The sequence below is a fragment of the Bacteroides sp. AM41-16 genome, assembly GCF_003603495.1.
GTDB classification, from domain to species: domain Bacteria; phylum Bacteroidota; class Bacteroidia; order Bacteroidales; family Bacteroidaceae; genus Bacteroides; species Bacteroides uniformis.
Window position 1 is genome coordinate 57,672 of sequence record NZ_QTNE01000021.1, and the last position, 51,591, is coordinate 109,262.

The 51,591-nt window shown below is 51.3% G+C and carries 52 protein-coding genes and 2 pseudogenes (1 of these 54 cut by a window edge); 24 read left to right on the plus strand and 30 right to left on the minus strand.

Annotation, left to right across the window (positions count from 1 at the left end):
* From DW896_RS16740 to DW896_RS16760, 5 genes are all read left to right on the plus strand, one after another.
* On the plus strand, positions 1-361 hold the 3' portion of the coding sequence (locus tag DW896_RS16740) for an efflux RND transporter permease subunit (RefSeq protein ID WP_007569360.1). 2,753 nt of this gene lie to the left of the window's left edge; 361 of the gene's 3,114 nt are visible here — the last part of the coding sequence; the start codon falls outside the window, past its left edge; its stop codon occupies positions 359-361.
* Entirely contained in the window at positions 362-1,717 is a 1,356-nt protein-coding gene (locus tag DW896_RS16745) for an efflux transporter outer membrane subunit (RefSeq protein WP_044301917.1), read from the plus strand. It abuts the gene before it with no gap.
* 56 nt (positions 1,718-1,773) lie between these two features.
* Positions 1,774-2,085, plus strand: a complete 312-nt coding sequence (locus DW896_RS16750; RefSeq protein ID WP_007569362.1) for a helix-turn-helix domain-containing protein — start codon at positions 1,774-1,776, stop codon at positions 2,083-2,085.
* A 165-nt stretch (positions 2,086-2,250) separates the two neighbouring features.
* The gene (locus DW896_RS16755; protein WP_044301992.1) at positions 2,251-3,087 is read left to right on the plus strand and encodes a phosphoribosyltransferase family protein; all 837 of its coding nucleotides are present in this window, start codon (positions 2,251-2,253) and stop codon (positions 3,085-3,087) included.
* A gap of 131 nt (positions 3,088-3,218) precedes the next feature.
* Positions 3,219-3,665, plus strand: a complete 447-nt coding sequence (locus tag DW896_RS16760; protein ID WP_007569366.1) for an N-acetyltransferase — start codon at positions 3,219-3,221, stop codon at positions 3,663-3,665.
* 489 nt (positions 3,666-4,154) lie between these two features.
* On the opposite strand, the gene DW896_RS21525 is transcribed toward DW896_RS16760, so the two are convergent.
* The 14 genes from DW896_RS21525 to DW896_RS16840 form a co-directional block, all read right to left on the minus strand.
* Positions 4,155-4,400 carry a hypothetical protein gene (locus DW896_RS21525; RefSeq protein WP_044301920.1) on the minus strand — a complete coding sequence of 82 codons (246 nt, stop codon included), beginning with the start codon at positions 4,398-4,400 and terminating at the stop codon, positions 4,155-4,157.
* Complete coding sequence (locus DW896_RS16770) at positions 4,400-5,878, minus strand: PepSY domain-containing protein (RefSeq protein WP_044301922.1); 1,479 nt, start codon at positions 5,876-5,878, stop codon at positions 4,400-4,402. Before DW896_RS16770 ends, DW896_RS21525 begins: the two co-directional genes overlap by 1 nt.
* A gap of 10 nt (positions 5,879-5,888) precedes the next feature.
* Entirely contained in the window at positions 5,889-6,782 is an 894-nt protein-coding gene (locus tag DW896_RS16775; RefSeq protein ID WP_044301924.1) for a hypothetical protein, read from the minus strand.
* 12 nt (positions 6,783-6,794) lie between these two features.
* A complete protein-coding gene (locus DW896_RS16780; protein WP_007569373.1) occupies positions 6,795-7,724 on the minus strand; it encodes a hypothetical protein in 930 nt (309 codons plus the stop codon).
* The gene (locus DW896_RS16785) at positions 7,711-7,965 is read right to left on the minus strand and encodes a hypothetical protein (RefSeq protein WP_225719307.1); all 255 of its coding nucleotides are present in this window, start codon (positions 7,963-7,965) and stop codon (positions 7,711-7,713) included. The genes DW896_RS16780 and DW896_RS16785 overlap by 14 nt, the downstream gene beginning before the upstream one ends.
* Positions 7,966-7,973: 8 nt before the next feature.
* The gene (locus DW896_RS16790) at positions 7,974-8,687 is read right to left on the minus strand and encodes an HmuY family protein (RefSeq protein WP_008655044.1); all 714 of its coding nucleotides are present in this window, start codon (positions 8,685-8,687) and stop codon (positions 7,974-7,976) included.
* 14 nt (positions 8,688-8,701) lie between these two features.
* Positions 8,702-11,059: a TonB-dependent receptor gene (locus DW896_RS16795; RefSeq protein WP_008655042.1), complete on the minus strand. Its 2,358-nt coding sequence runs from the start codon at positions 11,057-11,059 to the stop codon at positions 8,702-8,704.
* An 89-nt stretch (positions 11,060-11,148) separates the two neighbouring features.
* Complete coding sequence (locus tag DW896_RS16800) at positions 11,149-11,781, minus strand: DUF4903 family protein (protein WP_044301994.1); 633 nt, start codon at positions 11,779-11,781, stop codon at positions 11,149-11,151.
* A 412-nt stretch (positions 11,782-12,193) separates the two neighbouring features.
* The gene (locus DW896_RS16810) at positions 12,194-12,685 is read right to left on the minus strand and encodes a hypothetical protein (protein WP_007569380.1); all 492 of its coding nucleotides are present in this window, start codon (positions 12,683-12,685) and stop codon (positions 12,194-12,196) included.
* Positions 12,686-12,725: 40 nt separating this feature from the next.
* Complete coding sequence (locus DW896_RS16815; RefSeq protein WP_007569382.1) at positions 12,726-14,168, minus strand: hypothetical protein; 1,443 nt, start codon at positions 14,166-14,168, stop codon at positions 12,726-12,728.
* Between the two features lie 147 nt (positions 14,169-14,315).
* Positions 14,316-17,054, minus strand: coding sequence for an outer membrane beta-barrel protein (locus DW896_RS16820; RefSeq protein ID WP_007567535.1), 2,739 nt, complete (start codon positions 17,052-17,054; stop codon positions 14,316-14,318).
* Between the two features lie 386 nt (positions 17,055-17,440).
* Positions 17,441-17,980, minus strand: a complete 540-nt coding sequence (locus DW896_RS16830; RefSeq protein ID WP_007567538.1) for a hypothetical protein — start codon at positions 17,978-17,980, stop codon at positions 17,441-17,443.
* Between the two features lie 120 nt (positions 17,981-18,100).
* Positions 18,101-18,529, minus strand: coding sequence for a hypothetical protein (locus DW896_RS16835; protein WP_007567540.1), 429 nt, complete (start codon positions 18,527-18,529; stop codon positions 18,101-18,103).
* 81 nt (positions 18,530-18,610) lie between these two features.
* Positions 18,611-19,405, minus strand: coding sequence for a M23 family metallopeptidase (locus DW896_RS16840; RefSeq protein ID WP_044301929.1), 795 nt, complete (start codon positions 19,403-19,405; stop codon positions 18,611-18,613).
* Positions 19,406-19,545: 140 nt separating this feature from the next.
* On the opposite strand from DW896_RS16840, the gene DW896_RS16845 reads away from it, so the two are divergent.
* From DW896_RS16845 to DW896_RS16920, 17 genes are all read left to right on the plus strand, one after another.
* Positions 19,546-20,304, plus strand: a complete 759-nt coding sequence (locus DW896_RS16845; protein ID WP_007567550.1) for a DUF4099 domain-containing protein — start codon at positions 19,546-19,548, stop codon at positions 20,302-20,304.
* A 20-nt stretch (positions 20,305-20,324) separates the two neighbouring features.
* Positions 20,325-20,549: a hypothetical protein gene (locus DW896_RS16850; protein ID WP_007567552.1), complete on the plus strand. Its 225-nt coding sequence runs from the start codon at positions 20,325-20,327 to the stop codon at positions 20,547-20,549.
* 25 nt (positions 20,550-20,574) lie between these two features.
* Complete coding sequence (locus tag DW896_RS16855; protein ID WP_044301930.1) at positions 20,575-22,149, plus strand: hypothetical protein; 1,575 nt, start codon at positions 20,575-20,577, stop codon at positions 22,147-22,149.
* Between the two features lie 8 nt (positions 22,150-22,157).
* A complete protein-coding gene (locus DW896_RS16860; RefSeq protein WP_007567554.1) occupies positions 22,158-23,606 on the plus strand; it encodes a toprim domain-containing protein in 1,449 nt (482 codons plus the stop codon).
* A gap of 46 nt (positions 23,607-23,652) precedes the next feature.
* Positions 23,653-25,044 (plus strand): toprim domain-containing protein, encoded by a 1,392-nt coding sequence (locus DW896_RS16865; protein ID WP_007567560.1) that lies wholly within the window; start codon positions 23,653-23,655, stop codon positions 25,042-25,044.
* Entirely contained in the window at positions 25,041-25,538 is a 498-nt protein-coding gene (locus tag DW896_RS16870; RefSeq protein ID WP_007567564.1) for a PH domain-containing protein, read from the plus strand. Before DW896_RS16865 ends, DW896_RS16870 begins: the two co-directional genes overlap by 4 nt.
* Positions 25,519-26,214 carry a hypothetical protein gene (locus DW896_RS16875; protein ID WP_007567566.1) on the plus strand — a complete coding sequence of 232 codons (696 nt, stop codon included), beginning with the start codon at positions 25,519-25,521 and terminating at the stop codon, positions 26,212-26,214. Before DW896_RS16870 ends, DW896_RS16875 begins: the two co-directional genes overlap by 20 nt.
* A gap of 27 nt (positions 26,215-26,241) precedes the next feature.
* Positions 26,242-26,925, plus strand: a complete 684-nt coding sequence (locus DW896_RS16880; RefSeq protein ID WP_008655035.1) for a hypothetical protein — start codon at positions 26,242-26,244, stop codon at positions 26,923-26,925.
* A gap of 16 nt (positions 26,926-26,941) precedes the next feature.
* The gene (locus tag DW896_RS16885; protein WP_008655034.1) at positions 26,942-27,607 is read left to right on the plus strand and encodes a hypothetical protein; all 666 of its coding nucleotides are present in this window, start codon (positions 26,942-26,944) and stop codon (positions 27,605-27,607) included.
* Positions 27,608-27,629: 22 nt separating this feature from the next.
* A complete protein-coding gene (locus tag DW896_RS16890) occupies positions 27,630-28,460 on the plus strand; it encodes a M23 family metallopeptidase (protein WP_008655033.1) in 831 nt (276 codons plus the stop codon).
* A 23-nt stretch (positions 28,461-28,483) separates the two neighbouring features.
* Complete coding sequence (locus tag DW896_RS16895) at positions 28,484-28,768, plus strand: hypothetical protein (RefSeq protein WP_008655032.1); 285 nt, start codon at positions 28,484-28,486, stop codon at positions 28,766-28,768.
* Positions 28,769-28,783: 15 nt separating this feature from the next.
* Positions 28,784-30,592 carry a hypothetical protein gene (locus DW896_RS16900; protein ID WP_119993579.1) on the plus strand — a complete coding sequence of 603 codons (1,809 nt, stop codon included), beginning with the start codon at positions 28,784-28,786 and terminating at the stop codon, positions 30,590-30,592.
* 27 nt (positions 30,593-30,619) lie between these two features.
* On the plus strand, positions 30,620-32,959 hold the full coding sequence (locus DW896_RS16905) for a zincin-like metallopeptidase domain-containing protein (protein ID WP_008655030.1): 2,340 nt from the start codon (positions 30,620-30,622) through the stop codon (positions 32,957-32,959).
* A gap of 4 nt (positions 32,960-32,963) precedes the next feature.
* Complete coding sequence (locus DW896_RS16910) at positions 32,964-34,511, plus strand: glucosaminidase domain-containing protein (RefSeq protein WP_044301932.1); 1,548 nt, start codon at positions 32,964-32,966, stop codon at positions 34,509-34,511.
* Between the two features lie 27 nt (positions 34,512-34,538).
* Positions 34,539-34,700, plus strand: coding sequence for a hypothetical protein (locus tag DW896_RS21530; protein ID WP_165860124.1), 162 nt, complete (start codon positions 34,539-34,541; stop codon positions 34,698-34,700).
* Positions 34,701-34,778: 78 nt separating this feature from the next.
* Positions 34,779-35,387 carry a hypothetical protein gene (locus tag DW896_RS16915; protein ID WP_008655026.1) on the plus strand — a complete coding sequence of 203 codons (609 nt, stop codon included), beginning with the start codon at positions 34,779-34,781 and terminating at the stop codon, positions 35,385-35,387.
* Positions 35,388-35,392: 5 nt separating this feature from the next.
* Complete coding sequence (locus tag DW896_RS16920; RefSeq protein ID WP_008655024.1) at positions 35,393-37,078, plus strand: zincin-like metallopeptidase domain-containing protein; 1,686 nt, start codon at positions 35,393-35,395, stop codon at positions 37,076-37,078.
* A 103-nt stretch (positions 37,079-37,181) separates the two neighbouring features.
* On the opposite strand, the gene DW896_RS16925 is transcribed toward DW896_RS16920, so the two are convergent.
* On the minus strand, positions 37,182-37,550 hold the full coding sequence (locus DW896_RS16925) for a hypothetical protein (RefSeq protein WP_008655022.1): 369 nt from the start codon (positions 37,548-37,550) through the stop codon (positions 37,182-37,184).
* Positions 37,551-37,644: 94 nt separating this feature from the next.
* On the opposite strand from DW896_RS16925, the pseudogene DW896_RS21905 reads away from it, so the two are divergent.
* Positions 37,645-37,743: pseudogene (locus DW896_RS21905) on the plus strand (IS982 family transposase); the annotation flags it as partial.
* A gap of 147 nt (positions 37,744-37,890) precedes the next feature.
* On the opposite strand, the gene DW896_RS16930 reads toward DW896_RS21905, so the two are convergent.
* The 10 genes from DW896_RS16930 to DW896_RS16995 all read right to left on the minus strand — a co-directional run bounded on the left by DW896_RS16930 (position 37,891) and on the right by DW896_RS16995 (position 45,872).
* Positions 37,891-38,175 (minus strand): hypothetical protein, encoded by a 285-nt coding sequence (locus DW896_RS16930; protein WP_008655007.1) that lies wholly within the window; start codon positions 38,173-38,175, stop codon positions 37,891-37,893.
* A 12-nt stretch (positions 38,176-38,187) separates the two neighbouring features.
* Entirely contained in the window at positions 38,188-38,382 is a 195-nt protein-coding gene (locus DW896_RS16935; protein WP_008655004.1) for a hypothetical protein, read from the minus strand.
* Positions 38,379-38,732: a hypothetical protein gene (locus tag DW896_RS16940; protein WP_008655002.1), complete on the minus strand. Its 354-nt coding sequence runs from the start codon at positions 38,730-38,732 to the stop codon at positions 38,379-38,381. Before DW896_RS16940 ends, DW896_RS16935 begins: the two co-directional genes overlap by 4 nt.
* A gap of 516 nt (positions 38,733-39,248) precedes the next feature.
* A complete protein-coding gene (locus DW896_RS16950) occupies positions 39,249-40,514 on the minus strand; it encodes a PcfJ domain-containing protein (RefSeq protein WP_008654999.1) in 1,266 nt (421 codons plus the stop codon).
* A 2-nt stretch (positions 40,515-40,516) separates the two neighbouring features.
* Positions 40,517-40,942, minus strand: a complete 426-nt coding sequence (locus DW896_RS16955) for a PcfK-like family protein (RefSeq protein ID WP_008654998.1) — start codon at positions 40,940-40,942, stop codon at positions 40,517-40,519.
* 17 nt (positions 40,943-40,959) lie between these two features.
* Complete coding sequence (locus tag DW896_RS16960; protein WP_008654997.1) at positions 40,960-41,445, minus strand: hypothetical protein; 486 nt, start codon at positions 41,443-41,445, stop codon at positions 40,960-40,962.
* 503 nt (positions 41,446-41,948) lie between these two features.
* Positions 41,949-42,437 carry a GNAT family N-acetyltransferase gene (locus DW896_RS16970; RefSeq protein WP_008654991.1) on the minus strand — a complete coding sequence of 163 codons (489 nt, stop codon included), beginning with the start codon at positions 42,435-42,437 and terminating at the stop codon, positions 41,949-41,951.
* 456 nt (positions 42,438-42,893) lie between these two features.
* Positions 42,894-43,808 carry a hypothetical protein gene (locus tag DW896_RS16975; protein WP_044301934.1) on the minus strand — a complete coding sequence of 305 codons (915 nt, stop codon included), beginning with the start codon at positions 43,806-43,808 and terminating at the stop codon, positions 42,894-42,896.
* A 765-nt stretch (positions 43,809-44,573) separates the two neighbouring features.
* Positions 44,574-45,275 (minus strand): hypothetical protein, encoded by a 702-nt coding sequence (locus DW896_RS16990; RefSeq protein ID WP_225719306.1) that lies wholly within the window; start codon positions 45,273-45,275, stop codon positions 44,574-44,576.
* 15 nt (positions 45,276-45,290) lie between these two features.
* Positions 45,291-45,872 (minus strand): hypothetical protein, encoded by a 582-nt coding sequence (locus DW896_RS16995; RefSeq protein ID WP_007571996.1) that lies wholly within the window; start codon positions 45,870-45,872, stop codon positions 45,291-45,293.
* A gap of 81 nt (positions 45,873-45,953) precedes the next feature.
* Between DW896_RS16995 and DW896_RS17000 the strand changes: the two genes are divergently transcribed.
* Positions 45,954-46,202 (plus strand): hypothetical protein, encoded by a 249-nt coding sequence (locus DW896_RS17000; protein WP_007571995.1) that lies wholly within the window; start codon positions 45,954-45,956, stop codon positions 46,200-46,202.
* Between the two features lie 297 nt (positions 46,203-46,499).
* Here DW896_RS17000 and DW896_RS17005 read toward each other — a convergent pair whose 3' ends face one another.
* The 5 genes and pseudogenes from DW896_RS17005 to DW896_RS17025 form a co-directional block, all read right to left on the minus strand.
* Positions 46,500-48,230, minus strand: a complete 1,731-nt coding sequence (locus tag DW896_RS17005; RefSeq protein ID WP_007571994.1) for an ABC transporter ATP-binding protein — start codon at positions 48,228-48,230, stop codon at positions 46,500-46,502.
* A 12-nt stretch (positions 48,231-48,242) separates the two neighbouring features.
* Positions 48,243-48,863 (minus strand): class I SAM-dependent methyltransferase, encoded by a 621-nt coding sequence (locus tag DW896_RS17010; RefSeq protein WP_007571993.1) that lies wholly within the window; start codon positions 48,861-48,863, stop codon positions 48,243-48,245.
* A gap of 10 nt (positions 48,864-48,873) precedes the next feature.
* Entirely contained in the window at positions 48,874-50,679 is a 1,806-nt protein-coding gene (locus DW896_RS17015; protein WP_007571990.1) for an ABC transporter ATP-binding protein, read from the minus strand.
* A gap of 24 nt (positions 50,680-50,703) precedes the next feature.
* Positions 50,704-51,405: an L-2-amino-thiazoline-4-carboxylic acid hydrolase gene (locus DW896_RS17020; protein WP_007571988.1), complete on the minus strand. Its 702-nt coding sequence runs from the start codon at positions 51,403-51,405 to the stop codon at positions 50,704-50,706.
* Positions 51,402-51,591 (minus strand): annotated as a pseudogene (locus DW896_RS17025) (hypothetical protein); the annotation flags it as partial. The pseudogene DW896_RS17025 and the gene DW896_RS17020, both read right to left, overlap by 4 nt.

Consider the following 51,591-nt stretch of genomic DNA (forward strand, 5'->3'; position numbering starts at 1 on the left):
CGGGCTGGAGAACAACATCTACATGCAGACCGGACTGATTATGATTATCGGGCTGCTTGCCAAGACAGCCATTCTGCTGACCGAATATGCCGGCAAGCGGCGGTCGGAAGGCATGACCCTCGCGCAGGCGGCATACAGTGCGGCAAAGGTTCGCCTGCGCCCCATCCTGATGACCGTATTGTCTATGGTGTTCGGACTCGTTCCGCTGATGATGGCTCATGGTGTGGGTGCCAACGGCAGCCGCTCGCTCGCCACGGGCGTAATCGGAGGTATGATAGTAGGTACGCTGGCACTGCTGTTCCTCGTACCGTCACTGTTCATCACATTTCAATATATTCAAGAACGGATTAAACGTAATTAAATGAAGAAGATCATCTTATTTACCATATCAACCTTGATGCTTACCGGCTGTGGCACATACAGCCGGTATCATCGGGCTGACATTCCGACAGAGAAGCTGTACCGGAACATCCCGGCTGGCATTGATACAACAACGCTTGCATCCATGTCATGGCGGGAGATGTTTACCGACCGTAAACTTCAGTTTTTGATTGAGACAGGACTCCGGCAGAATACCGACCTCAATGTGGCACGCCTGCGAGTGGAAGCGGCAGAAGCCGCCCTGATGACAGCCAGACTGTCGTACCTCCCTTCATTGGGAATCAGTGCGGAAGGCAGTGGAAACAAATATGACGGAGCTACGGCAAAGGCGTACAATGTGGGAGCGTCCGCAAGTTGGGAGCTTGAATTATTCGGCAAACTTACGGCAGCAAAGCGTGGTGCGGTTGCCGCATTGCAAGGAAGTCGTGACTACCGGCAGGCCGTACAGACACAGCTTGTCGCTACGATAGCGGACAGTTACTATACCCTCGCCCTGCTTGATGCGCAAAAGGTGATAAATCATCGGACTTTGGAAAACTGGCAGGCTACCGTGCGCACACTTGAAGCGTTGAAAAAGGTGGGCAAGGCGAATGATGCCGGTGTGTTGCAGGCAAGGGCAAACGTGATGCAGCTGGAATCATCGCAACAGGCTATATGCAAAAGTATCTCTGAGACAGAAAACGCCTTGTCGGCGATACTTGCCATGCCGTCGCACTCGATTGAGCGGAGCGATTTGGCAGAAGCGTCTTTCCCCGATACAATCTCTGTCGGAGTTCCTTTGCTGTTATTATCCAATCGTCCTGATGTTCGTCGGGCTGAAATGGAACTGGCTCAAGCGTTCTACGCCACCAATGTAGCCCGCTCGGCCTTCTACCCCAATATCACTCTTTCGGGTACATTGGGCTGGACCAACAATGGAGGCGGGGTAATCACCAATCCCGGACAGTGGCTGTTCAATGCAATCGCTTCGCTGACACAGCCGTTATTCAACCGTGGAACAAATATCGCTAATTTGAAAATTGCTCAAACCCGTCAGGAAGAAGCCAGATTGTTATACCAACAGTCATTACTGAACGCGGGGAAAGAGGTGAATGATGCCTTAACCGCATGGCAGACGGCAAAATCGCAATTTGAAATAAACACCCATCAGGTTGAAACCTTGCGTGAAGCTGTGCGAAAGACGGAACTGTTGATGCGCCATTCCGGTACCACCTATCTGGAAATATTAACTACCCAACAGTCACTCCTTGAAGCAGAGACAAACCGGTTGCAAACCAGCTTTGACCGCATACAGAGTATTATCAAACTTTATCATGCACTGGGAGGTGGAATATAAATTAGAATCGGGTATCGAAAATACCTTTTGACATTGATTACGGAATCAGAATTGCAATGGAAGTTATTAGTGGGACATGGAAAAGTTGTATCATTTTTGAGCTAAGCGATGGGGCTAAATGTCCGAGCAAATTACACAAATTGTTTCCTGAAGCCAATGCTCGTGTTATAAATCAGCAATTAAAGAAATTGGAAATGTATGGAATCATAGAGAAGAAAATATTTGCGGAACTTCCCCCACATTCCGAATACTCGATTACTCCGATAGGTGAAACCCTTTTGCCTATCATTGAGAAACTGGAAGAGTGGGGCAATTTCTTTCGTCCCAATATGGAAAAAATATTAGGAATGTCAGCAGACAAAATGTAATTCATTCCTTTGCTTATATATTACACAGTAATAAATTGCATAAATACATGAAAACAAGATATTTCGAGAAGACATTGAAACAGGTGAACGGCAGGTGCAAAGCTCCCGTGGCAGAGAAAACTGCCGGTTGTACAGGTATGTCGGAATAACCTTATCCCAATGAATATGGAAGCAAAGCTCTGGTTCATGGTTTTGTGCGGCCTTGCAGTCCTGCTGTCGTATCTTGCCGGTTTCTGGCGACGGAAGACTGCAGCTGCTGCGTTCGCAGCAGCACGAGCAGCCGCTACCGCCAAAGAGCGCGACCGTTATTGCCGTCTGGCGGTACTGGCGGGCCATCGGGAAGCCTGCCTCATGTTCTGTTTCGCCCGTTCGGACTTTTTCGAGGACCATCAGCCGCTCAAGCCGTTCAAATCGCACGGAATAAAAGTCGCTTTCTATGGGTATTACTATCCTTCACGGTACGCCGACCTGATCGACGATGAACAGCGGGCGTTCTGCTGTTCCCTCTACCAGTTCAAAGAGGGCGAAAATCACGGTATCGAGTTTTTTAAGGCGTGCATGTCCGTCTTGAATTTGGCCGATGCCCCTTACCACATCCTGTTTATGCCGTGCAGCGACGAGTTCAAGTATGCCCGGCGATTCAAACGGCTCGACTGGTACATCACAACCCACCGGCCGGACCTAAGTTCGGGCTTATATGATGTCGATGTGTTCGAGTCACGCGACAGCTTGCACGAGGCGAAAGGCGGCGAAAACCGTATCCTCGAAAGGAACTACCGTATCACGGGGAATATCGAAGGGAAACAGATTATCATCGTGGACGACGTGCTGACAAGCGGACAGAGTATGGCCGACTACAAGGAGGAGATAGAAAGGTGCGGCGGCAAGGTGGTGGCGGCCATCTTCTATGGAAAAACCGTTACCCGGCCGCCTCTGCTTCTGATAAAGGCGCACGTGTGGGGTGGCTGCATCGTGAACAAAATCAAGGAACTGACGAAATGAAAGAATGACTATTGTTGAAATTCGTTTGAACATCATCGGGAAAAAGCCTTATCCTTTTTATCAAGGGGTGGTAGAAAGGGGACTTGAACACTTGGAAACGGTTTTGGAACATTGGAAAAAGAATATATGACATGGAAATAAAACTTATTACTTCTAACAAGAAACAATTCTTGGATTTGCTGTTGTTGGCAGATGAACAAGAAAGCATGATAGACAAATATCTGGAACGAGGTGAGATGTTTGCCCTCTATGATGACGGTCTGAAGGCTATCTCTGTAGTGACGTGTGAAGGAGAGGGTATTTACGAAATAAAAAACATAGCCGTTTGTCCCTCCTCCCAACGCAAAGGATACGGAAAACGGCTGGTTGATTATCTCTTTGGATACTATCAGGGCAGATGTTCCGTCATGCTTGTCGGTACGGGAGATACGCCATCTACACTCTCTTTCTACGAACATTGCGGCTTTCGTATCTCACACCGACTGAAAAATTTCTTCACGGATAATTACGATCATCCGATTTATGAGGATGGAAAGCTGCTTACCGACATGGTGTACTTGCGGAAAGATTTCTCTTAATTCATATTTTGAATGGAATCTCATTTTTCACATCATTTATTATAAGTGATTTGTGATTATTGAATTATATCTCTATTTTTGGAAACGTAATTTTAATTTTCCCGAAAAACCAAGAATAATAGGGACAAGTATTTTTAGTCATTACATTAAAACATTATAATTTATGAAGAAAATCGTATTGACTTGTGTCCTCGTTTTTTCAGCCTGCTGTGTGACCCTGTTTGCACAAAAGGACAAAAAAGAAAAGGAAACAGTGAAAATAGAATGTTGTTGCGAGGACTGTACCTGCCGCAAGTGTAAATGCGATACGGACTGCTCGGAATGCAGAGGTTGTCGCAAGAATGAAGAATGCAGAAGTTGCGTAGATTGTGATCATGAAGGTCGTTGCTGCGATTATCATCGTCATCACAAGAAACACAGAAGAGGCGGATGTTGCGGAGGATGTTAAACAATCGCTGCCCCAAATTATAAAAAGTGAGGTTGTTCACTTCAAACCGGCACAACCTCACTTTTTATGCGCAAAGAGGCGATGTCTCCGTATGCGGTCATTCCAACCAATGGAATCTTGAACAAAGCCTCCCAAATTTTCAACTGGCAATCCGTTTCTTTCAAATGCCGTTTTATCTCTCCGGTCCTGCATGAAAATAAACAGGGCGTTCTGCCGTATGCCATCGCATTTTGTGTAGAACCGGGTGTGCTCAATCTCCAAGAGACTTTCTTAAAAACAAGTTTCATTACTTGTTTCCTTTTCTCACCCTATATCCTGTCCACAGACACCATACGCATCCTCCTCCCACGAGGAAGACAAACACGTAAGTAGCCACGCTGCCTATGAACACCCGTCCGCTGTGTACTTCCAAAGCGAAGTTCCAAAGCGACATGGGTTGTGTGGAGAGTTCGCCGGGCTGGGCAAGTGCATCCGTTCCCTCGTAATATTCCACCACGCATTCCTTTCCCTTGAAATCCGCACTGTAACCCGAAACGGCAAACTTGCCGAAAGGAGGACCGGCTGTATCTTCGGCTTCTTCTCCCGTGAAGTAGTCCGTTACCCAGCCCTGCTGTCTGTCCCAAACGAACAGGCCGCTGAACGAACCGGCCAGCCAGTTCCCCTGCTTATCCTTTTGCCAGACATTCAGCCCCATGACACTGACCGGGGGAGCTTCCTCCACCTTCACGGGAACGGCATCCGGTGAAGCCAGCGAATAAAAACCTTCGGAAGTGGAGAGCAGCCAGTCACCGCACATATCGTCATAGCGCACCATGCGCAGCTTGTCGTGCCAAGGATTAGGGCTGTCTAAGGATGTGCCGGGCAGAGCGGGTGTCTTAGTCAGAGCCAACGGTATCATGACGGGTGGACGGAGACACCAGCCCGTAACGGCCACCAAGAGGGTCAGTATGATAGTGGTGCGTCCCAGCTTGTCGTGCCACAGCAGGGAGAGGCGTGTCCATCGGGCTTCGCCTTCCGTGTGCCGCCCGTGGCGGTGGCGGCGGCGCATGTCCTTGGGCAGCAGCCAGTAGGCAAGCCCCGTGAGGCACAGGAGAACCAGCACAACAGCCACCGCATCCACAACCAGCTTGCCTGCCGTGCCGAACAACTCCCCGCTATGCAACATCCACACCGTGCGGAAAAGCGTCACCTTCGGCTCGTAACCGTCGGGAACTTTCACCTGTATTTTCCGAAATCCGGCGTGAGAAGACGTGGAGAGATAGAGGTACGAACGTCCGGCAACTACCAGCGTGTCGCCCCGGACGGTGATGTCCGAAAGACGTTCTCCCTCGTCCAAAGGCAGGGGGATTTCTATCCAAGCCGTTCCGTCGTGGCGGTACAGGCCGAACTGGCCGGCGGCATACAGCGTACCGTCGGGTGTTTGCACTATGCCTTTCATGCTACGGTAGTCCGCCCCTTGGGAAAGTCCTTCGTTGAAGTCCGCAAAAGCCGAGGCGGCAGTGTCCGTGCGCCATACCCCGGCTGCACCATAGGCCAGTATATGAGCCACGGAATCCTTGTCCGTATAGCGCAGCGTTCCCCTCAGCAGCCCGCCGTTCCATGCTTCGAAACGATAACCCGCAGGCAGCCACTTCCGGCTGACGTTGATGTCGGCCACCGCTTCACGATGATTCAGCACAATACCGCTCCAACAGAACATGAGCATGAAGAAGCAGAACAGCAACCCGAACCATTTATGATGTTTCCTCCAAGTTATCCGTTTCATGATTTATCTTTTATTGTCGTTTTACATCCGCAGTTTTCTTTCGTCTGTCACAAGCGAGATAAAGCCCGGTTACTGCAAACGAAACCAGAATCAACGCGATTTCCTGCACATGTCCTTGTGGATTTGCCCATAGCCCGTTCAGCAGGTGAATCCGGTCGAAGACCTCTACCGCGATCCAGAAGATAATTACGGTGGCGAAACCGAAACGCAGGCTCATGCCCCACGAAGCATAACGCAACAGCTTGGCGAACATGAACAGCGAACCGATGAAGCCCAGCATCCCGACAAGCAATGTCACCGGATGATGGTCGCCAAAAAAACGCTCATCGTAGCAGAACATCAGCACCAAGTAGCACGTCCACAGCATGGTAATGACTTCCATAAAAGCGACAATGCTGGTATGGCGTGTCATGGGGCGTGCGGCGATTTCCTTCTTGTGCTTGCCGAAGAACAAGCGCTGCCACCAGTTCAGGAAATTGCAGCCGTTGGCAGTGCAGAACAGGTACAGCATCATCGTCATGGCCCAGAACCCGAATGTGGACGGAAGTATCAGGTATTCCGGCCGGCTGACAATCTCGCCCGTTACCGGGTCGAGCTGCGCCTGCGTGCCGAAACGGTTGGCATAGTACATAAACAGGAAGTCGATGGCGCCCATCCAGTAAAACATACCGCCGAACAAACCCAACAGCGCTTGTTTGACGTCGCCTTTTATGAATACACCGATAATGACCATCAGCAAACCGAACAGCCCCATTCCCATACCGGCATAGAACTGTTCCACCCCCGCCGTACCGTCTTTCAGCGCACGTGCCAGGATGTGTGTCAGCGGCATGGCAACCAATGTCACAGCGATGGAGACAAACGCTTTAAGCCAGTGCCTTTTTCTCTCTTTTGTTGCTGCCATATCCGGTTTTCTTTATTGGGAAACGGCATTCTTTTTCTTCGCACCCATATACCACAGGTAAACAGCCAGTACAAGGAACGCTGCCAGTATGATAATCATTTCCGTCTTATGCCCCATAGGGTCTACCCATATCTCGCTCAACAAATCCATACGGCCAAGGATCTCAATCGGTGTCCAGAACACGATAACGGTAGCGATTGCCATACGGATGTTGGCCCCCCACGCAGAAAGGCGCAACTGTTTGGCGAAGATAAAGAACGAGCCGATAAAGCATCCGACCCCCACCAACAGTGTCACCGGATGATTCTCGCCCAGGAATACATCATCGTAGCAGAACATCAGCAACAGGTAGGAAGTCCACAGCAACATCATCAGTTCCATGAATGTGACGATACTCGTGTGGCGCGTCATGGGGCGGGCGGCGATGTCGTTCTTCTTACCACGGAAGAGCAACCGTTGCCACCAGTTGATGAAGTTGCATCCGTTCTTTGTACTGAACAGGTACATTACCATAATCATCATCCAAAAACCGAACGAGGCGGGCAGTATGAGATATTCGGGACGGGTTACGATTTCACCCGTCACAGGGTCGAGTTCCGGCTGCGTGCCGAAACGGTTGGCAAAATACATGAAGAGAAATTCCACCCAGCCTGTCCAGAAGAGCAGACCGCCGAAGAATCCCCAGAGTGTTTGGCGCGTATCTCCTTTGGCGAATACGCCGACAATCACCATCGCCATACCTACCGCGCCCATGACAAAGGCCGAATAGTGCAGAACGGTCTCGCTCATCAGATGCTCCATGATAATCATCAGCCCGTGCCCCAAAGGCATGGTAAACAATACCATGAGGAAAGAAGCGATGGCTTTCCACCAATAGCGCCGTTTGGCGGCAGGAGGTGTTACATTTGTTGTTTCAGTGGTCGTTACGTTAGTCTTTTCCATATTCCATTAATTTACGTTTGATACGTTTCTTGTAGAATACTATAATAATTGCCGCAGCAACCAGCATGGCGGCGTGCAGCGTAATTGTAAACTCCCAAGTGGGAGCATTGGGGCTGTCCCCGTACTTGTCTGCCATGACGAAGTGGGCGACCGTTATCGCCGTCAGGAAGACGATAACTGTCGGCCATTTCACCCACCGCCGGTTGCAGAAGCGCATAAAGCGCACGAATTGTCCCATCATACTTTCCGTCATTTCAATTCGTCGCAATAGTAACTGATTCTCCCGCCTTCATCACCGATTTCCACGTTGGCATCGTACCAACTGATAATCTGTATCTTGAAGTACCTCTCTCCGTCGGCGGTACGCACCACATACGTGTGGAACGAAGGGGTGTATGTGGGGGGAGGCCCGGAGAAGCTCATGGCCTGCGACAGCAGCGGGTTGGCATTGGTCTCGGTCGTGGCAGGACCGTTGTTGGGGTCGAACCACGGGTTGGCATCGAAGTCCAGATTGTTTTCCACAAGGTAATGGTTCCAGTCGTTCTGCGACATGGTGACGCGCACGTCGTCCGTGTCAACGACCCATTCCAAGTCGGAAGGCAGTTGTGAAACGCTCGTCCAGTCATCGTAACCGCCATAGCCCAAGTCGGCGGCACCGCCCTGACCGATGCCGCTCGTACCCGAATTGGTACGCATGGTATAGCCGCAGAAAGCCAGATCCCAGTCCGTGCGGTTGATTTGTTCGCCTTCCTTGATGTCCTTGTTCACGGTGTAAGTGTTGAATGACTCTCCCGTGCGGAGGTTGAAGTATATCCAGTCGTTCGTCACCCCTGTGGAATAGCCCGACTTGCGGGGCAGCGTCTTGCCCGTAAAGGGCTGTATGTCGTCATAGTCCACGCAGGAGAACATCGTGAGACAGCCCAGCAGGAGGCTTACCGTTTTGAATAATCCCATACGTTTCATTGTCGTATATTTAATCATTTCTTTTTCCTTAAAGAGTTAATCACATCGTCCAGCATAAATTCCAACTGCACCCATCCGCGTGTTCCCGGCGTGGCGGGCACGTTGAACATCGTGATGCCCGAACCGAGGGTTTTCGGCACGTAGTTGAAGATGTTGTCCACACCGAGCGTCAGTTTTACCTTATTGTAGAAGGTCTGCGACACCGACAGGTTGCACAGCACGTATTGCGGCAGGTCGCAACGGAAGTAGGCGTCATAGCTCTTGTTGTCCTCTTCCACGAACACGCGGTCCTGCACGTCGAACTTCTTGCGTCCCATGTACGAGGCGCTGAACACGGCGTTCAACCGGTAGTTCTTCTTCGTGAACTTGTAGTCCAGACTGGCCGTGGCGGCATGGGGAGAGGTGGTGTTCACCTGTATGCCCTCGTTCTTGCTCACGTTCACGAAGCTGTACGTCCCGTTCAGCGTCAGGCAGTCCAGCACGTGCCAGCGCAGCAAGGCTTCCAGCCCCAGAAGGCGTTGCTTGCTCAAATTGGTGTACTCGAAGTTGTACTGCATGTCGTAGATGCGCCATACGCCCTCGATTTTATCACGGAAATAGTTGCCGTAGGCCGTACCGGACAGGAACAGGCGGTCGTTGCTGTACTCGGCTCCCAGCGAGAAATAATTGTTCTTTTCCGGTTGCATGTTCTCGTTTCCGCGGATCATGAACATGCCCAAATGGTCCCAGTTGAAGAAGAGTTCCTTGATACTCGGAGAACGGTATCCCATCGAATAGTTGGCGCGGATGCTCCACCGTTCGTTGGGCGAATACTTGGCGGCAATCTTGGGCATCCCCATGAAACCGAACGCCTTCGAGAAGTTGGTACGCAGTCCGGCAGATACCATCCACTTGGGGTTGATGGTCCACTCGTCCTGCAAGAAATACTCCGTTTCTTTCAAGGCGCGGGTTTTCAGATCGTGGTTGGCATTGCCGGAGAAACGGTCGGAGGTCAGTTCGTCCGACGTATGTTCCACACCGAAGATCAGGCTGTGCCCGTCGAAGTAGTTGCTCGTGATGGTCAGGCGCGGCTGCCAGATGCTACTCTCGTAGTCCTTGTTGCGCGTGTCGATGCGCTCGTGCCGCTTGAAGCGGTCGTAAAAGTCGGCATGAAGGCTACCCGTAACGCTGAACCAGTCCTTCACGTGGTAGGTCAGCTTGGCTCCCGCCGTCCAGTCACGCGCCTGGCTGAAAGTCATGTCCTGTATCAGGTCATACGTGTTCATGAAGAAGGTGCTCCCGTAAACCAAGACCGAGAGGTCATCGGTCGGGTCGTAATACAGTTTTTGGGAAACCGTGATATGCTCCTTGCCCTCGATGCCCATCGGCGGACGTGAGGACGAGTTGACCACGGTGATGTCGTGCGGAAGGAAGGGATTGGCCTCTTGCGTGTAGACCTTCTTGTCATTCTCCGCCTGATACATGTAGAACGCATCCGAGGAACTGTACCATGCGTCGGTCTGCGAGGTTACTTTCCCCGCCTTGAATCCGGCAGATACCCAGCCTTGCAGGTTGGGGCGGTCGGCATTCTTCTCGAACATATACAAAAAATCCTTCGGTTGCGGATTCTTGTAATTGCGCTCGTTCATCTGTCCGTAGCGCACACCTGCGTCGATGGAAAGCGGTTTGGTCGTTTTCTTCGTGATAAGGTTGATTACCGCACCGGCGGCACGCGAGCCGTACAGCGTACTGCTGGCTCCTTTTACAATCTCGATACGGTCGATGGCGTGCAGGTTGAAACGCTCGTAGTCGAGATTCCCGGCCATGTCGCCCGTCATGCGCTCGCCGTCCATCAGGAACAGCACGTGGCGGGCGTCGAGCCCCTGCATGGAGATTTCGTTTCCGAAGCCCACCTTCTGGATATTCAGACCGGGAGTTTCCTGCTGCAATGCCTGTTGCAGGTTGCTGTATCCGGCTTCGACCAACTGCTTGCCGCCCAAGACTTGCGTCGTAACGGGCGACATCTTGATGGGTCGCGCTGTACGCGAACCGGTGACGACTACCTCGTTCAGTCCCAAATGATCCTCTTCCAGATAGACGGTCTTCTCGGTTTCGGTCGCTTCTATCTTTCCTGTTGCCGGAACAAAACCGACATAGGATATTTTGTAATAATACGTTTTCTTGGAGGGGATTTTCAGTTCCGCCAGCCCGTCCACATTCGTGACGCTCCCCTGCAGGTTTTGCAACGCTTCGTTATCGGCATAGACCACAGTGGCCGCGATGACCGGCTGTTCCGTCCCTTTCTCCAGAACTTTGAGCTTTACTTTACGTTGTGCCTGGGCATTCATACATGCCAGTAAGACACAAAATAAGATGGCTGTTATTCTTTTCATCTGTCTATCATCAAAACATGTTATTCTACACAAAAAAGAGGGAAAGCCGTGTGTCTTACGGTCTTTCCTTCTTTCCTGCAATCGAAAGGTCAAGCCTTGCCCTGTTCTTTCTTGGCTTCTTCCAAGTCTTTTTCGTACTGGGCAAATTCTTCTTCAAAGCGGTCGATACGGCTCTTGTCGATTTCTTGCAGGAAGGTTTCGGTGCGCACGTTCATCATGTTGTAGTCCACGATGAACTCCACTTGCTTGGTGTCCACGTTCAGGAAACCATCTACACGGGCGCCGCTCCCTTCCTGGTTGTCCGCAGCGTCATCGCCGCTCGTGGTGACATTTCCGTCCGTTCCCACGAACTTCACCCAACCGCTGCCGGGGTATTCATCCTTTTCCCAACTGTTGAGTTGCATAAACTTCGTTGCACAGCGGAAGGTGATGGCGAAGGGCATGGCGCCCACGGTGAAGTCGCTCAGGTCGAGCACCATCGTGCCGTCTTCCCGCCAAGAAAAGTTGAATTTGGTGGGGCAACCGCTTTCCAACAGCGTCTTGTCCACACCGCTCATTGTAGCACGGGTTGAGAGCACGAGGTCTCCTACAAGGATTTCCTTCGCCTTATCAATATATTCCTGTGCAGGTGGCTCATTGGTAAGTGAATCGTCACTTTCACACGAACTTAATCCGATTACTGTTGCCATAAGAAGGCTGAATAAAAAGTATAACTTTTTCATTTTGCTTATATAATTTACTTGTTTTGTAATCCATAATTGTTTCCTGTTCATTACCCTTGCCTGCGTGTATTCCGCAAAGGGTATGTAAAGTCATGGTTTTTACATGATTAAAGGCAGGCTTTTTCCGATGGCAAAGTCTGTCTTTGATGTGTACCGCATGTAGGCTTCAGAAGCGGTTCAGGCGGTTTGGATAATTTTGTTTCCTCGCCGTCGGTTGCATACCGGAAGTGTTTTTAGCGGCATAGCAGCCTTGCTGACAGGATAATGGTGTCTTCCCCATTGGGTGAGGTGAATATATTGTGATAATTTTTTCTTAGTAACACACAAAAAAAGAGCTAAGAGAAAGCCGTTTGACAGCTTTCTCCTTACTCTTTCTGAATTTAATTTCGTTGCTTGACAAAATAATGACGAATTATTTTGTTCCAACAAAGTGTACGGATGCAGGGAAATCTGCACCTAAGAACTTACCGGATACTGCCAGAGTAAACTCGATAGTGTTGCCTGTAACTTTGGCATCAGTCAAAGAATCTAACTTCAATGTTACTAAATCCATGCCTAAAATGGTCAAAGTTCCTGCTTTATCACCTTTGAAAGCTGTAATTTCACCGGTTTCTTCATCTACTTCTACTTCCAACTCGATAGTGATATTCCCCGGCATACTTCCGATCTGCGGAAAATCGCAACTCAAAATACCATTTTCAAGAGTATAAGATGCAGCACGTGGCTCATAATCTTCTCCTCTCATTTTGATTTGATCCATTGTACCGTTATAAGTACCTTCGTAATCGCTGATTGCCAATACGGTACTTACACCATCTACATCCATCACTGTGGCAGCGTCAGCAGACTGTGCCATTCCGAAACTTGCTGCAACAAGGGCAGCTCCTAAGAAAAATTTTCGCATCGTTTTTATAATTAAAGTTTAATAAAAAAATAATTACACTTTATTTTTGTTTGTTCAATAAAGTCCTCCAACGGCATCCTTTGTTTTTATCATACGATAAAGAAGAAGTATAACCTAACCTTCTGACCGTATCGTCTGGGTCAATGTCTGTATAATTTGCTTTCAGGAATGCTTGGGTTGATTCTCTATAGAAAGTGTTCTCTGAACAAGCGAAATAAGTACCGGCATATCCATCTTCACTATAGAAAATGGTCAGTTCCGGATAAACCAGATTAAAGTCTTTATTCAAATCACCTATACTGAGTTCTGCTACCATCTTGACATTCGACATGTCAAATGTTTCCAATGCGTCCAAGCATTCAATATCAATTCTGTAGGCTTTCAATTCATTTTTTTCGGGCAATTTGATTTCTTTCAGTATAGGACATCCCAGAACCATCAGACTACTGCCATACGTACCATTGCCTTCCGTTTCTTTATCTCCTTGACCCCAAATAGTGGAATAACTCAAATCTAACTTCTGCAATGCCGGGTTATTTTGGACCCAAGCACTTCGCAAATCTGTAGCATTGGATAAGTCGATATCTTCCACTTCTATATTTTGCAGGATGACTTGGGTTATGAATTTCCCTACTTTTATATTGGGCATAGAAGCTATACTTTCTTCTCCGGCAGAATAAAGGCTGATTTTAGCACCTTCCCAATAAGGATTCTCCACCAGAAACTGAATACCCTCAAAGTTGGTAACATTATCAGCAGGAGCAACAAGCAGTTCCTTTGTTTTCTGGTCGAGTCCCAAATGTTTGCTAAGGTCTATTTGGTCGCCGTTAAACAGATCGGCAAAATTTGTCTGCAAATAAGTGAGCAGGTTTGCGTCGGGCACGTCGCGCAGGGTGGTATAAGTTTGCAGATTGCCGTCGACATCAGTCATCTTCATATCAATGGTGCCGGCGGTGATGGCTTCCTTGTTTTGGCGGTAGAAACGCACGAGATCTTCGATATTCTCTTTAGCGGTTTCCGGAAGGTAAAGTTTGGTAATTTCGTGCAGGTTAGTCACAGTTTCATCACCGTTTTCTTCCACTACGACACTCACAAGATTATCATAGTCGTAGATTTCATTACCCGTCAGGTCTATTCCGGTGATTTGTTCCGGCAATTTGGCAAAGTCGAACGCCGGGCCGTAACCATTGTCCGACAGATCCACATCAGTCAAGTTAGGGAACATGGAAAGTTCTGCCAGTGCGTCTGTGGAAATCTGCGTTCCGGAGAGGTCAAGCGTCGTCGTATTGTTAGCCAAATCATCAAGCAACAGATTGCCGTCCTCGTTGAATGTGTAGCCTCTTTGAACAAGAATGGTTTTCAATTCGGTATTCTGCACGGCACCCGTGCTGTATGAGAGGGTGTTGTCGTCATCGCTGCACGATGCCCCTATCAGCAGCATTGCGAATGCCATCAAACCGACATGCAAATTGTTTCTTTTCATCTTTCTGTGATTTTATTATTTCGTTATTATTATTTCGGGGTGCAAAATTATAACGAGTTTACTCAGAGCACAATACCTAAAAATTGGTATATAATTAGAAGCAAATCACCACTCATTAACTAAAAAAATATAAACTTCGCTCCTGCTTTATAATTGTTTGTTAAAACGGTACTTGAAGGAGAGCATGAACCAACTACCTATCTGCTGCGTGTGTCTCTCCGACAATCCGGAGGAAGAGACGCTGCGGGTAAAGTTCTTTTTCTGGCTAAGGATGTCCGCCCAGTAGAATGACAGTTCCGCCTTCTTCTGTTTGAGGAAACGCCAAGAAAGGGAGGCGTTCCACACTACCTGGTCATCTTCGCCGGGGGTGATGTTCGTCCCGTTGCGGAAAGAATAATCGACATCGCTCCGCAACTGAATGCCGCCGGGCAGGTCGGCGTAGGCGTTCACCCCCAAGCGGTAGTCGCGGGTGTAATCGCCGGTTTCGCGCAAAAGGTTGGTGGAGTGGCGGAAACGCCAGTCACCCGTCAGGTCGAAACCTCCCCATTGGGGCTGGTAGCCAAAACGCAGGTTGGCATTCAGTGTCGTGTTGTGGGTCGTACTGCGCTCCGGCATCTCCTGCTGTCCCTCGTTGATAAGGCTTACGTTCTGGCTGAACGAAGCGCCGGTACGTGCGGTAACGGAAAATCGGCGTTTGATGCGCTTCTGGTATCGCACGGTGGCTCTTGCGTTCCAATTCCCGTTCACATTCACGGGATAGCTTTCTATACCGCCTGTTTGGGTATTGTACGTCACAGCCCGTGTCACACTGTTCACCGTGTTCGCCCAAGTCATGTCTCCGTTCAAACCTATCTTCGTGTCTCGTGCTTCTAAGCGCACCCTTTGGTTGTACGAAGGGCGCAGGCTGGGATTTCCCCGTGTAATGTTCAGCGGATCGCTGTTGTCGGTCAGTGTCAGCAGTTCGGTCAGTCCCGGCTGTTTCGTGTCTCCCTCGTAACTTAGTTGCACCCGTGTTTTCTTTTTGTGCCACAAGACGGTAACAGCCGGGTAGTAGTTCACGGAGGTTCTCAGCGTGTCGGCTTGCATCCGCCCGGTCTTCTGGTCGAGACTCTGCCGTTCGGGAACGACGGACAGGCCAGCGTTGATTTCCCAAGTTCTGTCCGTATAGTTAAGGTGGAGGGCCACTTCATGCGCTGTCGTGTGGCTTCGGCTTCTGTTGCTCAGGCTGTCGGTATAGGCTGCCTCGTAGCCTTCCGGCAGGGTGTACAAGGGTTCATCGTCCGTACCGTCGAAAAAGCGGGACAGGTCGTAGGTATTGCGGTCGTTGTTTTGGTTTTCCCGTCTGAATTTATACGAAAGTTGTGCCCGCAGGCTCTTGTGTAGTGGCTGTGTCAGTATCAGTCCCAAGCTGAATTTGCGGTTTCTGTTTGGGCTGTCATAATATTGATTACGGTAGAGGACGGAATCGTTACCCCACTCATCCTGCAATTGGTAATAGGTGGTGGAGGACACGGAAAACGCCTCGTTCTTTCCTCTCCCCTCCGAGTATTGCATGGTTAGCCCCAAACTGCTGCCTTTCTCGTTCAGCCGTCGGGTGAGGTCGGCGTTCAGGAAATACTGCCGGTTGGCGCTTGTTGAACGGGAGTTCATGCGGATGCCATTCACCCGGATATCGTTTTCCGTTTGGCCGTTTTCTTCCCCATTGAACGGTGCTGTGATATCCAATTCTGGATTTTCATTGTAGGTCGCCTGCCGGCTGTCACTCCCGTTTGTCCCTTTCATCGCACTAAAGCTGCCTGAAAGGTTCAGCAAGGTCATCTTATCGATATTCCATTTCATGCTTAGCATGGTGCTTGCCATGCGGTTGGTGTTGTGGCGGTCGCTGGTCGCATAGCGGTAGCGGTTCCCCGTTTTCAGGTATTGCTCGTAGTAAGATGTCCCCTCGTTCCCATTGATAGCATTGCTGTACATGACATTCCCGTTAAGGTGTATCTTCTTTCCGAACTTTTTCAGGAAGTTCACCGCTACATTGTCTTGGCGGTTGTCTTTGTTTGCGGATGTCATGTTGCGGTTGCCGCTTTTGGCGATTACCGACAGGTTTTCCCCGCCGGTTTTGAAGAAATTGCTGATTAGTTCCGCTTCTTTTTTCTTGTTGTTACCCTTGCCTGCGGCTACGGAAGTCATCAGTGTACCGTTGAACTCCTTCTTGGTTTGCAGGTCGAGCACATAGTTTTCTTCCCCTGTTTTTATCCCCATGAATTTCTCCATTTCGCTACGCTTGTCATACACTTTTATCCTGCTTACCAAATCGGCGGGCAGATTTTCCAAAGCCAGCGCATGGTTTCCTGCAAAGAACGCTTCCCCGTTAACATTGATTTCCGCAATGGGAAGCCCATTATAAACCAAGGTTTTGTTTTGCCTGTCATATTCCAAGCCCGGTATCTTTTTTACCAGCTCTTCCAAGTTCGAGCCTTCGGGAATCCGGTAGGCATCGGCATTGATGACGGTAGTGTCGCCCACCAGTTCCACCTCCTTTATGGGAGCCGTGACCACCACTTCGGACAGTTCAAGACCTTCTGTCAAGACAATGTTTCCGACATGGATTTTCGTCTTGCCTGTATTTAATGCACGAAACTCCGGCTTCATACCTATATAAGAAACTTTCAGCAGGTAAGGCGATTCTTTCTTTGCATGGAAGCTAAGACGGAAATTCCCGCCGGCATCACTCATCACCCCTTTTACAAGGGTGGAATCCCCGGCTTCGAGTACCAAGATATTGGTATAGGGCAACACCTCTTGTCCTTCTCCATTGTTGGAAACGACAAGGGTCTTTCCGGTCACATCCACCCTCTGTTGGGCAAATAGAGTTATCGGAAACAGGAACATAAGTATCAGTCCGAGAACAGATATACGCACAATTACCCGTTATTTTTTTATAGTTTTTAAAAGAAATGAAAAACGGGTACAAAATTACAAGCTTTTACCAGCCGTGCCAATACCAAACAATCGGTATATATAATAACTCATTACTTTAACCTTCAACATATAAAAAATGGTCGGAACGATACAGAGTACAAGAAAACCTGCCGTACAACCGGGTCTTTTCCAGAGCATGGCGTCATGTATGAACCGGACATTTGTCGTGCAAATGAAAGCCTTCCAAAGAAACAAACCCCAGTCCACAATAAAAACAAATCCGGCAACCGTTCTTTTATAGAACCGGCTGCCGGACGAGCCAAATTGCGGAAACTGTTACCGTTTCCCTTCCAGAATCAGAATCGGCCGACCCGCAAAGCATTCACGAAAGCGCTGGCCTCTTCTCCCGTATAATGGAGTACGGAAGATGCCGGTTCGTAAGCGTAAGGAACATACTTCAGCAACTGGACGGCAGCGAAGTTACCGTCCTGCGAAACCATGTAGTCCATCCGCACACCGCCGTCCTTCTTCGGCAGTACCTCTGCCTTGCCGTCAAAAGTCTTCTCCTCCAGCAACCGCCCCAATACAGAGAGGTCGCCCGCATCGAAGAAACAAGAACCTTTTTTCACCAAACTGCCGGTCGGAACGTATATCAGACTCCTTTTTCTTATCATCAGGCGAATACCTCCGGCCACCAGAAAGGCGATTCCGCCGACCAGCAGGACAGGACCTGACGCGGAAGAGGAATCTTCCACTTTCGACGAGAAAAACAGAAGGCACAGTCCCACCGCACAAAAAAGGAGGGAAAGAATAAGAGCCGAAATATTGGTAATCTTCTTTATATCGGGATGCGCTGCGGAAAACAGGGTTTCGGCAGCAGAAATGTTTTGATTCATACGGATTGAAAATTTTATTTTTGCTGATTGTTCAATAATAAGATATACTCACGACGAACAGCCACACCCCGCTTTTCAGCCAAGTGTAACCGTCAGTATAAACGATAAAAAAACAAACCGCTAAATCAGAATCCGTCTCATCCCGAAGATATAATGCTCGCAGGCATTATCCCAGTTCGGGCTACGGGAAGAGTCATGCACGAGGGTACAACAATAGGTCAGGTTGTTCATGCGGCAAATGAGATACCGCTGTAAAATTCGGAGAAAATGGGCCGTTTCCACAGATATGTACCGAAGATGCATCCCCTTTACCGATGCGCCGGCACGGCAAGCCACATCGGGGATTTCCCCGATTATGCCTGTTATGTCGCTGTCCTTTTTTTGCCGGATAGAGTCTCTGTCATGGAATTGCTGAAAAGAGGCGTTGTCCGTATTTCGGACACAACATTCCTGCGCAGCCGCCACACCGGCCGCCGGAACATGCAGCGCCCCGGAATTGCATACCAAGGCCAGCAGCACCAACGATAGAACAGCAACGAATCCTTTCATACCTTAATTTTGCCTTGCAAAGGTAAGCATAAAGGCATTTTTTTACCATTCCCGTGAAATGATTAACAAAAATAAACGGAATCATCTGTGTTTTCCACCCGCAGGACTTAATGCGGGGGCCTCTCTGGATTCGGCCAGTGCCGCCACGCACTCTTCGCGTATGGACTTGATGTAATCCAGTACCATTAACGGATCGACACTTTTTCCATCGAGCTTGCAGGAAATATGCAGGTGTTCGCCGGTGCTGCGTCCTGTAGAACCGGTAATACCGACGACATCCCTCGGCCCGATAGCAGCCCCTTTCCGGGTAAGGATACGCGACAGGTGGCAATAGCTGACCGTGTAGTCTCCATGCCGTAAGGTCACATACTTGCCGGAGGATTTGTCCTGCCCGACTTTCACTACCACTCCCGCCATCATGGCCATCACCTCGTCGCCCCGTGCGTGGAGGTCGATTCCGTTGTGAAACTTCTTTTTTCCGGTAAAAGGATCTTTCCGATACCCATAAAGCGAGTTGATTTTCATCCGGTGCAGCGGATAGCTTACGCTAAGGTAACGCTCTATCCATACGTGTTTGCAGGTGTCGGCGGGCAATGCCGGGGCGGCGTCTCCTGCCGACGGTAAGGAGTCTTGGACGGAAAGCATGTTTCCGGGCAAGGTCGCCACATTATCCCTACCGGCAGAAACGACTTCAACCCTGTATCGGGACGGCACGGTCGAGACCGTATTGAATTGTGCTTGAACGGGGCCTGCGATACTTGCAGCACCCGCCATCAAAACCAGTAGTTTCTTTCTCATGCGGCAAATATAACCAGCCCTGCCCAAGATGTCCCGTTTCCACGGCCTTTTTCGACCAAAGTACAACAAAAAAAGCATTCAGAGTATGAATTTATGCGCAAAATCATACTCTGAACATAAAAATAAACTCTCTTAATACACTAATATTATTCTATTATATACAAGGGAATGAAAAGAATCTATCTTTGCAAAGTGTAATTCAAAATACAAAATTAAATATGAATGTAGTACGATTTGAACTAATTGAATTGCCCTATCCGACACTGGCCCGATTCGGGCTTACACAGGAGATGATCGAGGACTTGCCGATGCGTGTCCTCGATGAGATTTGCGACGGCAGACACTCTCCCGTGCTTCCGGTCCGTGTCCGTGACGAGAAGGGAGAACTAATCGAAAGCCGCAGCCGCTTCGCCCTTGTCCGTAGAGATGACGGTCTGTCGGACGTGGTATTTTATCCCGTCCTGGAATCCTCGCCACTGGAACGCTACGACGAGGCGCAACAGAAACAACTGCTCGCAGGCAAGGCGATTCTTGCCGATGTGGAGACGGCAGACGGACGGCACAGCAAGGCATTCGTGCAGATAGACGAGGAAACGAAGCAGGTGATGTATATCCCCACGCCGATTATCGGGCGCAACCTGCAAGTGCTGGCCGACATAATGCACCTCGGTACAATGGAGGTAAACAGTATGCAGAACGGCGAACCGCTGACACTGGTCGTGGACGATGAACCCGTCACGGTGGGCATCGACCTGCATGACAAGACCGGCATCCGCTTCTGTTCGGGCGACAGCCAGAAATGGAAAGAACAGCCCAAACGCGAGTGGGACAAGTACACTTTCGGCGTGTACGGCTGCTGGGTGATGGACGATGACGGCAACCTCGACTATGTTCCCGAAGAGGAATATACCGAAGAACTGTGGAACGAACAGAAGAAAAGCGCCGAGCGTAACCGTGCGGCGGGAGTTCACAAATAATATCTTAACATCCAGCGAATATGGCAGAACACCAATATTATTCCGAAGAGGTACTTATCGAGAAGATGGAGCGCGGCGAATACGGCTGGCTCGACTATGTGAATCATTTCTCGCCCGAATGGCAGGAGGAATATGCCCGCTATTGCAAGGAGCACAGCCTTATGGCGGGCAACGAATCCGCCGCCGAGTTCGTCCACTACAAGGACGAGCAACTGGAGGCGGCGATGGAGAACGGAGATGCATAACGGAAACCCTTTTTAACAACGGATTATGGCGATACGAAAGAATACCAACCCCCGAATGATGGACCTGCAACCCGAAATGCAGGACATATTGAGGCGTAACGGTATGCAGGCCCACGTGGTCAGCGACGGCACGGGCTACCGGCTCGTGGTGCAGGGCCACGATTCGCCGCTGCTGACCTACGACCTTACCGAGCGTCAGATGTTGGCCCTGACGGACTGGGGAACAAACTCGGCCAACAAGAAAGCCTACAACGTGTTCACGAGCATTGTAGGGAAAGACTTTTATATGCCCAAGAACTTCGTCCATGCCCGCAATGCCAACGGCCGTGTCGCTATGGGGCTGCACGGCTACCGTATCGGTATCGGCGAATACGGGCATGTGGGACGGTTGGGTATGCCGCCCCCGTTTCTCGGCTGGACGCCACGCCACCAGTGGGGCTTCCATCTGCGGCGGGTCGGCGGCCAACTGTTCTATCCGGGACCGCCCATTGTCCCTGAACGGTGGGACGGACGCATGAAGCCGGGCGAATTGCAGTCGGGCGGCTACGGCTTCTATTACAAATACAAGGCCGGACAACCGGTGCAACCGGCACAACAGGCCGACGTCCTGCAAAACCTGCAGACGGTCATCACGCCGCTGGTCAGCCGTCCGCGCAGCACGGAACCGGCCCGTACCTACAAGGAACTGATAAGCTCTCCTGTCTATTTTTCCAACGAGAAATGGCAGGAATGTCTTGCCTCCCACGGCCTTATCGTCGATAAGGAGGCACGGACACTGACCGTACAGTCCGAAAAGGTGACCGCCGATCTGGTCTATGACCTGACGGAAGAAGAAACGGCCGTCCTGACCTCCAACTCCATCGAGGAACAACCGGTCGAGAAGCGGCTGGAAGTCCTGAACGGGGTTATCGGGGCGGATTTTGCCGACAAGGTAACGATGGCGGACCTCGACAGCAAACAACGTATCGCCCTTGGTCTGCACCCCGAAGTACAGGAGGAACTGACGCAGCGTCAGCAACAGGAGCAGGAAATCCTCTCCCCACTGGAAAACCAGCTCCGGCAGGAGATGCCGTATGGTGCGGCTGCTTCCGTCGATGGACGGGATATTTCCGTCCTTGACGAGCGCAAGGGCTGGTACCGAGAAGAACGGCACGGCAGGGAGGTCGAGGTCGGCGAGATAGCCGTACACCCGTCCCCCATAGAGGGCAAGTACAAGATGACGGCCGTCATCGACGGGCAGGTCATCAGCCACGAGATCAGCCAGAAGGATTACGACAAATTCCTTGCGGTCGATGACTACCACCGCATGAAAATCTTTTCGAAAATATTCAGCGAGGTGGACATGAAGATGCGGCCGGAAGCACAGCGCAGTCTCGGCGTGAAGATTTTCGCCGCCCTTGCGGCAGGAACGGTCGTCACGGCGGGTGTCGTCCACGGCCTGCGGCATCATCATCACGGTCCGGAGTTCTACGGTGAGCGTTTCGGAGGCGAGCCGCGTCCGTATTTCAAGCCCGGTGTCGATACGCCGAGGGACGTGGCTATACGCAATTTCGAGGCACAGATGAATCAGGATATTAACGATATGAGAAGAGGGAGATAAAGACAATTATGAGAGAAGGAGACCTTACCTACGACGACTTCCTGCAAAGGCTGAACATTCAGGACGTGCTGATTGACGCGGGCTACCACCTGAACCGGCGCGACGGCCTGCGCTATCCCTCGTATGTCCGTCTGGACAGCGAGGGACGGCGTATCCGTGGCGACAAGTTCATCGTGACGCAACAGGGAAAGTGCTGCTTCCAAGCACAGCAGCAGAAAGTCTATAACATCATCTCGTTCATCAAGGCGCACCCGCAGTTTTTCGCTGAATACCGTGCGGGCATGTCTCCCGACCGACTGGTGAACCTCGTGTGCAACCGGCTGCTGAACCATCCCATCGAGGACCGGACAACGCGGATTATACAGCCCAAGCGGGACATCCGCCCGTTCGACATCGCGAACTACGACCTGTACAAGTTCAACCCGCAGGACCGGGAGACACAGAAGAAGTTCTATCCTTATTTCAAGAGCCGGGGTATCGACCTCTACACCCAGTACGCCTTCCACCGCCACTTCTGTCTGGCGACGAAACACCGTGAGGACGGTGCGGCATACACCAATCTCGCTTTTCCGCTGACCTTGCCCAAAGGCGACGGCACGGTCGTGGGCTTCGAGGAACGGGGACGTGCAAGAATGGACGGAAGCGGCAGCTACAAAGGCAAGGCCGAGGGCAGCAATTCGAGCGAGGGGCTGTGGATTGCCAGCCCTGCCCAAACCCCACTTGCGGAAGCTAAGCGTATCTATTGGTTCGAGAGTGCCTACGACGCGATGGCTTATTACCAGCTTAACCAGAAATGGGACAAGGAACTGCGAAAGGGAGTGTTCGTTTCTACCGGCGGGGCACCGAGCCAACAGCAGTTCAAAGCCATGATAAAGGCCACTCCACGCGCTTACCACCATCTCTGCTTCGACCAGGACCGTGCCGGACAGATCTTCGCCATCAACTTCGCGCTCACCCAGGCGGGCAAGACATTCACCAGCAACGTGACGAAAGACGACAAACTGCTGGTCCGTATCAGTGGCGAGGAGAACCAGAACTACGAAATAAAACTCGAACCCTTCGACTTTCACAGGATAATCGGCACGCTTTTACGTCCCAAAGAAATCTATCGGGAAGATGGTACGCTCGACTATCGGACAATCGGCGACGGATATTTGCAGGAGATGAGCATGGTGTGCCAAGACGAGTACGAGATAGCCCTTGCCGAGGGTTCGGCCAGTGAGGAAACACTGGAGGGCATGAGACAAAATATCATGGCCATAGAGGATGCGATCCGTAATCTTCCCGCTCCCGGCGAGGACAGCACCGACCTTATTGTGTACGAGCCCGCTGAAAAAGGCTATAAGGACTGGAACGAACAGCTCTTGGCAAAGATCAGGCTGCAAGAATCAGTTCACGAAGAGCCGGCCAGAAGAGAAGAACCCGAACAGGAACGGCAAGCACGTTTCCACCGATGACAACGCAGTACCCCCTACATGAAACAACAAAAGAAAAGAGAAGACAATGAATGACAAGAAATTGACACATAATGATTTTTTGCAAAGACTCGATATCCGGGATGTACTGCTTGATGCCGGGTATCGCCAGAACCGACGCTTCGGACTACGCCTCTCCTCGTTTATCCGCACGGACAGTGAGGAAAAGCGTATCCGGGGTGACAAGTTCGTCATAACGCAACAGGGAAAATGCTGTTGCCAACCACCCCGGCAGAAGGAATACAACGTCGTTTCGTTCATCAAGGAGCACCCGGCGTTATTCGCGGAATATTATGAGGGAATAGACCTGAACCGGCTGGTAAACCTCGTGTGCAGCCGCCTGCTGAACATCCCCTTCGAAGAATACGAGGTGCAAACCGTACCGGTCAAGCAAGACCTACGACCATTCGATATAACAGACTACGACCTGCACAGATTCAACCCTCAAGACCATGAGATGCAGGAGATATTCTATCCCTATTTCAAGAACCGGGGTATCGACCTCAGCACGCAGAATGCTTTCCACCGTCATTTCTGCCTGGCAACAAAACACGGCGCAGACGGTGCGGCATACACCTGTCTCGCTTTTCCACTGACCTTGCCCAAAGAGGGCGGTACGGTCGTGGGTTTCGAGGAACGGGAACGTATGAGAATGGACGGATGCGATAGCTATAAAGGCAAGAGCGAGGAAAGCAATGAGAGCGAAGGGTTGTGGATTGCAAGTCCTGCCGGAACACCTCTTGCCGAGGCCAAACATATCTACTGGTTCGGGAGTACCTATGACGCGATGGCCTATTACCAACTCCATCAGGCGAAGAACAAGGATTTGAGAAAGGCGGTCTTTATCTCAACGGGCGGCAAGCCTATCGGGAAACAGATGAGAGAGATACTTGATCTTACCATCCCTGCCCGGCAACATATCTGTTTCGATAATACCCGGAAAGGGTCGAATCTCACATGGGATTTGCAAAAGGAGATATGCCGCTCAGTACGTTTTGCCATAGAGGAAACGCCGGAGAGGAAACCCTATCTCGATTCCATACCGGACGGCGGGGATTTGACAGACGGAGAATTTTACCTATTGCCCAAGGGTGGTTTGCAAGAAATCTGCATACGGTTCGACGCCGAATCGGAAGAAGCGGAGTCGATGCGTTCGAGCGGGTTGTGTGCCCCGGAAGACGTGCAGGACCAGATAGATACCACGAACAAGTGCTACCGGGAATATCGAGAGAAACTACGGGAGTTCCTTGGTATTGACAGGGAGCATGATGTCTCCATTACCTGGGAAAGTCCGGATTATCGCCATACGAGCTGGAACGAACAGCTTTTGGCTGAACAGAAACGTGAAGAGACTGTCGGGCAGGAGTCGGAAAAAGAAGAAAACGCCGGGCAGGAACGACAGATACACTTTCGCCGATGACCATGCCATATACCATACAAGATGTCCGGAACATTATCCTGCGCCCGCACGCCGGGCAATTCGTCATCGACGAACTGCCATTGATATTCATGTGCATGGCGGGACTGGTGTACGGCGGCATGGAAGGTATGCCGCTTGGCGGTATGGCGACGGTCATTGCCTTGTTTCTGTTCCTCGTGCTGCTGTATCGTTTCATTTGCCTGCGCCGGATATGTTACCGGGTCGGCAACGAACAGCTTGTCTGCGAGCGGGGACTTTTCTGCCGCAGGGTGGACTACATGGAACTGTACCGTATCGTGGACTTTCAGGAACACCAGAGCCTCCTGCAACAGCTTTGCGGTCTGAAAACGGTCGTTATCCTTTCGACGGACCGGAACAGCCCGAAGCTCGACCTTATCGGTATCCGGCGCGGAAACGACATCGTGGCGATTATCCGTGAACGTGTGGAAATCAATAAACGAAAAAAGGGAATCTATGAGATTACGAATCATTAGCATATGGGTGGTCTTTGTGCTTGCCGGTCTGCTTCCGCAATTGGCCAAGGCGCAGGTTGCCGCTTCGAACCCGTTGGAATGGGCAGCCTTGGCCGAGGGAAACGAACTGATAAACGGCCAGATAGACAAACAAATCAAGGGGCAGACACAGACCGCCCTGATGCAGAACAGTATCGCAGCGGAGTTCAACCGCATACATGAGTGGGAAAAGCAGTACAACAGTTACCTCAAGACGGCGAACGGTTATGCTTCGTCGCTGAAAGCCTGTACCCACCTCTATAACGACGGCGTGCGGATTTTCCTCACGCTGGGAAAACTGGGCAAAGCCATCGGGGACAACCCGCAGGGCATCGTCGCCAGCATGAACATGAACAACCTCTATATCGAGACGGCGACGGAGCTGGTTTCCGTGTTCACGTTGCTGAACGACGCCGTGGCCAAAGGCGGCACGGAAAACATGCTCACGGGGGCGGAACGGAGCAAAACCCTGTGGGCTTTGAACGACCAGCTCGCGGCATTCAGCCGGAAACTGCATCTGCTCTATTTGAGCCTGCGCTATTATACCCTGAACGACGTGTGGAACAACATAACGGCGGGTATGATAGACCGCAGCAACGGCGAGGTGGCCCGTCTGGCCATGTCCCGCTGGCGCAGGGCGGCAGCCATCGCCCGTTGAAAAAAGGATAATAAAAAACGAAGAACGATGAAGCGGATAATCTCGATATGGATTCTGTTGCTGTGCGCCGGTATCTCGAAGGTACAGGCGCAGAACGATGCGACCCTTGCGGGAATGATTCTGGTTTATACCAACAAGGCCGAGAAGGAACTGAAAAACCAAGAGAAGGTCATGCTGATGCAAACTACAGGGCATGTGTGGACGAAGGAAGAAGTGGAAGGCACGACGGACTTGCAACGGGAGTTCAACAATTACCTGAACTCGTTCCGCTCGATTGTCTGCTATGCGGCTCAGATTTACGGTTTTTACCATGAAATATCGCAGCTTACAGACAACATGGGCGACTTCACCAAACAATTGAGCAGACATTCGACGGGTGCATTGGCCGTCGCCCTCTCCACGCGGCGCAACCAGATTTACCGGGAGATGATATTGAACAGCGTGGAAATCGTGAACGATATACGCACGGCCTGCCTCTCGGACAACAAGATGACGGAAAGGGAACGTATGGAGATCGTGTTCGGCATACGTCCGAAACTCCGGTCGATGAACCGGACGCTGCAGCGACTGACCAAGGCAGTGAAATACACCACGATGGGCGACATCTGGCGGGAAATCGACGAGGGCGCACGCCCTGTCGCGGACAAGTACGACATCGTGAAAGCCGCCCAAAGACGCTGGCGGCAAATTGGAAGAAATGTAAGACCCTAAAAAAAAGAATAAAAATATGGGAGCTTGGGATACGATATTGAAATACGGCGGAAAGGCCATGAAAGGCATGGGCAAGGCCGCCAATGCGACGGGGAAAAGTGCCGGTCATGCGGTACTGCATCCCTCGCAGACCCTTCGGGGAGCCGGGCAGGCGGTCAAAACGGCTACCGCCGGAGCTGCCGTCGGTTATGTGGGTTGGGAAAAACTGACCACCGACAAAAGTGTCGCACGGATCGTCAGTGAGGCCGTAGTCGGCAAATCCGCCACGGATGCCCTTGCAGGTACGACCGAAGACATGAAGGAACTGAAAGACAAAGCCGGAGAGACGGTCTCTGCCATAGGTGAGGCTGTGGGAGGCGCGGACTCGAAACTGAACGGGGTATCGAACTTCCTGCGGGAAGCCTCCGGCGGTGGGTTGTTCAACATGCTCAGCGGCTTTTTGCGAAACCTCGGAGGGGGCAATGTGTCGGGATTGAACATTGCAGGACTTATCGCAGCAGCGTACCTCGTGTTCGGACGTTTCGGCTGGCTGGGTAAAATCGCCGGTCTGTTTCTGGGCATGATGCTTATCGGCAACAATGCGGGCGTTGTCCGCACGGTTCCCTCGGAAACGGTATCGAGGACACAGACGCCGACACTCTCTCCGGAGGAACAAACGCAAAGCGGAGGAATGAGAAGATAGAAACACGAAAATATATATCACAATGAAATATACGGAAGAAATGATTCTGCACTCCGACAGCGGCTATTGTATGCCGTTCGAGGAGCCGCAGGGGAAAGATGTGGAGATGTCGCTCGGCTACGGCGAACAGGTACACCCGGCAACGGGAGAAAAGTTCTTTCATCACGGAATAGACTTCAACGTGAGGTGTTACATGCTGTCAGCCGTGGCCAGCGGCATCGTGTCAGGTGTGGGCAACGACCCGGTACATGGCATTTGCCAGACGGTCCGTTACGGCGGGTACGAGGTGACATACGGTCATCTGTCGAATGTATTCGCCCAATTCGGACAGCGGGTGAAAGCCGGACAAACGGTGGCTTTGAGCGGCGAACTGCTGCATATAGAAGTCAAATTCAAGGGCGAGGAACTGAACCCAATAGAGTTCCTGACCATGTTGTACGGCAACATCAAGGCTTTGCAGGAAGCCGACGGCAATGGTGCGGCGTCTTTTTACGATGCGGAAACAAGAGTAAAAAACGACTACGAGAAGGATCAAAGGGAAATAGAAGAGCTGATGCTCCGCTTTCTGCCACTTTACATGGAGGATTTACAGCGGGGAGCGTACACGGTGCCCGCACATACGGAGCAGTCGCTGCGCCACATCTTTACAATGGGAGCTGCGAAGGAGTATTTCTATGAGAAGATGCCGAGCATGTACAACCCGCTGGGACTGGGGCGCAAAGCCATGCCGCTGGCCTGCAAGGTACAGAACCTGCTGATAGCGGATTTCCTGAACTACCTTGCCCTGCGGCATGATGTGTACCTTTCCGCAACAGGCGGCGAGGTAAAAAAAAACTTCATGACGAAGCCGTAGCGGGCAGCGGACTCATTGATCCGTTGGCGGAACTGGACATCGACATCCAGAGCTTCGACATACCGAGAATCGTCTCCGTCTATCCCGACCGTGCCGGAGTCCGCTGGTGGACGAAGGCATGGTTCAACAACCGGGAGGAAGGGGAAGCCTCGGTAGAAATCGAGCGGGAACAGGCGATACGTTTCATTCACGACAATATCGAAAAGGACACGTGGCTCGAAGAGTTTTTCCCCAAGCAAATGGAGGTGTACCATAACGCTATCGAGCAGACGAAGGAACAACTGTTGAAACAAATAAACATGATATAGAAAGACATTGATTATATGGACGGAATCAAACATAGCAGAAGGTTTGCGGAGTTGGAGGCCCTGATGAGCAGTTATTTCCGCCATCATCTTGTCCCCGTCATGACGCAGACGCAATCCTACCTGACCGAAAAACAGGGCGAGGAAATGAAAGCGTATTCGACCTCCCTGGGCGGCATACTCGGCATGATGGCGTCAGCGGGGCAACCGCTCGCCGACCCGTACCAGACTCTCAAGGTTACGGGAGAGTGGAACTCCAAGACGACCGAGGACTACATCGGGATGTGCAAGGACAGGATTTTCTCGTCGGAGGAGATGCAGCACGACCTCGCCTACATGGCCGGACAGTGGCGCGATGTCGTTGTGAAGGAAGTCGGACGCGAGCGTTACGATAAACTGTCGCAGGAATTGGGCTGCGACCTCGCCTATGCCTTCGTGGACTATCGTGTAGAGCAACTGATGATAGACCAACTGGTCAAGGAACGTATGCCCAAATCCTCGGCGGACTACATCATCCGTAAGGCGGCAGAATCGAGCCTGCTGGGATTGCCACAGGCTTTGGGGCGCTCGCCGCTGGCCGAAGAGATAGAAAAACGCGGAGAGGTTGCCTACCGGCCGAGCAAGTTGGAGAAAGGTGCGGGCTGGGTGTTGGGGGCTTCGGCCGATACGGTCATGTTGGGCGGTACGGGTTCGTGGACGGCCGTTGCACGGTTCATCGGTGCGGATACGGCAATCTCAGCCGTTGCCGACCATTTCGGGAAGGAGGAAACGCAGCCGCTCTCTGCAGAGGAGTGTATCAGCAAGGGCGTGTTCGGCAGCGACAGCAACGTGTTCGACAGCTTCCGCAAAGAGGCGGCAAGCATACCGGGCAAAGAAAACACGGCTCTTGCCGCAGCCAACGGAAAGTTGCAAAAGAAGATACCGATTGTAACATTCGATTTTATGGACTGGTGGAAAACAGACAATAGAAATATGCCGTGGCGGGAAGAAACCGCCGAGGAGGAACGGAAACGGGTGGAACGGTATAAAGACGTGCCGATGGTTGTCGCTCCCGGACAAGAGGAAGCCTACCTGCAAGATATGGAAAGACGGAAAGCCGAAACGGAGGAACAGACGGAATCGAAACCCAAACAAAGGGAAAAAGAGGAAAAGGAAGTGTCGACTTCCGCCGTCTCTGCGGGGGAAGGGATGCGGCAGGAACAGGCAGGTCAGGGAACACAGACCATACAGACCAACGAGAACGGCTGGGACGAGCTGGTCCGCTCGCTCGGACTGGACGGCATAGGCGATGTCGCGGGTAATCTGGGCTATATACTGGCCATGCTGCCCGACATCCTGCTGGGCGTGTTTACAGGTAGGACACAATCGCTGGGCCTGAAAGACAACCTGCTGCCGATAGCGAGTATAGTGGCAGGTATGTTCGTCAAGAATCCGATGTTGAAGATGCTGCTTATCGGCTTGGGTGGCGCGAACCTGCTGAACAAGGCGGGACACGAGGTGCTGGGAAAAGAACGGACGGAGGGAAACAGAAATGCAGCCACGACCGGTAGAGAGGTACAGTACAGACGCTATCCCGACGAGCCGCTGAATCCGCGTATCGTGAACCCGGCACTACAAGGCTGCACGCTGGTTGCCACGATAGACCGTGTGCCCTGTACGGTGCAGCTCACCCCCGCTATGGCCGACGCTTACCGTGCAGGAGCCTTGCCGCTGAACACGCTGGCCAATGCCGTGCTCGCCCAAAGCGACAAGCTCCGCCAGATGGCTTCGCAGAACTATGACAACGGACAGCAGGAAACCATCGTGCGGACACGGGGCATTCAATAATCCTGTAACCGATAAAAATATGGGAATATGAAAGAAAAATCGCAAATAGAAAAGAATGCCGAGGAGCGTCAGATAGAGCTGCTCTCCACGGCTTTGAACGAAGCGTCGAATGCCGGGGGACACTGGCTCAACGCTACGGGCAAGGGCTTTCCGAAATTTTATCCGAAAGGTGTTGCCGTCAGCCCGTTCAACGGCCTGTTCATGGCCTTGCATTCGGACCGGAACGGGTGCAAGACCAACCTGTTCACCCTTTACAGCGATGCCAAGGCACGCGGCACATCGGTACGCGAGCACGAGCAAGGCGTTCCGTTCCTGTTCTACAACTGGAACAAGTACGTCCACCGCAACAATCCGGAGGACATCATCAGCCGGGACGCTTATCTGAAACTGGACGAGGAGGTGCAGAAACAGTACAAGGGCATACATAACAGGGAGATCCGCACACTTTTCAACATCGACCAGACGACACTGCCCTACGTGGATAAGGAGACTTACGATGCGGTATTGCAGAAAGACGGTAGTGCCGTGGAGCGTGGCTACTCCGAAACCGATGAACGGAGACTGCATATCCGCTTCAACGACTTCCTGCTGAAAATGCGGGACAATCTCGTGCCCGTGCGTTCGGACGGCAGCGGAATGCCCCATTACGAGACGGACCGCGATGCGGTCTATATGCCGCGCCAACGGAACTTCGAGCATTATAACGACTACGTTCAGGAAGCCTTGCGGCAAATCGTGAGCGCCACGGGGCACCAACAACGGCTGGCCCGTGAAGGCATGGTGATGAAAAACGGCATGGGTCCTTCGGAAGATGCCCTCAAACAGGAACGGCTGATCGTGGAGGTGGCTTCGGGCATCAAAATGCTGGAACTGGGACTGCCTGCCCGTCTGTCCGACAAAAGCCTTGAATTGGTAGACTACTGGAACCGGGAACTTAAAGAGAACCCCAACCTGATGGATGCCCTCGAAAGCGACGTGAACAACGCCCTCGAAGTAATCCACAAGGCGGAACGGGGCGAGAAAATCGAATATGCCACGATGCGTAACCGCCGGCAGACTTCGGATATGCAGGAGCAGTTACCCAAGCATTTCTACGTGGCCGATGAAATCCGGAAACACCCGAACAAGGAGGACAAGACCATTGTCATCGTCATCGATCCGTCCTCGAAATCGGCGGATGTGATACTCCCTGCCGGTGCGTCGCCGGAGGTGGACAACGAAGTGCCGGGCATGAACAAGGCCCGTATCGGCAGGGCTTTGCGAAGGGAAGGTATTGAAAACGTGCGTTTCTTCAATCCCGACGGCGCATGGGGGTACAGGCCCGATGATGCCTATTTCGCCAAGAAACAGGTATCACTGGCCCGACTGAAGAACTGGGCACTGGAGATGCTTTCCACACTGGACGTGACGCCTGCGGTCAAACGGGCGGACGAAATCGGTTTCGACCAGATACAGATGATCCAGGACGACAAGAACCGCTGGGCGCTGTATCTGAAGCCCGAACATCAGAACGGGTACAGTATCTATCCAGACAAGGAGGACGTGAACCGTTTTTTCTCCACGCTCAAACAGGCGATGGACAACATCGACAAGGTACGCATGGAACTGGCGCACAAGTATTATGTACTGGCGGAAACACAGCCAGACCTGAAAGTGGACCTGTTCAGCAGCGGGGCGCAGGACATCGACCTGAACCGGATTCAGCGTGTGTCCGTATTCAAGACCAAACAAGAAGGAACTCTGTGCGTGGCGACCATCGACGGGAAGAAACTGCAGCCCCGGAGCGTCACGCGGCAACAGTGGCAGCGCATGTGGCTGGCCGAGGACCGTGCAGAATATAAACGCCATCTGGCGGCCACGCTTTTTGCCGATGTGCTGCGTAAAGGACAGACGCAGGAAGAGACTGCCGGAAAGAAACAAGGAGAAGAGGATACCCTACAGCAGGATAAGGACAAGCACCCCAAGCAAGCCAATGAGGAATCCCCCAAAACTGCTTCATCCTTGAAAGAGTTGCCCATAAAAGATATACCGGAACAACTGTATGACAAATACAAGAAAATCAAAGAGGAACAACCGGAAGCGGTCGTCCTTTTCAAACATGAGAACAAGTATTACGCTTCCATGTATGATGCGGAGACCATAGCGAACGAGCTGGACATGCCTCCGGCCAAAGAACGCATTCCGTATGATGCGGACAAAATCATATTGGTATTTGAACACAGCAATGAGGAAACAAGGCAGCAAATCCATGCGCTGCGGGCATACGTGATGGATTGTGACGGTATGTCCAAGGCGCAGCAAAACGAGCCTGCAGAGGCAACTGACGAACAGAACGAGAACGAACAACGTCCAACCATGAGGAGGTAAAGATATGGCAAACAAGAATCAAGAATATACGGAACAATACGCAGATTATGCGATGGCACAGATGCGGAGGTACGGCATTCCGGCCTCCGTGACGCTGGCACAGGGCATACTGGAAAGTTCCAACGGGCAGAGCCGTTTGGCCGTGAATGAGAACAACCATTTCGGCATCAAGGCCACGCCCGAATGGATTGCCGAAGGTGGCCGGTACGGTCTGTATTCCGATGACAAGCCGAACGAGAAGTTTTGCAGCTACGACAGCGTGGGCGATTCGTATGAGCACCACTCACGCTTCCTGAAAGAGAACAGCCGCTATGCCCGCTGTTTCTCGCTCTCGCCCGATGACTACAAGGGCTGGACACAGGGCCTCGAAAAGGCGGGCTATGCCACGGGCGGGCATTATGCCGACAGCCTGCAACGTATCATCGAACAGAACGGGCTGCAAAAGTACGACCGGCAGGTCATGCAGGAAATGGAGACGCAGGGAAAGCGGTTCGGCGTGGAAGAGAACCCGCTCCGTGAGGTCGGAAATACAGTGGACTATTCGTTTCCGGTGGAGCGGAAAGAGTTTCTTTTCGTCACCTCGCCATTCGGTATGCGGCAAGATCCGGCAGACGGCAAGGAACGTATGCACACGGGTATCGACATCCGGTGCGACGGCGATACGGTCCTGGCCACGGAAAAAGACGGCAAGGTCGTCGCTGTCAAAGACAAAGGCCATGCACCCGGTAACAAATCGCTGACCGTGGAATACACCCGTCCGGACGGCAGCAAGGTACAGTGTACCTACATGCACCTCGGCGAAGTTTCCGTAAAGGCAGGCGATACGGTACAGGCAGGCCAGAAGCTCGGCCGTTCCGGTAACACGGGGACACGGACGACCGGGGAGCACCTGCACTTCGGTGTCCGGCAGATTTATGCGGACGGCACGCAGCGGGACGTCGATCCGGCAGCGTATCTGGCTGAAATCGCACAAAAGGGCCACATCAAACAGCAGGTACTACATAACGGCAACGACCTGCTCGCCCGATATAAGGGAACAGAAGAGAATGCCACCGGCAAAAGCCTTTCGCCCGATGCGTGGATGAAAAAACTGCTCTCCTCGGAGGATAGCGGCGTGGGATTGTCGGGGTGCAGTGATCCTGTCGTGGAAATGGCCATGACCGCCTTTACCTCCCTGATGTTACTGGCGACGCAAATCGACAGCAAGAACAAGGAGGAACAAAAGGCAGCCATTTCCGAGGCGATGGACAGCCGGCGTATCGACCTCAAAGCGTTGCTGCCGGGCATGAAAACCTGTGACCTCACAGTCGGGGAAAACGGGCGAGCTGTCCTGCAGGCGGACAACGGCAGCGTTCAGGTATCACGGGAACTGGCCTCTGCCGAGTTAAGCCGCCTGTCGGTGACGCTGAACGACAGTTCTCTTTCGGAGGAAGCCAAACGGCTGCGTGTGACCGGCGTGCTGAACACGGTCATCCTCTCGGAGGCGGCGTCGCAGAACTTTGAACGGGGAATGTCCGAACAACGGGCACAATCGGAAAACCTGAAAAGATAATCCCAAAAAGTCATGATAAAACGCGTGATGATACGACTTTGCGGGTACTTGTCCGGGGTGTCCGTCTGCGCCCTGCATATCCTGTTCTGTTCCCGGCTATTCGGTTGGGTAGCAACACTCGTTATCGTGGGCGTCCAACTGGGTATTGCCGGCTGGATTGTCTACATGAGAATACGTGCTCCCGATTAGGAAACGCTTTCAACCTGTTCAACTTCAAGACACCCCGCTTTGTCCGGTGGACTATGTATCACTAAAAGACAAAATAAAATGATTAAATGCAATATTACGGCGTGCGGCACCATCGGCCGCGACGCTTCGATGCGCACGACCAAAGAAGAGAAAACATTCCTGACCTTTCCGCTCCGCGTCGTGCTCCAAGGCAAGGACGGTCGGAACGAAACGGTCGAGATCAGTGTCAGCAAGGAGGGCGGTCAGAAGAAGGTATCCGGCTATCGAAACGGATTGCGTGTCGAGGTTGCGGGGACGCTGTTCCTGAAACGCCGGGGCGAAAAGCTCTATTTCAACCTCTTTGCCGACCGTATCGGCCCGGCGGCGGACATCGCGGATTCCATCAAGGGCGAACTGTCGTTCCGGGGCAAGGTGGGCAAGAACATCGAGGAACGGAAGGACAAAAAGGATAAGTCCTACACGATGTTCTCTGCATTCAGCACCGAAAAGGTCGATGAGAATTTCGAGTACCAATGGGTGCGTTTCTTCTGCTTCGACAGGCAACGTGAAGAGTGGCTGCAACCGGGCGTCAAGGTAGAAGCCAAGGGCGAAATGACGGTCTCGGTACATAACGGGAAGCCGGACATCTCCTGCCGGGTGGAAGAACTGGCGCAATATATTCCCGAATCGGATAACTTCAATCAGTAGCAGTCATGGCCGGTTATAGAAAGCGAAATACGGAGGGGCCGAGCAGCGAGGACAAGGCGCTGGACCTCTTTGCCGAGATGATGATCGAGAAAATCGAAAGCATCCACAAGGACTGGCATAAGCCGTGGTTTACCGAGGGGGCACTGCAATGGCCGCGTAACCTTTCCGGGCGGGAGTACAACGGTATGAACGCCCTTATGTTACTGTTGCATTGTGAGAATGAGGGGTACAAGATTCCGCGCTTCTGCACCTTTGACTGCGTGCAGCGGCTCAACAAGCCCGGCAAGGACGGGCAGGAATTACCCCGTGTATCTGTACTGCGCGGCGAGAAATCGTTTCCCGTCATGCTGACCACATTCACCTGCATACATAAGGAAACAAAGGAGAAAATCAAGTACGACGACTACAAGAAACTCTCCGACGAAGAGAAGGCGCAATACAATGTCTATCCGAAAATGCAGGTGTTCCGGGTGTTCAATGTCGCCCAGACCAACCTGCAGGAGGCTCGACCGGAGTTATGGGAGCAGTTGGAAAGAGAGAACGGGAAAAGGGTCGAAAACGGCGAACATTTCAGTTTTGGGCCTGTCGATGCGATGATAAAGGACAACCTTTGGATTTGTCCCATCAAACCGACGCACCAAAACGAAGCATACTACTCAATCACAAAGAACGAGATTGTCGTACCCGAAAAGGAGCAGTTCAGAGACGGGGAATCTTTCTACGGAACGCTGTTCCATGAGATGGTCCATTCCACGGGTGCCGAAGGTGTGCTTGACCGACTCCAACCTACCTCTTTCGGTTCGAAAGAGTATGCCCGCGAGGAACTGGTGGCCGAACTGGGCAGCGCGTTGGTCGCACAACGCTACGGCATGACCAAGCATATAAAGGAAGACAGTTGCGCATACCTCAAAGGGTGGCTCGATGAGTTGAAAGAATCCCCACAGTTTATCAAGACAACGCTTCTGGACGTGAAAAGAGCTTCGTCAATCGTTACTCAAAAGGTGGATAAGATTGCGCAGGAGTTGGAACAAAATGTTACCGAAGAGCAAGAGGACAAACGCTCTGCCAAGGAACGTATTTTTTATGCTTCGGTGGCCTATCTCCAAACCGCTGACGACACGAAGCAACTGGACGAATTGAAGGACAAAGGCGACTACAAGGGTCTGCTTGCGCTCGCCAAGGAGTATTACGACGGCAACGGCATGGACGAGCAGCATACATACGCTTCTCCCCTCCAGAACCGGGGCGATGACCTGCTGATTGAAGATAAGGACTTTGCCGTGGTGTACAACGGAAGTGTCGGAGGCACATACGACATCATGCTGAAATACACGGAACAGGAGGTGCGGGACCATATCACACGTTACGGCACAGACCGTGCCAGCGATGATGTGAAAGAGGTGGCCAAAGATATGGCGGCGGAACAGTTTGCTGAACTGACACATCAGAGAATGCCGGTATTCGAAATGCCAAACGGAGATATTCTGTATGCAAGGTACAACAGGGACAAGGATACGCTGGACGTGGGTACGGCCACCAATGCAGGGATGGCCGTACAACATCATTACCCTTATGACCACAACATGACGCTGGAGGCCAACCTGCAAGCCGTGAACGAGAAGCTGAACGAGCTTGAAGAATACAGGGAGGAGCTACAAGAGGCGGAATATGGCGGCGGTCTGCGTCGGTAACGGCAGCGTAATATGAAGAATGTGGAGCGATTTCATACTGAAGGCGCTCCACATCCTTATAGTCCCTACCGGTTTTCATTCCGCTACAGACTATATGTTATCATTACGACAGCAGTTTGTCAATCATTGACTGTAACTGCAGCATATCGCAATATTGATTGTTTCCGCCGGTATAATCCTTTGCGTGCCGGGCAGTCCGTATCATGAACGAACCGAGTTCTATCTTTATCCCATCATCCATCCGCACATCCGCAGAATGGTTTATGTATACAAACTTACCATTACGTTCAATAAAGCAACTTGTATAATAATGCCCCTTATTCTCGGATACGACCGCCGCATCCACGGCTTCTGCATATTTGGATATTTCACGTAGCAATGCCGTTTGGAAATTACTGTATTCCTTTGAAACATAAGTTTCTGCGTCTGCAAGGACAGAAGATTGCCATTGGGTATAAAAAGTCTGTGTCATATTCTTTCAATTCTAATTCTGTAAATAAATTAGGCACATAGCAATAAAAGTATTGAATTTATAGTATTCAATTAACATTTAAGCAATTACCATGATGTTTTCAGAGACCAAAATTACGGAGATTTATTGTATGACAGATGATTTTTGCAAAGAAATTGCTCAATTTCAGGAAAAATATATGGTTGAAGATAAAGATATTGAATATTCCATGCCCCACTTCCTTTAATATAACTTTATTTCCAACTCCCTTTCTACCATAACAGCATACTGTTTTTGAAAGAAGCCCGCCATTGATGTATGTTTTTCAAAGACGGGCAACTGGCTATATTTTGAATTATACTCACGTTAAATAGCTTTCCCAATTCTCTTTGTCGATAGTTAATTTGTTCATTTCCCAATCGTATTCCACTTCCGGTATATCGGAATAAGGGAAGTGCACGGTATAGCCTATCTGTCCGTAGGAGCAATGCAGCGGTACAACGCAAATTTCCTGACCGCAATAAGACTGTGGCGTACAGTATTTCTTCCAATCAAAACGGCCTGCAACTATATTGCAGCAGAGCAGTTTTAGAGCCATTATGCCTTTCCAACTCTGAAAATCTTTCTTGTAACTTGCTCTTTTCATAATGAATACCATTTAATGAGCCATGTTGTAGTAAATTTCGGGTTCGCTCGATACGTTGTAAATCTGACTCCCGCAACGTACCAATAGGGCGTTTTTTCCGTAGTAAAGCTGCTTCATGCCGGTTATGTTCCCCGTGCGGTGAAAGTTTGGGAAACGGCTTATTCCTGCCTTTTCGGCGTCTCGTGTGTAGAGGGTTTTCGTTCTCATTGCATGGTTGTTTTTAATGTTTCATAAAGTTTTTCTATCATGGCTTCCGCCTGCTCCATATCGCTCACGATGTCTTTGATTCGGTAAGGTGCGCCGTTCTTGCCATGCCCGTCCGTACCAATCCACAGGTAGGCTTCATAGTCGGGGTCGAAGTCTTCGTAATATGTTTCAACTTCCTGTAACAAGCTGTCGGTGTCATTGCCTTTCATCTCAACCGAGAAACTGAAATCCTGCCCGTGAGGTGTGTATTGCTGAAAATCGAACACCACGAGGTTCGGTTTGTCGGTATCGGTTTTAACTTGCCAGCCTAATTGTTCAGCTATGGCGATAATCTGTTCTATTGCTGTCATTGTTCTGTTTTTTTATTTCCCTTTTCTTGAAGCCTTCCGACTTCGCCCAAAGGGTTGATTTTTACGTGCAATTCCCAACGGCGAAAGCAAGAACAGCAGGCAAGGAACGGAGGTTAAAATTTTATGAAATGCCGCAATCTGCGATTGCGGAAAGTTTGCGTCAAATTTTATCCGGAGTAGCGAAGCGGTACTTGACACGCTGTTCGTTCGCCGTACCTTTGCTGCGTAAAAACAGGCCGTGGCGATAGTGGAGATTCCATGAAATGATACGCCCAAGCATACAAAGGGAATGGAGGCAAAGATCTCCGGCCGTTACAACAGGAAACGACGGCAGTATGTGTCTGGGGTATAAAGGGCAAAAAAAACGTCGAACGATTGTCCATCGGACAAAATGTAAGGGAATGGAAAAAGAATTGTCTGTATAACAGAATGTTCGACATGGCCTTTATCGGGAATATGAACAACCACCTGTCCCGATTGGCAGGTGGTTGCCCGATATAACTTCCGCAGCCGGTATCAGGCGGCCATGCGCTTTCGGATAAGGGCGATGTTCTTATGCACGAGGTTCATAATCCGCTTGTGATATTTCGTATTTTTATTACACAGTCCTCTCGACTGCAGCACCTTGAATGTTTCGAGGCTCAATTCTACGGTCTCGACCCTCTTGTCCTCTATCCGTGCGGAGAATACCAGCGTATCCGGTTTGAGGTAATATTCGCACTGTCCCACGCAGTGGTGCAACGCATTACCCTCGTCGTAGTAGGCTTCCACGCTATCCAGTACACGGACGACTATCGTTCCGTCCGTGAACTCCAGACCGAAGAACTTGCCTTTCAACTCCCTAAAACGTGCCTCGTTTTCCCTCGCCCGTTTCATCTGCTCCTTGCGTTTTTCCTGCTCTTGGAGAATACGCACCTTGTTCTGATACTTGTCATGCTCGGCTTTCAAATCGGCGGGGCAAACATAGTGGGCGTTGTGCAAGTCCTTGCCGCATCTGTCGAGCATACGGAGATAATCCACCCATATTCCAATGTCCGTTATCCGATACTTCTGGCGTAACACGATTTTGTAGGACGGCCAACAGAAATCCAAATCCTGCGGGTGGTCGATGAAGTGCTTGAGGTCTCGTTTGCGTCCACTTTTAAGTATTGTCTCCACTCGGCTGTCCGATAGCAGGGCTTTCATCAGCTTTTGCGGGGCGATGTCGGCAAACGACCCTTTCAGCCCGTTGCGCCGTAACTTCGGGATAACCGTGTAGCCCGGACAGACATAACAGTCGGCTATGCGTTGGTACACGTAATTGTCGTTCCGCAGTTCCAATCCCGACCCGTACAGAAAGCTGTCCAAATAACACCCCATTGTCCGTTGCAAGGCTGTCAAAGCGGTTTTCCCGTTCTCGTCCAACCAGTATCTCGCCACTTCGCACACGTCTGTCCATGCGTTCTTGCCTTTGCGGTAACAGACATTCATTCTGAAAATCCGCTGCACCTGAAATCCGTCCTGCGTGGTGATGACAGAAAAATAGCTTTTCTCATCTGTCTTGCGGCAAAGCGTGTCTTTGAGCGTCAGTTTGGCGTGGCAGTTCGGGCAATGGCAACGCTTCGCCTTTGTCTCGTTCCACCTATGACCGCAATCGAGGCAGGTCGTTTGTCCGCTCGGTGTACGAAAAGCGTAATGTCCGACGGTATGCCGGAACGCCCATTCTGCCTGTTTCTCCGTGATAGGCAGCAACCGCCCGTTGGCGGCTACTACCTGATGCTGAAATTTTGTCCGTGCTTTCATGGTCAGAAATCGAAGAGTGAGAGTTCCGTTTGGGTATTCTGTACAGCTTTGGCGGTCGGCTTCGGCCTGCTGTGGCGTTGCTGTATCTTGCGCATTTCTTCCTCCTGATAGGCTTTCAGCGCGTCTTTTCGGGCTTGCGCCTTTTCTTCTTCGGTCAGCTCCACCTTGTGATTGACCACGACGCCACAACTGATAGGTTTGCCCACGTCGATGTTGTCCTCATCATAGTAATGAATGGCGAGCGACCACACCTCGTCGTCGGTCATTCCGCAACAGCCGCTTGCCTTGACTTGATTGAGAATGAATGTGATACAATCGTCCAAGTTTTTGTTTTCTTTGGCATAGGAGACGGCGAAAAGTTCGTCCGTCCGTGCCTTGCCGTCCAAGTATTCCTTGATAGTCCGTTTGAAATGTTCCGTACCTTTCATCGTTCAGCGTTTTGAGGTTAAAAATGATAGTCGATGACACCGCCGATGTAAAGCAGCGTACCGGGTTTAAATTCACATGCCTGCCGCAGGAACTCGTAGGATTGCTCGGCGTTGGATTGCAGCCCCTCCTCGTCCATGTAGAACCAGTAAGCGGTATCGAGCGGGTTTTTCAGGAACTTTTCGAGTTGATAGACCGGGCCAATCCAGTCCTGCACGCTTTCGGGGGTAAGGGCTTCCGCCCTGCTTCGAATGTCTGCGATGAAATCTTCTCTCCATCGTTCCGCACCGCCTTTGTAGCGTATGGTATCGTCGGAAACAAGCTCGAACATGCCTTTGGGCAGAATGTTGTTTACCAAGTTGTCGATATGGAACTGGCGTTCCTCATCGTCAATCTCCGCACAATAGTCAAAGAAACTATCGTCGCCCTGCGTGAGGGTGTCCTCGTTCAGGTAGTTGTCCTTGCTCACCCGTGTTTCGGTAATTTGAAAAATCTTGCTGTGCATAACTTTAAATTTTTAATTTGTTGAACTTGCTTTTTTCTTCTCCCTGCTTTCGGAGCCTTTCGGCTTCCTTGGCGGGAGAGATTTTACATGCAAGCCAGACAGCGGGGAAAGGACGGAAAGGCAAGCAAACGGCCGGAGAATTTCACGGAATACCCAACCCGTCGAGGTACGAGGCGGGGGCTGAAAGGCCATCTTCGATTTGCGGAAGGCTGCCGGGCAAATCCGCGAGCCGTTAGCATAGTGGTGCTTGACGCCGGACGACCGCTGTACCTTTGCATGAGAAAATCCAACCGGCGAGGAGGCAACGGGGGCGAGATCAGGGAAAGAATGGGATAACCGGAATAAAAGAGGAAGAAGCCCGATTGTATATAGAAGTGGGAATAACGGCTAAAAAAGAAAATCTGCCTGTGAGGGCGATTGACAAAAAAAGCCCCCTGAACCTTTTGACCGTCCAAGGGACTTCACGTGCCCGGCAAAGCGGAATTTTCGGAACGCGAGCCGGATTATAAGGTGGCTTTTAATCGTAATGCATAATTCAACAGATATTTTCCTGAATCGGAAAACTCTTTTTTATTTCCTGTATAGACATACCCGTGGCTCTCATAAAATTTTCTTGCTGCAAAATTTTCTTCCAACACCCACAGGTAAACCTCTTTTACATCGTGACTTTTTGCTGTTGTAAGGAAATGGCGCATAAGTTTTGTCCCAACACCTTCTCCTTGAAAGAACGGATCTACATACAACTCTTTCAATTCCCATATACTGTTTTTACAATCCAGTTTCATCATCCCCTTTACAATCCCGTCATCAAAAACATATATATCGTCCAAAGCTCCTATAACATCCTGATAATATAATGCAAGACGCAATACCGACATTTCATTAAAGGAAACATCATCGTTTTGAAAAATAGGGCGAAAGGCTTTTCTTTTAGAGAAAATCTGTATTTCCGCAAGTCTTGAAGCATCCTTTATCGTGGCAACTCTAATCATTTTTTTGTTTTTATAATTTTGTATTTACATATTATTTTCCCAAAAGTTTCTGTTCTTCACATACTATCCGGCACTGTTTCCAGTATGTTTTTTTCAGAAGCAAATATATAAAAATCAATTCCACAAGGTGCCATGAACGACTTTTTTTATTAAGATTCACAGGAATGTGATATAAAAGAGTTTAACTCCTCCGACGTTCCTTTGCAGCTGCATAGGGTGTCGTGTGTCTTGCCTTGATTTGTCGGGTAACGTCAGGAGCAAAAACGGGAAACGCTATCGGGAGGTAGAAAGGAATGGAAATGGGGTATAAGGGTTATAACAGGTGGACGTCCGCTTAAAAAGGAATTTCTTGTGACATGCCGGGTATGGCATATAACTGGAGAGACGACCTTGCGGAATAAAGCCCCCGAAACCGGCTTTGCAGGTTCGGAGGCTTGTGCCGCATGAGGCTATTTATCAGCGTTTGCCGTGCGCCTGTCCCAGAAGATAGTCTTGCAGGGATTGGTAGCGGTTTTGAATATTAGCGTTTTCATTGAAACCGTTCAGGCAATGAAGCAATGCTTTTTCGAGCGTGATGTATCGGCGGCTGAAAGTCTGTACGTTATCCAAGCAACAGGCTTCCAAAGCGTATTTGAACGGTGCAAAATTTTCAGGTTCTTTCCGAATCCGCACATGCCACAGGAAGAACAACTGAATCGTGAAACTGTCGGATTCACCTGCTTTCATCAAATGTTCTTCATCGAGCAACCGTCGGACAAGCTCCGGGGTAAGCTGGCAATCATTTTTCCGGTAATACATGCGTTTTGCCGTATTATAGGCTGCAAACTGTTCGATGTCCTGTGCCGTCTGCCTGTATACTTCCGAGTAAAATGCACGTACTTCTTTACCTGTAACAACGATTTTCTCGTCTCCGAACTCGTATTCATACGCTTTTTCATCGGAGATTTCCTCTTCTGTTAAGGTCTTGAACCCGTAACATTCCGTTACGATGAACGGTTCTTTTCCGAACTCCGCCAGAGATTCGAGGGCATGGAGGCTGTTGCAGGAGAAGAACATGTCGTTTCCAATACTTTCACCGCTTTCCAGCAGCCGGATTTTTACGTCTTCGGAATCGTTGGTGTACTTCCATACTATCCGACAACTTGCATAATGGGGCTTCCTGCCGTTCGCCTCGACAAATCCGGCAAATCCGCTCTTGATGGCGGCCTTTGTCTTCTCTACATCCGTCAGGACGCTTCGTGCCTTACAGGTTTCGCACCGGCCGAATTGCAAAGAATCGTCGGAAATTTCCGTTATCACTTTGGTGTTGGGGTTTACTGTGGCTTCGCATACTACCTGCGTACCGCCACATCGTGTACATATTATACTCATATCTTGTCAAGATTAAAAATTAATATATCTTTCTATCCGCTATATTGAACTTGTCGATAAGGTTCAGCCAATGGCTGCAATTCCTTTTCAACAAAACAATTTATCCAGATTCTGCTTAAAGCGTAGCATTAGGCGACACTTCCCATCGCATTTACGAACCGACCCCATATAGGCGCATTGACCGCTTGTTTCATCAAACAAAAAACATGACTGCCGGAATGCCTCAAAAATTCTTATCTTAACCTGTTCGTCCAGAACTTTCCCTTCCATAATTTGATTACCATTTGCGTGCATAATACATAAAAGTTAAATTAAACTCCGAGTTATTTATTTCCCTCCTCTCGGAAGCTTTTCAGCTTTCCTTGCCGGGAGAGATTTTACATGCAGATCAGACAGCGGGGAAAGGACGGGAAGGCAAGCAAACAGCCGGGGATTTCACGGAATACCCAACCCGACAGGCGCAGCAAGGAGGGAACTGAAAGGACATCTTCGATTTGGGAAGGCTGCCGGGCAAATCCACGAGCGGTTAGCATGGCGGTACTTGACACCGGACGACCGCTGTACCTTTGCATGGGAAAATCCAACCGGCGAGAAAGTGGCGGAAACGAGATAAGGGAAAGAAGGAGATACGATAGTGGAGTAAAAGGGGAAGAAGCCGGACTGTATAAAAAAGCCGGAACATTGGCTAAAAAAGGAGGTCGTTCCGTGGAAACGGCGTACAGAGAAAGTCCTCTCGAACTTTTACTGTCCGAGAGGGCTTATCGTCTACTCTATAAAATGGTAATGGGCATTTTGGCATTCTCCGTTCGATTGTGTCTTTTGCAAAACGTCATCGACGCTGGAATATCGGCTAAAACAGCCGTTATATATCTGCTTGCCGTCGAGCGTTATCCGTTGCAGGTAACAGCCGCATACTCCGTCACGGCTACGGTCAGCGACAAAATAGAACACGATACCGTTGCTGTACGACAATCGCAATTCCGTATAGTTTATCTCGGTTTTGGGCTGTTCGGTCGGCAGACGGGTATTGAAATAACCCGTAGCCAGCATGACCTGTCCGGCGAAACGCATGGCTTCTGCCCGATATTTTTTCATGGCCGAAGCCACGGGGCTTTCGTCCCGACCGTTTCCGACAAACGATGCGGGCAGGCTTCTGTTCCTGTAAGACAGTTTGAACATGCCGACCTCTTCCTGCACCACGGGCAGGCCGACAGCTTCGTACTCCTCTTTCGTCATTTCGATGAAACGTGTGCGTTCCTCGTCCAGATAGAGGCGGTAAGCGGGTTTCACCCGCTCCCGCTTCTCTTCATATTCCGCCTGTTCCCGTGCGTTCATGCAGTTATAAACGTGTCGGGACACTCTCCGCACCGCATTGACGAAAGTCGGGCTTTTGCATATCCCGAAATGCCGGGCGAAGTCGGGTACAGTCCCGATAAAGCCGTACTCTTTCCAATGATAGGTTCTCATGGCTGTCTGTCCGATTTAATCCACGACCACATATTCATTGATACTGCAGCAAGAATCGGGGTTTTCCTGCGCCCATTCTTCAAACAGAGCCTTGGCATCCTGTTCCGAGCGGACGGTTTTTCCTGCGACCTCGCCAAGCCACGCAAACAGGCTCTCCCTGTCGGCAAAATATTCGCAGAAGTATTTGCCTTTGGCAGTACATAAATCGACTATGTATTTGTCGGTAAAATACTTGCCTTCGCTGTCGTTGGTCTCGTAGAAGCCCATTCCCGGCTCTTCGGTCTGGTAATAATAACGGAGCGATGGGAATTTCTCGCACACGAGGTCGAATGTCTCGTTGCATGGCCCCCATGCCGTCTCCGTCGTAAAGCGGAGGGTTTCGCCTACCATTTCGAGGTTTGCCCAATCTCCCCGACAACTCACCTTGTCCCAGTCCTTGCCCAAGGCATCCACAAGACACCCCAGCCATGATGTCCCGAAGCCGTTTTTCACGGCAGGCGTTTTTCTGTCCTGCAAATCTTTCATCAACTCATAGAGGCTTTTGATTTCCTGCGCGTCGCCCTCTATCACATACGCTGTTGAACACCAGTTTGGCATAATCGTTAATTTTTATTCGTTAAACTTTTTCTTCCCTTTTTTCGGAAGCTGTTCCGGCTTCCTTATCGGGATAGATTTTACATGCAGGCCAGACAGCGGGAAAATGAGGAAAAGGCAAGGAAACCGCCGGGGATTGAACGGAATACCCAACCCGACAGCGCAGCACGGCGGGGACCGAAAGGTCATCTTCGATTTGGGAAGGCTGCCGGGCAAATCCGCGAGCCGGTTAGCGGAGCGGTACTTGACGACCGAATGACGCTGTACCTTCGCATGGGAAAATCACACCGACAAGGGAGTGCGGCAGGGAGCGATAAGAACGAGAATAAATAAAAAGGAGAGGTGAACGGGATATAACGGGTATAGAATATGGACTTGAAAAGGAAATTTTTCGGTATAATTATAATAAGGTGTTTCCGGACACGAGGCCGGGTAGCCGTCTTGTCTCTGCCATAACCGAAAGGTCCAGCGAACAATGAATAACGCAGCATCGTTCAGCAGTCAGAAACAGTAACTATGCCGTCGTACTGATTTACGACAATGCCGATAAAATAAGGAAAAGCCGAAAAGAGGGGCTTGCCTTCTTTCCGGCTTTTCGTGAAAGTCCTATTATCCGGGCTTCCCGTTATTCTATACGGTCCAGCCTGCGGACTTCTCTTGAATCGTCCACAGACGGGCATAAAGCCCCTCGTGCCGCATCAGTTCGTCGTGCGTGCCTTGTTCTTTTACCCGTCCGTCTTCCAGAACGACGATCCGGTCCGCATTCATGATCGTCTTAAGCTTGTGGGCGATGACGATGACGGTGCGTCCCTTGATAAGCGTGTCGATGGCTTTCTGCACCTCCACCTCGTTTTCCGGGTCGAGCGATGCGGTCGCCTCGTCCAGCAGGATAATCGGCGCATCCTTCAAGATGGCGCGGGCGATGGATATGCGCTGTTTCTCGCCGCCGGACAGCGTGCAACCGCCCTCACCCACCATCGTGTCGTATCCCTGCGGCAGGCGCATGATGAAATCGTGGCAGCAGGCTTTCTCGGCTGCCGCGATGATCTCCTCGTCCGTCGCACCGGGCTTTCCGAAACGGATATTGTCGCGTATCGTGTCCTGAAACAGATAGACGTCCTGGAACACCATCGAGATGCGGCTCATCAGACTTTCAGGTTCTATATCTTTCATCGGAACGCCATCGAAAAGGACACGCCCCTGCTGCGGGTCGTAGAATCGGGCGCAAAGTTTCATCACCGTACTTTTCCCGCTCCCCGAAGGACCGACGAGAGCCGTCAGCGTGTTTCTCGGAAACGCGATGGAAACGTCCTGAAGCACCTTCTTGTCCTGATAGGCGAACGACACATGCTCGAACCGGATGTCGCCGGTGGCCGGCGCCTGCCGTTCGCCTTCCATCTCCGGCTCGTTCATCAGCGTGAGAATACGCCCTCCGGCAATGGAGAAGTAGCGGAACTCCGCAAAGTTGGTCAGCGCCGAAGTCAGCGGGTCGAACACGCGCGAGCCGACCACGAGGAACAGCACGAAGACGAGCAGCGAGAGTTCGCCTCCCAACAGCAGGTAGGTTCCGCACAGCACCATCAGGGTCAGTCCGGCCCGCACCAATGTAATGCTCAGCAGCACGAAAGGCCCCAGCATGGCTTCCTGACGGATACAGGCACGGCGCAGTTCCGCAAAAGCATCGCGCAGGCGGACAAAGCGGTCGCCCAGCAGGTTGTAGGCTTTCATCACGCGAATGCCCTGCAAGTATTCCTCCAAGCGGTTCCCGGCATTGATTTTGGCTTGTATCTGCCTGCCGCTCAACTTTTTCTGCACACTCGTGCTCATCCATAGGACAAGCAAGGCGACCGGCAGTGCGGCGAACATGGCAACGGCCATCCGCCAGTCGATCCATACCAGCGAGAGGAATGCCAGCACGGGCATGACGACGGCTCCCATCAGTTGGGGCAAATGGTGGGAAATGCCCGTCTCGGCCATCGTGAAATCGGTAACGAGCATGGACGAAAGATCGCCGGGGTCGCGCCGGGAAAGAAATCCGAGAGAGAGTTTCCGCAGATGTTCCGCCAGTGCAATGCGCCCCGACGCACTCATTTCGTAGGCTCCTCTGAAATTGGCCCGGTAGGAGGCCCGTTCGGCCAAAGCCATCACCAGCATATAGACAGCCAATATGCCGAAAATGCACCACAGTCTTGCCGTGTCGAGCGGTCGTCCGCTGCCGTCGAACGCGGCGAAGATGATGCGCACCGCCTCGATGGAGAGGCAGAAAGGTATGATGTTGACCAGATTGGCGAGCATGGTATAGCCCACGGGCTTGTAAAGACGTTCCGTATGGCCTATCGTAATGTTTTTAATCGCATTCATGTTCCACTCCTTTCATTTATGTGCGACGATATGCAGTTCTTCTTTTTTCTGAATTACCCGGATGTCGGAAAAGCCGGCTTGGGACAGCAACTGTTTCAGTTCTTCGGCTCCGTACACCGTCATTCCCTTTATCCGCTCCGTCCACGCCTTTCCGAGTTCGGGGTCGCTCGCTTCCAGACTGATGAGAAAGCAGCCCCCTTTCCGGATCACGCGGAAGACTTCGGCCAGCGCCTTGCTGACGGAAGACCAGAAATAGACGGTCTCGAAGGCCGTAACGGCATCGAAGGCCCCGTCCCCGTAAGGCAGGGAGCAGACATCGCCCTGCTGTATGAAACATCGGCGGTCCAGTTCTCCCGCATTGTGCCTGCGGGCGAAGGCGACGCTCTCCTCCGACAGGTCCATGCCGTAAACTTTTCCCTGCGGACACAGCTTCAGCAGACGCTTCACGTTGGCGCCGCCCCCGCATCCGATGTCCAGCACATTCCATTCCGGCCGCCAGTCCACCTGTTTCATGCCGCGATGGGCCAGCGAAGCGTGGAAACAGTTCATTCCCCGCAAAATCATCCGTCCCCAGAATCCCTGCGGACAACTCGTATTCTGTAAAATATCGTTCAAGAAACTATTCTTTTTCATATCTCCGTATTCAATTTTTGTTCAACTTCCAATGATAAGCGCTCGTATAGGCATCCCACATGTTCTTGTAGAGCCCCTCGGCGACGGATAAGTCGTCGTGCTGGCCCTGCTGTACGATCCGTCCCTGCTGCAAGACCACGATGTTGTCCGCCGAGACGATGGACGACAGCCGGTGGGCGATAATAATCACGGTCTTGCCTTTTATCAGGGATTGAAGGGCCTGCTGCATCTTGTATTCGTTCTCCGGATCGGCGAAGGCCGTGGCTTCGTCCAGTACCAGTATCGGCGCATTCTTCAGAATGGCGCGGGCCACGCATACCCGCTGCGCCTCGCCGCCCGACAGATACACGCCCTCGTCGCCTATTCTCGTCTCGTAGCCTTGCGGCAGCCGCTCGATGAACTCGTGGCACTGGGCGGCTTTGGCCGCCGCCACGACCGTTTCTTTCGTTGCGGCGGGGGAACCGACGGCGATGTTCTCGTACAGCGTGTCGTAGAACAGGAACGTATCCTGAAAGACGAATGAAACGGTATCCATCAACTGCGTCGTAGCGATGTTCTTGATGTTCACGCCACCGATGAGAATCTCGCCCTGCTCCACGTCCCAGAAACGGGGAATCAGGTTCGCGACGGTGGACTTGCCGCTTCCCGAAGGCCCCACGAGCGCCGTAATCCGGCCTTGCGGCGCCGTGAAGCAAACATCGCGCAGCGCCTCGGTACGTGTGCCCTGTTCCGTATTTTCGTAGGAGAATGACACGTGGCGGAACTCCACCTCATACGACTGCGGCACTTCGGGGTGTTCCGGTTCGGGAACGGGCTTTTTCTCCAGAATGCGGTCGATACGCGCCACGCCTTCGTCGATCTCCTTGGTGTTTCCGCCCAGGAACGTCAGTTTGTAGATGGGCGAAGCCACACCCGGTCCCATGATGATGAAAAACAGCCATACGGCGGCCAATGCGAGCGACTGCGGATTCCCTTGTATCAGCAGGATACCCACGGGAAGAATGAACGTCACCATCGAACCCAGCAGGACGGTGAACGCGATCATCCCGTTCTGGTAGGTGTCGCAGCATTTCAGGGCGAATGTCTTGTAAGCCTGTATCTCGGCGTTGAACTGCCGGAACGAGCGGACGCTCTGTCCGAATATCTTCACCACGGGCATTCCCCTGACGTACTGCACGGCGGAGGCGCTCATCTTTTCCTGCGCATCATAGTAAATACTCATGAACTCCCGTGCCTTCTTCCCCATGAAATTGGAGAATTGCAGGGCGAAGCTCAACAGCACCACGGCCAGACAGACCGCCGTCAGCCATGTATCCAGCGAGAAAAAGATGACGAGCATCACCACGACCGTCGCCACTACGTTCACCAAATCGGGAATCGTGTGGGCGATGAATCCCTCGATTTTCTCGATGTTCTGCTCCATCGTCTTCTTGATGGCTCCGGTAGAGGTGTTGTTGAGATAACCCAGCGACAGTTTGCCGATATGCTCGGACAGCCGGACACGCAATCCGTACAGAATGCGGAATGCAGCCACGTGCGAGGACATCAGGGCGGCGTACAGCAGCACCAGTCCGCCGATAAGCCCGCAGAAGGCGATCCAGCCCCAACGAATCATGCCGGCTTCGTCCACCGAAGCCGGGCTTGTACCGTGCGTCAGCAGCTCTTTCAACACCTCGTACACCGCCCAATAGGGTACGAGCATACACACGGCGCTGCCTGCCGACAGCAGACCCGCCAGAAAAAGCAGCCCTTTCTTCTGCCCCGCGATCTCGAACAGGCGGGACAGACCTTCTTTCTTCTTTTCTTTTGTTTCCATATATTGAATTTTATCCGATTCTCTCTATCCGTTGTTGGTAAATTCCTGTAAATCTTCCGGCCGGATTACAACAGCCCCGTCAGCCGCTCCCCGCTCTTTTGTCAGCCGGAAATCGCAGCACGAAGCACCGTGTGCCAATGTGCGGGTCCGTGTCAGCCGGATACCGAGTACATCGTGTGTGATATAATCATTCACGCAGAAATAGGGGAAAAAGCACTCGACGCCAATACGGGAACAGAGTTCGGCGACCGGGCACCGGGCAATGTCCATACCGACATCGAACGTATCGTCCGCATTCGGCAACACGCAATCGAACAGCCAATCGTCCTCTGTGGAAACATGCGAAGCGGAAGCGATGCGACGCACATAGTCGGGCGAACACAACATTTCGCGTATTTCCGAAATTTTTTCAGAAGGGATACTCGACAACGTGAGCTTTTTCAATGCTTTCTGCGTAACAATGGAAAGTTCTGCCGGACTCCATCCTCTGGCCGACAGTTCTTGCCACAGACCGATCTCATAGGCTATACCGATAATGTTTTTCACCCATGGTGATGTCGGCGGGACATCCGGAATGATTGCGGAGATACGATGAAAATTCTCGACAGCCGCTTCCATCACGGAATCAACGGATTCGACCGACAAACGGGATGCCAGTTCTTCCCTGAAAAATTCTTCGAACCGTTCCAACATTGGGAGATAAGGTTCAATCGTCGTCTCTTTCATCTTTCATGGAGAATTGCCGCCGTGTCATGGGAATTCGATACGATTTCATATCCCAACATCGAACTGAACTTGTAGCACAGCCGCGTCATCCGTCCCAATATTTGCCCGAAGAAGAAGCCCCAGCGCGGACGGAAAAACTTCATCCTTAATTCCGCAACACTATTATAAAATATTTTTTTTAAGTAC

Coding starts and splice junctions, on each gene's coding strand:
- DW896_RS16745 (WP_044301917.1), top strand. CDS start 362: ATGAAGAAGATCATCTTATTTACCATATCAACCTTGATGCTTACCGGC.
- DW896_RS16750 (WP_007569362.1), top strand. CDS start 1,774: ATGGAAGTTATTAGTGGGACATGGAAAAGTTGTATCATTTTTGAGCTA.
- DW896_RS16755 (WP_044301992.1), top strand. CDS start 2,251: ATGGAAGCAAAGCTCTGGTTCATGGTTTTGTGCGGCCTTGCAGTCCTG.
- DW896_RS16760 (WP_007569366.1), top strand. CDS start 3,219: ATGGAAATAAAACTTATTACTTCTAACAAGAAACAATTCTTGGATTTG.
- DW896_RS21525 (WP_044301920.1), bottom strand. CDS start 4,400: ATGAAACTTGTTTTTAAGAAAGTCTCTTGGAGATTGAGCACACCCGGT.
- DW896_RS16770 (WP_044301922.1), bottom strand. CDS start 5,878: ATGAAACGGATAACTTGGAGGAAACATCATAAATGGTTCGGGTTGCTG.
- DW896_RS16775 (WP_044301924.1), bottom strand. CDS start 6,782: ATGGCAGCAACAAAAGAGAGAAAAAGGCACTGGCTTAAAGCGTTTGTC.
- DW896_RS16780 (WP_007569373.1), bottom strand. CDS start 7,724: ATGGAAAAGACTAACGTAACGACCACTGAAACAACAAATGTAACACCT.
- DW896_RS16785 (WP_225719307.1), bottom strand. CDS start 7,965: ATGATGGGACAATTCGTGCGCTTTATGCGCTTCTGCAACCGGCGGTGG.
- DW896_RS16790 (WP_008655044.1), bottom strand. CDS start 8,687: ATGAAACGTATGGGATTATTCAAAACGGTAAGCCTCCTGCTGGGCTGT.
- DW896_RS16795 (WP_008655042.1), bottom strand. CDS start 11,059: ATGAAAAGAATAACAGCCATCTTATTTTGTGTCTTACTGGCATGTATG.
- DW896_RS16800 (WP_044301994.1), bottom strand. CDS start 11,781: ATGAAAAAGTTATACTTTTTATTCAGCCTTCTTATGGCAACAGTAATC.
- DW896_RS16810 (WP_007569380.1), bottom strand. CDS start 12,685: ATGCGAAAATTTTTCTTAGGAGCTGCCCTTGTTGCAGCAAGTTTCGGA.
- DW896_RS16815 (WP_007569382.1), bottom strand. CDS start 14,168: ATGAAAAGAAACAATTTGCATGTCGGTTTGATGGCATTCGCAATGCTG.
- DW896_RS16820 (WP_007567535.1), bottom strand. CDS start 17,054: ATGTTCCTGTTTCCGATAACTCTATTTGCCCAACAGAGGGTGGATGTG.
- DW896_RS16830 (WP_007567538.1), bottom strand. CDS start 17,980: ATGAATCAAAACATTTCTGCTGCCGAAACCCTGTTTTCCGCAGCGCAT.
- DW896_RS16835 (WP_007567540.1), bottom strand. CDS start 18,529: ATGAAAGGATTCGTTGCTGTTCTATCGTTGGTGCTGCTGGCCTTGGTA.
- DW896_RS16840 (WP_044301929.1), bottom strand. CDS start 19,405: ATGCTTTTTTTGTTGTACTTTGGTCGAAAAAGGCCGTGGAAACGGGAC.
- DW896_RS16845 (WP_007567550.1), top strand. CDS start 19,546: ATGAATGTAGTACGATTTGAACTAATTGAATTGCCCTATCCGACACTG.
- DW896_RS16850 (WP_007567552.1), top strand. CDS start 20,325: ATGGCAGAACACCAATATTATTCCGAAGAGGTACTTATCGAGAAGATG.
- DW896_RS16855 (WP_044301930.1), top strand. CDS start 20,575: ATGGCGATACGAAAGAATACCAACCCCCGAATGATGGACCTGCAACCC.
- DW896_RS16860 (WP_007567554.1), top strand. CDS start 22,158: ATGAGAGAAGGAGACCTTACCTACGACGACTTCCTGCAAAGGCTGAAC.
- DW896_RS16865 (WP_007567560.1), top strand. CDS start 23,653: ATGAATGACAAGAAATTGACACATAATGATTTTTTGCAAAGACTCGAT.
- DW896_RS16870 (WP_007567564.1), top strand. CDS start 25,041: ATGACCATGCCATATACCATACAAGATGTCCGGAACATTATCCTGCGC.
- DW896_RS16875 (WP_007567566.1), top strand. CDS start 25,519: ATGAGATTACGAATCATTAGCATATGGGTGGTCTTTGTGCTTGCCGGT.
- DW896_RS16880 (WP_008655035.1), top strand. CDS start 26,242: ATGAAGCGGATAATCTCGATATGGATTCTGTTGCTGTGCGCCGGTATC.
- DW896_RS16885 (WP_008655034.1), top strand. CDS start 26,942: ATGGGAGCTTGGGATACGATATTGAAATACGGCGGAAAGGCCATGAAA.
- DW896_RS16890 (WP_008655033.1), top strand. CDS start 27,630: ATGAAATATACGGAAGAAATGATTCTGCACTCCGACAGCGGCTATTGT.
- DW896_RS16900 (WP_119993579.1), top strand. CDS start 28,784: ATGGACGGAATCAAACATAGCAGAAGGTTTGCGGAGTTGGAGGCCCTG.
- DW896_RS16905 (WP_008655030.1), top strand. CDS start 30,620: ATGAAAGAAAAATCGCAAATAGAAAAGAATGCCGAGGAGCGTCAGATA.
- DW896_RS16910 (WP_044301932.1), top strand. CDS start 32,964: ATGGCAAACAAGAATCAAGAATATACGGAACAATACGCAGATTATGCG.
- DW896_RS21530 (WP_165860124.1), top strand. CDS start 34,539: ATGATACGACTTTGCGGGTACTTGTCCGGGGTGTCCGTCTGCGCCCTG.
- DW896_RS16915 (WP_008655026.1), top strand. CDS start 34,779: ATGATTAAATGCAATATTACGGCGTGCGGCACCATCGGCCGCGACGCT.
- DW896_RS16920 (WP_008655024.1), top strand. CDS start 35,393: ATGGCCGGTTATAGAAAGCGAAATACGGAGGGGCCGAGCAGCGAGGAC.
- DW896_RS16925 (WP_008655022.1), bottom strand. CDS start 37,550: ATGACACAGACTTTTTATACCCAATGGCAATCTTCTGTCCTTGCAGAC.
- DW896_RS16930 (WP_008655007.1), bottom strand. CDS start 38,175: ATGAAAAGAGCAAGTTACAAGAAAGATTTTCAGAGTTGGAAAGGCATA.
- DW896_RS16935 (WP_008655004.1), bottom strand. CDS start 38,382: ATGAGAACGAAAACCCTCTACACACGAGACGCCGAAAAGGCAGGAATA.
- DW896_RS16940 (WP_008655002.1), bottom strand. CDS start 38,732: ATGACAGCAATAGAACAGATTATCGCCATAGCTGAACAATTAGGCTGG.
- DW896_RS16950 (WP_008654999.1), bottom strand. CDS start 40,514: ATGAAAGCACGGACAAAATTTCAGCATCAGGTAGTAGCCGCCAACGGG.
- DW896_RS16955 (WP_008654998.1), bottom strand. CDS start 40,942: ATGAAAGGTACGGAACATTTCAAACGGACTATCAAGGAATACTTGGAC.
- DW896_RS16960 (WP_008654997.1), bottom strand. CDS start 41,445: ATGCACAGCAAGATTTTTCAAATTACCGAAACACGGGTGAGCAAGGAC.
- DW896_RS16970 (WP_008654991.1), bottom strand. CDS start 42,437: ATGATTAGAGTTGCCACGATAAAGGATGCTTCAAGACTTGCGGAAATA.
- DW896_RS16975 (WP_044301934.1), bottom strand. CDS start 43,808: ATGAGTATAATATGTACACGATGTGGCGGTACGCAGGTAGTATGCGAA.
- DW896_RS16990 (WP_225719306.1), bottom strand. CDS start 45,275: ATGAGAACCTATCATTGGAAAGAGTACGGCTTTATCGGGACTGTACCC.
- DW896_RS16995 (WP_007571996.1), bottom strand. CDS start 45,872: ATGCCAAACTGGTGTTCAACAGCGTATGTGATAGAGGGCGACGCGCAG.
- DW896_RS17000 (WP_007571995.1), top strand. CDS start 45,954: ATGCAGGCCAGACAGCGGGAAAATGAGGAAAAGGCAAGGAAACCGCCG.
- DW896_RS17005 (WP_007571994.1), bottom strand. CDS start 48,230: ATGAATGCGATTAAAAACATTACGATAGGCCATACGGAACGTCTTTAC.
- DW896_RS17010 (WP_007571993.1), bottom strand. CDS start 48,863: ATGAAAAAGAATAGTTTCTTGAACGATATTTTACAGAATACGAGTTGT.
- DW896_RS17015 (WP_007571990.1), bottom strand. CDS start 50,679: ATGGAAACAAAAGAAAAGAAGAAAGAAGGTCTGTCCCGCCTGTTCGAG.
- DW896_RS17020 (WP_007571988.1), bottom strand. CDS start 51,405: ATGAAAGAGACGACGATTGAACCTTATCTCCCAATGTTGGAACGGTTC.